This is a genomic window from Streptomyces sp. TAA040, assembly GCF_000424845.1.
Genome location: NZ_AUKR01000006.1, coordinates 1 through 56,862, shown reverse-complemented (window position 1 = coordinate 56,862; position 56,862 = coordinate 1). Strand labels below are relative to the sequence as shown.

The 56,862-nt window shown below is 73.5% G+C and carries 49 protein-coding genes and 2 pseudogenes (1 of these 51 only partly in view); 17 read left to right on the top strand and 34 right to left on the bottom strand.

Annotated elements, in window-relative coordinates; all coding sequences use genetic code 11:
• Positions 1 to 870: the 5' portion of a glutamine-hydrolyzing GMP synthase gene (gene guaA / locus H300_RS25185; RefSeq protein WP_486583600.1), read on the bottom strand. It extends 675 nt beyond the left edge of the window; the window shows 870 of its 1,545 coding nt (coding positions 1-870); it begins with the start codon at positions 868 to 870; its stop codon lies off the left edge, out of view.
• Between the two features lie 407 nt (positions 871 to 1,277).
• Between guaA and H300_RS29800 the strand changes: the two genes are divergently transcribed.
• Complete coding sequence (locus H300_RS29800; RefSeq protein ID WP_078515744.1) at positions 1,278 to 1,649, top strand: chorismate mutase; 372 nt, start codon at positions 1,278 to 1,280, stop codon at positions 1,647 to 1,649.
• A gap of 481 nt (positions 1,650 to 2,130) precedes the next feature.
• Here the strand turns inward: H300_RS29800 and H300_RS0105945 are convergent, their stop codons facing one another.
• From H300_RS0105945 to H300_RS0105920, 6 genes are all read right to left on the bottom strand, one after another.
• Positions 2,131 to 2,673, bottom strand: a complete 543-nt coding sequence (locus tag H300_RS0105945; protein ID WP_028426709.1) for a hypothetical protein — start codon at positions 2,671 to 2,673, stop codon at positions 2,131 to 2,133.
• Between the two features lie 43 nt (positions 2,674 to 2,716).
• Positions 2,717 to 4,579, bottom strand: a complete 1,863-nt coding sequence (locus H300_RS0105940; RefSeq protein WP_028426708.1) for a GMC family oxidoreductase — start codon at positions 4,577 to 4,579, stop codon at positions 2,717 to 2,719.
• Between the two features lie 42 nt (positions 4,580 to 4,621).
• Positions 4,622 to 6,220: a succinic semialdehyde dehydrogenase gene (locus tag H300_RS0105935; RefSeq protein ID WP_028426707.1), complete on the bottom strand. Its 1,599-nt coding sequence runs from the start codon at positions 6,218 to 6,220 to the stop codon at positions 4,622 to 4,624.
• Positions 6,221 to 6,309: 89 nt separating this feature from the next.
• Positions 6,310 to 8,826: a protein kinase gene (locus H300_RS0105930; RefSeq protein ID WP_028426706.1), complete on the bottom strand. Its 2,517-nt coding sequence runs from the start codon at positions 8,824 to 8,826 to the stop codon at positions 6,310 to 6,312.
• Between the two features lie 188 nt (positions 8,827 to 9,014).
• Positions 9,015 to 11,132: a serine/threonine-protein kinase gene (locus H300_RS0105925; RefSeq protein ID WP_028426705.1), complete on the bottom strand. Its 2,118-nt coding sequence runs from the start codon at positions 11,130 to 11,132 to the stop codon at positions 9,015 to 9,017.
• Positions 11,133 to 11,504: 372 nt separating this feature from the next.
• Positions 11,505 to 13,211, bottom strand: coding sequence for a glycerol-3-phosphate dehydrogenase/oxidase (locus H300_RS0105920; protein WP_028426704.1), 1,707 nt, complete (start codon positions 13,209 to 13,211; stop codon positions 11,505 to 11,507).
• 187 nt (positions 13,212 to 13,398) lie between these two features.
• On the opposite strand from H300_RS0105920, the gene H300_RS0105915 reads away from it, so the two are divergent.
• Positions 13,399 to 14,661 (top strand): nucleotide sugar dehydrogenase, encoded by a 1,263-nt coding sequence (locus H300_RS0105915; RefSeq protein WP_028426703.1) that lies wholly within the window; start codon positions 13,399 to 13,401, stop codon positions 14,659 to 14,661.
• A 44-nt stretch (positions 14,662 to 14,705) separates the two neighbouring features.
• Here H300_RS0105915 and H300_RS0105910 read toward each other — a convergent pair whose 3' ends face one another.
• The 4 genes from H300_RS0105910 to H300_RS0105890 form a co-directional block, all read right to left on the bottom strand.
• Complete coding sequence (locus tag H300_RS0105910) at positions 14,706 to 15,821, bottom strand: GuaB3 family IMP dehydrogenase-related protein (RefSeq protein WP_028426702.1); 1,116 nt, start codon at positions 15,819 to 15,821, stop codon at positions 14,706 to 14,708.
• Between the two features lie 261 nt (positions 15,822 to 16,082).
• Positions 16,083 to 17,585: an IMP dehydrogenase gene (guaB, locus tag H300_RS0105900; protein ID WP_028426701.1), complete on the bottom strand. Its 1,503-nt coding sequence runs from the start codon at positions 17,583 to 17,585 to the stop codon at positions 16,083 to 16,085.
• Between the two features lie 168 nt (positions 17,586 to 17,753).
• Positions 17,754 to 18,338 (bottom strand): sigma-70 family RNA polymerase sigma factor, encoded by a 585-nt coding sequence (locus H300_RS0105895; protein WP_028426700.1) that lies wholly within the window; start codon positions 18,336 to 18,338, stop codon positions 17,754 to 17,756.
• 419 nt (positions 18,339 to 18,757) lie between these two features.
• On the bottom strand, positions 18,758 to 19,369 hold the full coding sequence (locus tag H300_RS0105890) for a response regulator transcription factor (protein WP_028426699.1): 612 nt from the start codon (positions 19,367 to 19,369) through the stop codon (positions 18,758 to 18,760).
• A 448-nt stretch (positions 19,370 to 19,817) separates the two neighbouring features.
• Between H300_RS0105890 and H300_RS0105885 the strand changes: the two genes are divergently transcribed.
• Together H300_RS0105885 and H300_RS0105880 are read left to right on the top strand one after the other, a co-directional pair.
• On the top strand, positions 19,818 to 20,129 hold the full coding sequence (locus H300_RS0105885; protein ID WP_028426698.1) for a WhiB family transcriptional regulator: 312 nt from the start codon (positions 19,818 to 19,820) through the stop codon (positions 20,127 to 20,129).
• A 317-nt stretch (positions 20,130 to 20,446) separates the two neighbouring features.
• Positions 20,447 to 21,220 (top strand): SDR family NAD(P)-dependent oxidoreductase, encoded by a 774-nt coding sequence (locus H300_RS0105880; RefSeq protein ID WP_028426697.1) that lies wholly within the window; start codon positions 20,447 to 20,449, stop codon positions 21,218 to 21,220.
• Positions 21,221 to 21,439: 219 nt separating this feature from the next.
• On the opposite strand, the gene groL is transcribed toward H300_RS0105880, so the two are convergent.
• The 3 genes from groL to H300_RS0105865 all read right to left on the bottom strand — a co-directional run bounded on the left by groL (position 21,440) and on the right by H300_RS0105865 (position 24,826).
• Positions 21,440 to 23,062, bottom strand: coding sequence for a chaperonin GroEL (gene groL / locus H300_RS0105875; RefSeq protein ID WP_028426696.1), 1,623 nt, complete (start codon positions 23,060 to 23,062; stop codon positions 21,440 to 21,442).
• A 101-nt stretch (positions 23,063 to 23,163) separates the two neighbouring features.
• A complete protein-coding gene (gene groES, locus H300_RS0105870; protein ID WP_028426695.1) occupies positions 23,164 to 23,472 on the bottom strand; it encodes a co-chaperone GroES in 309 nt (102 codons plus the stop codon).
• A 235-nt stretch (positions 23,473 to 23,707) separates the two neighbouring features.
• Positions 23,708 to 24,826, bottom strand: a complete 1,119-nt coding sequence (locus H300_RS0105865; RefSeq protein ID WP_078515743.1) for a polysaccharide deacetylase family protein — start codon at positions 24,824 to 24,826, stop codon at positions 23,708 to 23,710.
• A 63-nt stretch (positions 24,827 to 24,889) separates the two neighbouring features.
• Here H300_RS0105865 and H300_RS0105860 point away from each other — a divergent pair, with 63 nt between their 5' ends.
• Both H300_RS0105860 and ctaD read left to right on the top strand, forming a co-directional pair.
• Positions 24,890 to 26,149, top strand: a complete 1,260-nt coding sequence (locus H300_RS0105860; protein ID WP_106966707.1) for a THUMP-like domain-containing protein — start codon at positions 24,890 to 24,892, stop codon at positions 26,147 to 26,149.
• A 185-nt stretch (positions 26,150 to 26,334) separates the two neighbouring features.
• Positions 26,335 to 27,978 (top strand): annotated as a pseudogene (gene ctaD / locus H300_RS25175) (aa3-type cytochrome oxidase subunit I); the annotation flags it as partial.
• 139 nt (positions 27,979 to 28,117) lie between these two features.
• Here the strand turns inward: ctaD and H300_RS0105850 are convergent.
• The 4 genes from H300_RS0105850 to tsaB all read right to left on the bottom strand — a co-directional run bounded on the left by H300_RS0105850 (position 28,118) and on the right by tsaB (position 30,854).
• Positions 28,118 to 28,354 carry a hypothetical protein gene (locus H300_RS0105850; RefSeq protein WP_037979269.1) on the bottom strand — a complete coding sequence of 79 codons (237 nt, stop codon included), beginning with the start codon at positions 28,352 to 28,354 and terminating at the stop codon, positions 28,118 to 28,120.
• Positions 28,355 to 28,433: 79 nt separating this feature from the next.
• Entirely contained in the window at positions 28,434 to 29,618 is a 1,185-nt protein-coding gene (gene tsaD, locus H300_RS0105845) for a tRNA (adenosine(37)-N6)-threonylcarbamoyltransferase complex transferase subunit TsaD (RefSeq protein WP_028426691.1), read from the bottom strand.
• The gene (gene rimI / locus H300_RS25170; RefSeq protein WP_078515773.1) at positions 29,611 to 30,162 is read right to left on the bottom strand and encodes a ribosomal protein S18-alanine N-acetyltransferase; all 552 of its coding nucleotides are present in this window, start codon (positions 30,160 to 30,162) and stop codon (positions 29,611 to 29,613) included. The genes tsaD and rimI overlap by 8 nt, the downstream gene beginning before the upstream one ends.
• A 32-nt stretch (positions 30,163 to 30,194) precedes the next feature.
• Entirely contained in the window at positions 30,195 to 30,854 is a 660-nt protein-coding gene (tsaB, locus tag H300_RS0105835) for a tRNA (adenosine(37)-N6)-threonylcarbamoyltransferase complex dimerization subunit type 1 TsaB (protein WP_028426690.1), read from the bottom strand.
• A 184-nt stretch (positions 30,855 to 31,038) separates the two neighbouring features.
• Between tsaB and H300_RS0105830 the strand changes: the two genes are divergently transcribed.
• A complete protein-coding gene (locus H300_RS0105830) occupies positions 31,039 to 31,593 on the top strand; it encodes a hypothetical protein (RefSeq protein ID WP_028426689.1) in 555 nt (184 codons plus the stop codon).
• 72 nt (positions 31,594 to 31,665) lie between these two features.
• On the opposite strand, the gene H300_RS0105825 is transcribed toward H300_RS0105830, so the two are convergent.
• The 5 genes from H300_RS0105825 to H300_RS0105805 all read right to left on the bottom strand — a co-directional run bounded on the left by H300_RS0105825 (position 31,666) and on the right by H300_RS0105805 (position 35,820).
• Positions 31,666 to 31,950, bottom strand: coding sequence for a hypothetical protein (locus H300_RS0105825; RefSeq protein WP_028426688.1), 285 nt, complete (start codon positions 31,948 to 31,950; stop codon positions 31,666 to 31,668).
• A gap of 243 nt (positions 31,951 to 32,193) precedes the next feature.
• Positions 32,194 to 32,766, bottom strand: a complete 573-nt coding sequence (tsaE, locus tag H300_RS0105820; RefSeq protein ID WP_037979265.1) for a tRNA (adenosine(37)-N6)-threonylcarbamoyltransferase complex ATPase subunit type 1 TsaE — start codon at positions 32,764 to 32,766, stop codon at positions 32,194 to 32,196.
• A 42-nt stretch (positions 32,767 to 32,808) separates the two neighbouring features.
• Positions 32,809 to 33,930, bottom strand: coding sequence for an alpha/beta fold hydrolase (locus H300_RS25165; protein WP_037979264.1), 1,122 nt, complete (start codon positions 33,928 to 33,930; stop codon positions 32,809 to 32,811).
• Positions 33,927 to 35,129 carry an alanine racemase gene (gene alr / locus H300_RS0105810; protein WP_028426686.1) on the bottom strand — a complete coding sequence of 401 codons (1,203 nt, stop codon included), beginning with the start codon at positions 35,127 to 35,129 and terminating at the stop codon, positions 33,927 to 33,929. The genes H300_RS25165 and alr overlap by 4 nt, the downstream gene beginning before the upstream one ends.
• A gap of 127 nt (positions 35,130 to 35,256) precedes the next feature.
• Entirely contained in the window at positions 35,257 to 35,820 is a 564-nt protein-coding gene (locus tag H300_RS0105805; RefSeq protein ID WP_028426685.1) for a hemerythrin domain-containing protein, read from the bottom strand.
• A 237-nt stretch (positions 35,821 to 36,057) separates the two neighbouring features.
• Here H300_RS0105805 and H300_RS0105800 point away from each other — a divergent pair, with 237 nt between their 5' ends.
• The 5 genes and pseudogenes from H300_RS0105800 to yidD form a co-directional block, all read left to right on the top strand.
• On the top strand, positions 36,058 to 37,242 hold the full coding sequence (locus H300_RS0105800) for an aromatic acid exporter family protein (protein ID WP_051269540.1): 1,185 nt from the start codon (positions 36,058 to 36,060) through the stop codon (positions 37,240 to 37,242).
• A gap of 168 nt (positions 37,243 to 37,410) precedes the next feature.
• A complete protein-coding gene (locus H300_RS0105795) occupies positions 37,411 to 37,644 on the top strand; it encodes a DUF6480 family protein (protein WP_028426683.1) in 234 nt (77 codons plus the stop codon).
• 115 nt (positions 37,645 to 37,759) lie between these two features.
• On the top strand, positions 37,760 to 38,941 hold the full coding sequence (locus tag H300_RS0105790) for a zinc-dependent alcohol dehydrogenase (RefSeq protein ID WP_028426682.1): 1,182 nt from the start codon (positions 37,760 to 37,762) through the stop codon (positions 38,939 to 38,941).
• A gap of 220 nt (positions 38,942 to 39,161) precedes the next feature.
• A complete protein-coding gene (locus tag H300_RS31405) occupies positions 39,162 to 39,323 on the top strand; it encodes a hypothetical protein (RefSeq protein ID WP_158678322.1) in 162 nt (53 codons plus the stop codon).
• An 18-nt stretch (positions 39,324 to 39,341) separates the two neighbouring features.
• Positions 39,342 to 39,539, top strand: a pseudogene (gene yidD, locus H300_RS30915) (membrane protein insertion efficiency factor YidD); the annotation flags it as partial.
• A 61-nt stretch (positions 39,540 to 39,600) separates the two neighbouring features.
• Here the strand turns inward: yidD and H300_RS0105780 are convergent.
• The 4 genes from H300_RS0105780 to H300_RS25160 all read right to left on the bottom strand — a co-directional run bounded on the left by H300_RS0105780 (position 39,601) and on the right by H300_RS25160 (position 43,895).
• Positions 39,601 to 41,034 carry a bifunctional ADP-dependent NAD(P)H-hydrate dehydratase/NAD(P)H-hydrate epimerase gene (locus H300_RS0105780; protein ID WP_028426681.1) on the bottom strand — a complete coding sequence of 478 codons (1,434 nt, stop codon included), beginning with the start codon at positions 41,032 to 41,034 and terminating at the stop codon, positions 39,601 to 39,603.
• 69 nt (positions 41,035 to 41,103) lie between these two features.
• The gene (locus H300_RS0105775) at positions 41,104 to 41,472 is read right to left on the bottom strand and encodes a holo-ACP synthase (RefSeq protein WP_028426680.1); all 369 of its coding nucleotides are present in this window, start codon (positions 41,470 to 41,472) and stop codon (positions 41,104 to 41,106) included.
• A gap of 46 nt (positions 41,473 to 41,518) precedes the next feature.
• Entirely contained in the window at positions 41,519 to 43,366 is a 1,848-nt protein-coding gene (gene glmS / locus H300_RS0105770; RefSeq protein WP_028426679.1) for a glutamine--fructose-6-phosphate transaminase (isomerizing), read from the bottom strand.
• Between the two features lie 187 nt (positions 43,367 to 43,553).
• Positions 43,554 to 43,895 (bottom strand): hypothetical protein, encoded by a 342-nt coding sequence (locus H300_RS25160; RefSeq protein ID WP_037979263.1) that lies wholly within the window; start codon positions 43,893 to 43,895, stop codon positions 43,554 to 43,556.
• A 276-nt stretch (positions 43,896 to 44,171) separates the two neighbouring features.
• Between H300_RS25160 and coaA the strand changes: the two genes are divergently transcribed.
• Positions 44,172 to 45,182, top strand: coding sequence for a type I pantothenate kinase (coaA, locus tag H300_RS25155; protein WP_486583571.1), 1,011 nt, complete (start codon positions 44,172 to 44,174; stop codon positions 45,180 to 45,182).
• Positions 45,183 to 45,225: 43 nt separating this feature from the next.
• Here coaA and glmM read toward each other — a convergent pair whose 3' ends face one another.
• The 6 genes from glmM to H300_RS25145 form a co-directional block, all read right to left on the bottom strand.
• Positions 45,226 to 46,584 carry a phosphoglucosamine mutase gene (glmM, locus tag H300_RS0105755; RefSeq protein WP_028426678.1) on the bottom strand — a complete coding sequence of 453 codons (1,359 nt, stop codon included), beginning with the start codon at positions 46,582 to 46,584 and terminating at the stop codon, positions 45,226 to 45,228.
• 546 nt (positions 46,585 to 47,130) lie between these two features.
• Entirely contained in the window at positions 47,131 to 47,637 is a 507-nt protein-coding gene (gene rpsI, locus H300_RS0105750; protein ID WP_028426677.1) for a 30S ribosomal protein S9, read from the bottom strand.
• A 40-nt stretch (positions 47,638 to 47,677) separates the two neighbouring features.
• The gene (gene rplM / locus H300_RS0105745) at positions 47,678 to 48,121 is read right to left on the bottom strand and encodes a 50S ribosomal protein L13 (RefSeq protein WP_028426676.1); all 444 of its coding nucleotides are present in this window, start codon (positions 48,119 to 48,121) and stop codon (positions 47,678 to 47,680) included.
• Between the two features lie 226 nt (positions 48,122 to 48,347).
• Entirely contained in the window at positions 48,348 to 48,575 is a 228-nt protein-coding gene (locus H300_RS25150) for a hypothetical protein (protein WP_158678321.1), read from the bottom strand.
• 278 nt (positions 48,576 to 48,853) lie between these two features.
• Positions 48,854 to 50,503 (bottom strand): ATP-binding cassette domain-containing protein, encoded by a 1,650-nt coding sequence (locus H300_RS0105735; RefSeq protein ID WP_028426674.1) that lies wholly within the window; start codon positions 50,501 to 50,503, stop codon positions 48,854 to 48,856.
• A 73-nt stretch (positions 50,504 to 50,576) separates the two neighbouring features.
• A complete protein-coding gene (locus H300_RS25145; protein ID WP_037979261.1) occupies positions 50,577 to 50,828 on the bottom strand; it encodes a winged helix-turn-helix domain-containing protein in 252 nt (83 codons plus the stop codon).
• 277 nt (positions 50,829 to 51,105) lie between these two features.
• Between H300_RS25145 and H300_RS0105725 the strand changes: the two genes are divergently transcribed.
• The 4 genes from H300_RS0105725 to yczR all read left to right on the top strand — a co-directional run bounded on the left by H300_RS0105725 (position 51,106) and on the right by yczR (position 55,406).
• Positions 51,106 to 51,957: an endo alpha-1,4 polygalactosaminidase gene (locus H300_RS0105725; RefSeq protein WP_106966725.1), complete on the top strand. Its 852-nt coding sequence runs from the start codon at positions 51,106 to 51,108 to the stop codon at positions 51,955 to 51,957.
• A gap of 66 nt (positions 51,958 to 52,023) precedes the next feature.
• Positions 52,024 to 52,899 (top strand): hypothetical protein, encoded by an 876-nt coding sequence (locus H300_RS0105720; RefSeq protein WP_028426672.1) that lies wholly within the window; start codon positions 52,024 to 52,026, stop codon positions 52,897 to 52,899.
• Positions 52,900 to 53,222: 323 nt separating this feature from the next.
• Entirely contained in the window at positions 53,223 to 53,663 is a 441-nt protein-coding gene (locus H300_RS0105715; RefSeq protein ID WP_028426671.1) for a VOC family protein, read from the top strand.
• 249 nt (positions 53,664 to 53,912) lie between these two features.
• The gene (gene yczR / locus H300_RS0105710) at positions 53,913 to 55,406 is read left to right on the top strand and encodes a MocR-like transcription factor YczR (RefSeq protein WP_051269538.1); all 1,494 of its coding nucleotides are present in this window, start codon (positions 53,913 to 53,915) and stop codon (positions 55,404 to 55,406) included.
• Positions 55,407 to 55,788: 382 nt separating this feature from the next.
• On the opposite strand, the gene H300_RS29110 is transcribed toward yczR, so the two are convergent.
• Positions 55,789 to 56,862 (bottom strand): transposase (locus H300_RS29110; protein WP_486583570.1); only part of this gene is annotated, 1,074 nt, incomplete at its 5' end.

Here is a 56,862-nt window from a genome sequence, read left to right as displayed (position 1 = left end):
CCGCTTCTGCTCCGGGTCGCTCACTCCGGCGAGCGCGTCGAGGAAGCGCTTCTCCGCGTCGACGACCCTGAGCTGCACCCCGGTGGCGGCGACGAAGTCCTTCTCGACCTGCTCGGTCTCGCCTTTGCGCATCAGCCCGTGGTCGACGTAGACGCAGGTGAGCTGCTCGCCGACGGCCTTCTGGACCAGGGCGGCGGCAACCGCGGAGTCCACCCCGCCGGACAGGCCGCAGATCGCGCGCTTGGTACCGACCCGGGCGCGGATCGCCTGCACCTGCTCCTCGACGATGTTGCCCGCCGTCCAGTCCGGAGCGATGCCGGCGCCCCGGTAGAGGAAGTGCTCCAGGACCTGCTGGCCGTGGGTGGAGTGCATCACCTCGGGGTGGTACTGCACGCCGTAGAGCTTCTGCGCGTCGTTCTCGAAGGCGGCGACCGGCACGACGCCGGTCGAGGCGGTGACGTCGAAGCCGGGGGGCGCGGCCGAGCAGGCGTCGCCGTGCGACATCCACACCTGCTGGTCGGCCGGGGTGCCCTCGAAGAGGGTCGAACCGTTCTTCGCGACGTTCAACGCGGTACGGCCGTACTCGCGGGCACCGGTGTTGTCGACCGTACCGCCGAGCACCTGGGCCATCAGCTGGAAGCCGTAGCACATGCCGAACACCGGCACCCCGGCCTCGAACAGCGCGCGGTCGACCGTGGGCGCCTCCTCGGCGTACACCGAGGAGGGTCCGCCGGACAGCACGATCGCCCTGGGGTTCTTCGCCAGCATCTCGGCCACCGGCATGGTGGACGGGACCACCTCGCTGTAGACCCGGGCCTCGCGGACGCGGCGGGCGATGAGCTGGGCGTACTGGGCGCCGAAGTCGACCACCAGGACCGGGTCCGGAGTCCCGGCGCGGCCCGGGGCGGAGTCGGTGCCCGGTTCCGGCGCGGTGGGCGGGGTGCTGCCGGCGTGCGGCGTGGTGGGCACAGAAGCCACGGGGCGGCCTTTCGGCGGTGGAGCGGGAGGATTGACCCGAGTCTACCGGCCCCGGCATGGGCCATGTCCCGTCCCGCCGGGCATACTGGCCGGGTGACTCAGCACCCGCACCGGAACCACTTCCGGTTTACCTATGGCACCGGCCCGACCGGCTGCCACGGGTGGTCGCGGCTGCGCTGCTGAGCCGCACCGCAACGACCTTCCCAGGCGCCCCGGGCCGATCAAGGCCCGGGGCGCCTGTCGTTTCCCGTCGCGGGCCGGGTCGGTTCCGGGGCCCCCGAGCACACCAGGAGACCCGTATGCACCCCCAGGCCCCCGGCCGCACCGCCCCCGCCCGCGCCGACGGCCGCACGTCCGACGGCGCCCGAACCGCCGATCCGGCGTCCCCCGGCCCCGCCCCCGGCGCCGAGGAACCGTCCCCGGAGGAGGCGGCGGAGTTGATCGTCGGCTCCCGGCAGCGGATCGACACCCTCGACCGGCGGATCATCGCCCTGGTGCGGGAGCGGATGGACGTCTCCGCGCGGGTGCAGAGCGCCCGGATCGGCTCCGGCGGCCGACGGGTGAGCCTCTCCCGCGAGATGGAGGTCCTGGGGAGGTACCGCGAGGAGCTGGGACGCCCCGGGACCGCACTGGCGATGACCCTGCTGGAGCTCTCCCGGGGGCGGGTCTGACCCGCCGCAGGCCGTGGTGCGCCGGGGCGTGCGGTACCTGCTCAGTTGCGTGGGGCGCCCCCGCACCTGAGACCGTCCCGTCACTCGTACGGAGCGTGACCGGTCCGCCGCGGACCTCGTTGTTACCGGTGTCCCCGCTGACCGTCGATGCATCCGGCGGCATCGGGGTGGCGCCACCGGTGCGGTGAGACGCCGTCCTCCCGACGAGGTGAGGACGGCTGTCGTGGGACCCCGCCCCGGTGCAGTGACCGGACGGCAGGGGACAGCAGCCCGGTCACGACGCGGCGGCCGGCTTTCGGGGACGCCCGGAGCCGGCCGCCGCACAGCGGACCGGGCCCCGAGGCGATCAGCGCCTCGGAACGGCCCGTACCTCGGAGCGATCAGCGCCTCGGGGCGGCCCGTACCTCGGAGCGATCAGCGCCTCGGGGCGGCCCCCGGCCGCGGGGCCTCCCCGGGGCCTCCCGAAGGCCCCGGCCCGGGTTCAGGAGGCGGCCTGCTGAGCGTAGCGGTCGAGCTGGGCCTCGATCAGCTCGGCGGGCACCTCCTCGCGGTCCTTCTCGCCCATGGACTCCAGCCGGAAGGCCATCGTCGTGGAACCGGCCCGGAGCACGGTCAGGCACCCGGTGAGGACCAGTGCGGGGTCCGCCACGTCCTGGACGTGCAGTCGGTAGGAGACCGACGCGTCCACGAGATCGGAGTGGTCGACGAACGCGGGCGCCTCCACCTTCTCCACCGTCGCCTCGGCGAGGGTGCGGTCCTCGGTGAAGCCGTCCGCGCAGGCGATGCCGGCCTTCCCGAGGTCGCTCAGCACCTTCTCGGCGCTGCCCTTCTCGTAGGAGCGCAACGGGACGTCCACGCCGGGGGCCGGCAGAACCTCGCCGAGCTCCACTTGACGGTTGACCGTCGCGACCGGCCCGCTGCCGACCAGGCTCGCCAGCGGCCGGCAGTCGGCCGGATCAGCGACGTACTCCCACTCGTCGTAGTTCGGACCGTCCAGGGCGGCGCCACCGTACCGGCCCGGCACGGGCCACCGGTCCGGCGTGCACCCGCCGGGCCGGTGGCCGCACTCACCCGGTGCGCCGCGGCGGCACAACAGGAGCGGGCAGGACCGGCAGCCGGAGGGCCGCGAACGCCTCGGCGGGCACCGCGGGTGCGGTCGGCGGCACCGCGGGCAGCCGGACGTACGCCGCGTCCTGCCCGGGCCGGGGGTCGCGCGTGCCCTTGTTCGGCCAGAGCGACATCGCGCGTTCCGCTTGCGCGGTGATCGTCAGTGACGGGTTGACGCCCAGGTTGGCCGAGACGGCCGCCCCGTCCACCACCGAGATGCCCGGGTGGCCCCAGAGCCGGTGGTACGGGTCGATGACACCGGTCCCGGCGTCCGCGCCGATCGGGCAGCCACCGAGGAAGTGCGCGGTCAGCGGTGTGCCCAGCAGCTCGCCGACGTTGGTGCCGGCGAAACCGCCCACCTCCTCGGCGAGCGCCCGGGCCGTCTCGGCCCCCTGCGGGATGTGGACCGGATTGGGCGCGCCGTGCCCCTGGCGGGCGGTGAGCAGGCCCTTGCCGAGGCCCTTGTCCTTGCGGAAGGTGCTGAGCGAGTTGTCGTGGGTCTGCATCACCAGACCGATGATGGTCCGCTCCGACCACTTGCGGTAGGAGAGCGAGCGCAGGAACCGCACCGGCTGCCGGGCGCAGGTCACCAGGTGGGCGAGGAGCGCGGGCAGCCGGCTGCCCTGCCGGAGCTGGAGCGTGGTCAGCGCGCCCATCGCGTTGGACCCCCTGCCGTACCGCACCGGCTCGACGTGGGTGTCGGCGTCCGGGTGGATGGACGAGGTGATCGCGACCCCCCGGGTGAAGTCCGGCCGGGCGTCCGGACCGTGCTTGCGCCGGTAGCGGCGCTCGACCGCCCGGGCGCCGACGAGCGCCTCGGAGTTCGTCCGGGTGAGGTGGCCCAGCCGCGGGGAGAGCCGCGGCAGGCGGCCTTCGTCGCGCATCCGGTGCAGCAGGGTCTGGGTGCCGTAGGTGCCTGCGGCCAGCACCACCCGCCCGGCCGTGAGCACGCGCCCCGGCCCGCGGCGGCGCCGGTCGGTGCGGACGGTCGAGACCAGGAAGCCGCCGCGGCTGTCCTCCTCGACCGCGGTGACGGTCGTCATCGGGCGCACCTCGGCGCCGTTGTGCTCCGCGAGGTGGAGGTAGTTCTCGGTGAGGGTGTTCTTGGCGCCCCGCCGGCAGCCCGTCATGCACTCGCCGCACTCCGTGCAGGCCCGGCGGGCCGGACCCGCGCCGCCGAAGTACGGGTCGGGCACCTCCTCGCCCGGGGCCGCGGTGGTCCGGCCGTCGGCGTCCCGGCCGTCGCCGAAGAAGACGCCGACGGGGGCGAGGTGGAAGGTGTCGCCCACCCCCATCCGCTCGGCCGCGGCCCGGAGATGCACGTCGGAGGGAGTGACGGTCGGATTGGTCCGCACTCCCAGCATCCGGCTCGCCTGGTCGTAGTGTGGCCGCAACTCGTCCTGCCAGTCGGTGATACCGCTCCACTGGCGGTCCCGGAAGAAGGGCTCCGGGGGGACGTAGAGGGTGTTGGCGAAGTTGAGCGAGCCGCCGCCCACCCCGGCCCCGGCGAGGATCATCACGTTGCTCAGCAGGTGGATGCGCTGGAGGCCGTACAGGCCGAGTGCCGGTGCCCAGAGGTAGTTGCGCAGGTTCCAGGAGTTCTTCGGCAGGGTTCCGGGGGTGAACCGCCGGCCTGCCTCCAGGACGCCGACCCGGTATCCCTTCTCGGTCAGCCGGAGCGCGGTGACCGATCCGCCGAACCCGGAGCCGACCACGAGCACGTCGTAGTCGTACGCCTCGGGCACGTCCGCGTCGGGGGACCGGGGGGCGCTCCCGGGATCGGCGGGGCCGGACCGGTTCCGGGCAGCCCTGTCGTGCGACATGGAGTCCTCCTGGAAGAAGTGCTGGTCGGCGAGGCGGCGGGGTCAGCCCAGTCCGAGCCGTTTGAAGGCTCTGAGCGAACCGGTGAGGGCCTTGCTGTACGTCTCGTCGGTCATCCCGAGGGAGGGCGCGAGCGGCAGCAGCCGCTGCTGGGCGACGGTCTGCGGCTCGGTGTACTTGAGGATGCCCTCGGCGCCGTGCCGTCGGCCGATGCCGGACTCGCCCATGCCGCCCATCGGGGCGCGCACGCTGCCGTAGGCGGCGGCGTAGCCCTCGTTGATGTTCACCGTGCCGGTGCGCAACCGGGCGGCCACCGCGCGGGCCCGGCGGGTGGAGCCGGACCAGACGCTGGAGTTCAGGCCGTACCGGGTGTCGTTGGCCAGCGCGACCGCCTCCGCCGGGTCGGTGAAGCGGGTGACCGAGACGACCGGGCCGAAGGTCTCCTCGGTGCACACGGCCATCGGCGGCTCGACGCCCTCCAGCACGGTCGGCTCGTGGTACAGCGGGCCGATGTCCGGCCGGGCGCGGCCGCCGGCCAGCACGGTGGCGCCCTTCTCCACCGCCTCCGCCACGTGCCGGGTGACGTGGGCCAGTTGGCGGGCCGAGCTGAGCGAGCCCATGTCGGCCCCGTACGCCAGGGCGCTGCCCAGCTTCATGGCCCGGGTCCTGGCCGTGAACCGTTCGAGGAACGCCTCGGCGACCGCCTCGTGGACGTAGAGACGCTCGACCGAGATGCAGAGCTGGCCCGCCGAGGCGAAGCAGGCCCGGACGGCTCCCGCCGCGGCACGGTCCGGGTCGGCGTCGTCCAGCACGATCATGGCGTTCTTTCCGCCGAGCTCCAGCGAGCAGCCCACCAGCCGGGTCGCCGCCCGCTGGGCGACCTCCCGTCCGGTGCGGGTGGACCCGGTGAAGGACACGTAGTCGCCCTGCTCGACCACCGCCCGGCCGACGACCGGGCCGTCGCCGAGCACGATCTGCAGCAGGTCGCCGGGCAGCCCGGCCTCGACCAGCAGTTCGCGCGCCCACAGGGCGGTGAGCGCCGTTTCGGTGTCGGGCTTGAGCACCACCGCGTTGCCCGCCACCAGCGCCGGGAGGGCGTCGCCGACGGAGAGTTCGAGCGGGTAGTTCCACGGGGCGATCTGCCCGACCACGCCGCGCGGCCGGTGCAGCTCCACCACCCGGGTGAGCACCGGCACGGCCCCCTGGCGCCGCCGGGGCCGCAGGTAGCGGGCGGCGCGGCGGCCGTAGTGCCGGGCGGCGACGGCGGCTCCCTGCACCTCCTCATGGGCGTGCAGCCGGGCCTTGCCGGTCTCCAGCTGGACCAGGTCCAGCACCTCGGACTGCCGGTCCAGCAGCAGGTCGTGGAAACGCAGCAGCACCGCTGCCCGCTGCCTCACCGGTCGTTCGGCCCACACCTGCTGGGCGGTGCGTGCCCGGGCGAACGCGGTCGCGACGTCCTCGGGGGACGAGTGCGGCAGTTCGGCGAGCGGCTTCCCGGTGGCGGGGGCGTGGCTGACGAGGGTGCCGCTGCCGGGTACCGGCCGGGTGAGCCGGGCGACGAGCCGCGGGGTGACCACGTCCGCCGCGCCGCGGACTCCGGCCGGTGCCGTGGCTGCCGGATTGCGCTCGTCCGATTCCGTCATACCGGTGAGAGTAGAGCGGCGGACCGGCGATGGATACCCATCGGTAACCGGTTTTCGCGGAATCTGCCAGCAATCACTGGCGGATATGGTCAGCCGGTGGCGCGGTAGGTGTCCACGATCCGGGAGAAGTGCGCGTCGATCGCCTCCTGCTCGCCCGCCGGCCCGCGGACCAGCACCACGTGGTACCTGCTGCCCAGGAGCATCGCCCGGTTGCGCACCACCATGCGGTCACCGCCGCTGTCCCAGCTGAACTCGCCCTCGGCCATCGCCGTGTTCCCCACGGTGATGCTGCGGACGCCGCTGACCGTCTTCCAGCCCGCCGCGTCGCGGTAGTCGGCCAGCTCCGGCTCCCCCGAGAGCTGGTACGCACGCGGGTCCTCGCCGTACTTCGCCGTACCGTCACGTCCCGGCACCACGATCATCTGGAGACCGCCGCCGCTGAAGCGGACCTGGCCCGCGCTGGTCTGGCCGCGCGCCCAGCCGTCCGGCACCGCGACCCGGAACCCGGCCGGGTCGTCGACCAGCCGGTAGCCGTCCGGCGCCGCGCCCGGACCGCCGGGCCCCTCGGAGTCGCCGGGGGCCTCCGGACTCTCGGGTTCGTCCGCCTCGTCGGTGCCGCCCGGTTCCTGGGAGCCGTTCGGCTCCTGCGAGCCGCCGGGCTCGTCGGACGGGGCCGAGGGCTGCTCGTCGTCGGCCGCGTCGTCCGTGTCCGAGGGGGTGTCGCCGAGCGAGCCGCGCTGGTTGGTGCCCTGCCCCGTGGAGTCCGACGTGGGCAGGAAGAGCACCGCGTACGCCACCGCCACCGCCAGACCCAGCAGCACTGCGCCCAGCAGCAGCCGGCCGAGGCGGCGCGGGCTGCTGCCCCGCCCCGCCCTCCGGTGACGGCGCCGCTCCACGTGGACCACCTGCCGCGCGGCACGGCGCCGCCGGACGAGTTCACCCCGGCGGCGCAGGATCGGCAACCGCCGCGGGTCGGACCGGCCCCGCTCCAGCAGCGGCTGCGCGGTGACCGTCCGGCGGCCCACCTCCGGTTCAGGGGCGGAACGCACGAGGGACCGCAGCCAGCCGCTCAGCTCCTCAAAGCCCGTGCGCTCGGTCGGGTCCTGGCGCAGCAGCGACTCGATGACCGGCCGCAGCGCCCCGCACTCCTCGGCGAACGCAGGCGGCTCGGCGCAGACGCACTGCACCAGCTCGGCGACGTCCTCCTCCGGGTACGGCGCATGGCCCTGGACCGCGCGGAACAGCAGCGCGCCCAGCGCCCACAGATCGGCCGCCACTCCCACCGGCGGTGCGAGCCGCCAGTTCCGGTAGACCGGGCCGGCCTGTTCCGGCGCCCAGCGCTCGGTGACGGCTCCGACCATCGTCATCCGCGCCTGCCGGGCCCGCTCGGCGGCCAGCGGGGTGGCCGGGCCCCGGTAGCGGCCGTCCGGCTCCGGCTCCGCCCAGCCGGGCTCGGCGTCCGCCGGGTCCGCGAAGTCCTCCGCGGCCGGAGCCGCGGGGACGCTCTCCGGCGGTTCGGCGAGCTTGTCGGGGAAGGTGTCGGCGGGCTCCTGGCGGAGGTAGCCGTCCGGAAGGTGCGAGGCCGCCACCACCGGCGCGTAACGGTCCGGCACCTGCGAGGCCGGGCCCGGCTTGTCGCCGCCCCACGGTCCGTGCACCGGCTCCCGCCCGCCGCCCCCGCGGCCGTCCTCCTCACGGCTGGAGGCCCCGCGGTCCGCGGGCGGCTCGCCGGCCGGGGGGCCGCCGTTGCGGGCGGCCGCCGCGCCTGCCCGGTAGGCGGCGATCGCACCGCTACGCGCCGCCCGGCGGGCCCGCTCGGTGCGCTCCGCCTCCCCCTCCCCGCGCCCCTGCGGCGGCACCGGACCGGGCGCCCGGTGGGACTCCGGCTCCGGATCGGCCGCCCGGGGCCCGTCGTGACGCCCGCCGGGCGCGGGCTCGGCGTGCGCGGACTCCGCAGGCACGGGCTCGGCGGCACCCGGGGAGGCGGCAGCGGGGCCGCGGAGGCTCTCCGGGGCCATCGGCCCGGCCGTGGGCAGCGGATCGTAGCCGCACAGCGCCTCCTCGGCCGCCCCGGAGGCCAGGCCGGTGAGCAGTGCCCGGCCGTCGTCGCAGATCAGCACGGAACGTGCGGTGATGTTGCGGTGGGTCCAGCCGTAGGTGTGCACCGCGCTGAGAGCGGCCAGCAGGTCGGCGGCGATCTCGGCGGCGCGGTGCGGGCTCAGCGGATGTTCGGCCATCACCGCCGCGAGCGGCCGGGCGGCGACGAGTTCACTGACGATCCACAGTCCGTCGTCCTCCACGAACACGTCGAAGACCTGGTCCAGGCGCGGATGGTCCGGTATGCGGGCGGCGGACATCGCCGCCTCCACCGCGCGCCGCACCGCCGGGTCGGCGGGCTCCCGGAAGGCCCTGCCGCGGGGGGCACCGGCGCCCGGGCCGTCCAGCACCTCGGCGTCCACCACTTCGGGCAGCGGTACCTGACGGACCAGCACTTCCTGACCGCTCGCGGTGTCCCAGGCGCGGGACTCGCGCAACTCGTACTCGTCGGCGGGAGGGCGCGGCAGCCGGTAGCGCTCGGCCAGCAGCCGACCCGAGTATTCGTCCACAACGCCTCCCCACAGCGTGCGACATCGTCAAGAACGTTCCGCAGTGGCCTGATTGCGGATACGTACGGCCTCCTGCCACTCACGATACGTGGCGGGAGCGCCCGGCGGACGAAGTCCGCCCAGCCGGTGAGACGTACGCCCCCGTTCTCCGGTTTCCCCCCGTACCACCGGCGCACGCGGGCGGGTTGTCAGCCGGCCGGCTCGAAGGTCTCGAACGCGGTGTCGCGCAGGGTGGCGCACTCCTCACCGTCCCACTCGGACGCCTTGCAGGTGATCATGATGGCGTAGCCACGCCCGTCGTCCACCTTGAAGCCGCGGTTGAGCACCCGGACCCGCTCACCGCCCTCGTCCCGCTCGAACTGCCAGTCGGAGACGGTCGGGTAGTCGCGCCACTGGACTGGCTCCATGCTGACCTGCTCGTAGCCCGAACTCGCCCCGCGGACGGCGGACTCCAACAACTCCCAGGCACGTACCGCGTTGTCCTTGGGGCTGTTGCCGAAGTCCACCTGTATCTTCGGCAGCGAGTCCGCGTCGGCCGCGTACTTGCCGCCGGAGCCGGCCCCCGCGGTGCCGACCCGCTGCCAGCCCTCCGGGAGCGCCATCGAGAAGCGGAACTGCCCGTCGGCGAAGGGCGCGTAGCCCTCGGGCATCCCCTCACCGTCCTGGGAGGCGTTCTCCTCGGCGTCGTCCGCCCCGGGGTCCTCGCCGCCGTCGGCGGATGCGTCCTGCTCGCCGCCCTTCTCACCGGTGCCCGCCTCGGGGTCCTTCTCACCCGAGCTGCCGGAGTTCTTGCCGTCCTCGGCGCCGGATCCCTCGTCCCCGCTGCCGGCCGACGCGGCGCGATCGTCCCCGCCGGTCCCCTTGTCGCTGCCGTCACTGCCGTCACTGCCGTTGAAGGCGAAGGCGAGCACCGCGCCGAGGATTCCCAGCACCACCACGGCGACCGCCGCGATGACCACGCCGCGCGGCCTCTTGACCGTGCGCCACCCGGCGAACGGCGTACTGCCGGTCTCCTCGGGTGACCTGGACCCGGGGGTGGAGGCGCCGGCGGCCGCGGAGCGCCTCGCGCCGCTGCCCTTCGCACCCCTGTCCTTCGCACCGCTTCCGGCGCCCTTCGCGCCGTTCGGTCGGCTCCCGGAGGCGCCGACCGAGCCGGAGGCGGCCCGGGACGTGCGGTCCCTGCCCACGGTGCCCGCCGGACCCGCCGCGGCCGGACCGGAAGCCGCCTTACCCACGGACTCCGCCTCCGAACCGGCGTGGTCCCCGCGGTCCGGTTCACGACGCCCGGAAGACGAACGGCCCCGCCCCGCCCGGTCGGTGGCCTGCCGGGCCACCTTGCCGAGCAGCCCGCCGCCCGCGACACCGGCCGCAGCGGCGGTGGGCGGCAGGGCCACCGTCCTGGTGGGCGAAGGCTGCTCGGACCCCGACGGGGTCTCCGGCGCGTCGAGGACCGCCTGGAGCAGCGGCCGGACACCCGCGTTGTCGAGCCGCTTCTCCGGGTCCTTGTGGAGCAGGCCGTAGATGGCCTCCTCCAGACCGCCGGCGTTCGTCGGCGGTTCCAGCGGGTCGGTCATCACCGCCGTGAGCGTGGCGATGGCCGAGCCCTTGTCGTAGGGCGGGTGGCCCTCCACCGCGGCGTACAGCAGGCCGCCGAGCGACCACATGTCCGCGGGCGGGCCCGGGAGTTGGCCGCGCGCCCGCTCGGGGGAGATGTACGACGGGGCGCCGACCAGCATGCCGGTCGAGGTCACGGAGGGGTCGCCCTCGACCTTGGCGATGCCGAAGTCGGTGAGCACCACCCGGCCGGTCTCCTCCTCGATCAGCACGTTCGAGGGTTTGACGTCACGGTGCACGATGCCCTCGCGGTGCGCGGCCCGCAGCACTCCGAGGATCGCCAGCCCGACCTCCGCCGCCCGGCGCGGCTCCAACGGGCCGTCCTCGCGGATCACATCGGCCAGCGAGTTGCCCTCGACCAGTTCCATCACGATCCACGGGCGGTCGTCCTCGTCGACCACGTCGAAGACGGTGACCGCGCTGCCGCTGCGGATGCGGGCGATCGCCTTGGCCTCCCGCAGCGTACGGGTGATGAGGCGGCGCTTCTCCTCCTCGTCGATGTCGGTGGGGAACCGCAGTTCCTTCACCGCGACCGTGCGGCCGAGGATCTCGTCCGTGGCCCGCCACACCGTGCCCATGCCACCGCGGCCCTGGACGCCGCCGAGCCGGTAGCGCCCGGCGAGGAGCCGTCCGGTCTCCTTGCCCTTGGTGACGGCGTCCGCTTCGACAGCCCTGTCGCCGTTGTCGCCCATGCTTCCCCTCGCGATCAGCACGCCCCAGCAGTTGCCCCATTGTCCCCCATGGAGCGGCCCGGTCGGGCAAGGGACCGGGCCTTGGACACGGCAGGGCGCCCGGCGGCCCTCCCGGCCTTCGGTCCGGCGGAGTTCAGAGCCTGTCGCGGACCGGGTTCCGGCCGTCCCGGAGCCGGTGCCGTGCACACCGCCGGCCCGGCCCGTACGGGGACGGGCCGGGTCGGAAGGGCGGCGGGGGAAGCGGAACCGGGCGACGCCGTAGCTTCGGTGACGCGACGCCAGGCACCGTGGACACCGCCCACCGAGGCCCGCCGCCGGGACGTATGTGCCGCCGGCCGAGTTCGCGCCACCGGCCGGACACCGCGGGGAGCGTCAGAGCGGGACGATGTCCGGTGCGCCCAGCCGCACCGCGTCGGCGGCCCGGTCGTCGGGCTGGCGCTGCGACTCGCGCTCCGCCTCCACCCGCTTCTCGTAGTGGGCGACCTCCCGGTCGATCTGCCCCTGGTCCCAGCCCAGAACCGGCGCCATCAACTCCGCGCACTCGCGGGCACTTCGGGTGCCGCGGTCGAAGGTCTCGATCGAGATCCGGGTGCGGCGGGTCAGGACGTCGTCCAGATGGCGGGCGCCCTCGTGCGAGGCTGCGTAGACGATCTCCGCCCTGAGGTAGTCGTCGGCCGCCGGGAGCGGCTCGCCCATCCGGGGGTCGTCGGTGACGATCTCCAGCACCTCGTCGACCAGCGAGCCGTACCGGTTGAGCAAGTGCTCCACCCGTGCCACGTGCAGCCCGGTACGCGCGGCGATCCGGGCGCGGGCGTTCCACAGCGCCGAGTAGCCGTCCGCGCCGGTGAGCGGCACCTCCTCGGTGCAGCACTCGGCGACCCGGTGGTCGAGGGCGTGCACCGCCTCGTCCACCGCGTCCTTCGCCATCACCCGGTACGTCGTGTACTTTCCGCCGGCGACGACGACCAGCCCGGGCACCGGGTGGGCCACGGTGTGCTCGCGGGACAGCTTGCTGGTGGCGTCCGACTCACCGGCCAGCAGCGGGCGCAGCCCGGCGTACACGCCCTGCACGTCGTCCCGGGTGAGCGGGGTGGTGAGCACCTTGTTGACGTGTTCCAGCAGGTAGTCGATGTCGGCGCTCGACGCGGCCGGGTGGGCCTTGTCCAGTTCCCAGTCGGTGTCGGTGGTGCCGACGATCCAGTGCCGTCCCCAGGGGATCACGAAGAGCACGCTCTTCTCGGTCCGCAGGATCAGGCCCGTCGAGGAGTTGATGCGGTCCTTGGGCACGACCAGGTGGATGCCCTTGGACGCGCGCACGTGGAACTGGCCGCGCTCGGCGATCAGGGACTGGGTGTCGTCCGTCCACACGCCGGTGGCGTTCACCACCTGCTTGGCCCGCACCTCGAACACGCCGCCCTGCTCCAGGTCCTCGATCCGGGCGCCGACGACCCGCTCGCCCTCCCGGAGGAACTCGACCACCTGGGCGCGGTTGGCCGCGTAGGCGCCGTACCCGGCGGCCGTGCGGACCAGGGTGGAGACGAAACGGGCGTCGTCGGTGCTGGCGTCGTAGTACTGGAGGGCGCCGACGAGGGCGTCCTTCTTCAGGCAGGGCGCGACGCGGAGCGCGCCGCGGCGGGTCAGGTGACGGTGCGCCGGCAGTCCGCGGCCGTGCCCGGAGGACAGCGACATCGCGTCGTAGAGCGCCACGCCCGAGCCCGCGTACCAGCGCTCCCAGCCCTTGTGCTCCAGCGGGTAGAGGAAGGGCACCGGCTTCACCAGATGCGGGGCGATCCGCTCCAGCAGCAGTCCGCGCTCCTTGAGCGCTTCCCGCACCAGGGGGAAGTCGAGCATCTCCAGGTAGCGCAGCCCGCCGTGGATGAGCTTGCTGGAACGGCTGGAGGTGCCCGACGCCCAGTCACGGGCCTCCACGATGCCCGTCGACAGGCCACGGGTCGCGGCGTCCAGCACGGTGCCCGCGCCGACCACCCCGCCACCGACCACCAGGACGTCGAGTTCACGCTCCGCCATTCGGGCGAGTGCCTCGGCTCGCTCGGTCGGTCCCATTGCCGCTGTTCTCACGTTGCCTCCCGTGGTGTCGCACCGTCGTCAGGCTGCTGCCAACCGATCGTCCCCCATTCCCACGGCATTGACCCGGGACTGGCACGGCTCGCGCAATCCACCATATCTGTCATATATGCGCTTAACCTGACGTAGCGCCCCTTCGCCTTACCGAAACCCACGACGTCCGGGAAGGATGTCCGCTGCCATGCCCGCAGATCTCGCAGTTCTCGGCCTCGGTCACATCGGTCTCCCCGCAGCCCAGTCCGCCTCCGCCGCCGGAATCGGCGCCATCGGCTTCGACCCGGACGAACGGACCGTCGCCGACCTCTCGGCCGGACGCCCTCCCGCTGACGGGTCGATCGCCGCGGCCGGCATGCGGCGCATGCTCTCCGCCGGCTTCCGGGCCACCAGCGACCCCACCGACATCGGACGCGTCCGCACGGCGCTGCTGTGCGCCCCCACCCCGCTCGGCGAGGACGGCGCACTGGACCTCACGGCGGTGCGCGCCGGAGCGGCGGCCCTGGCCGGGCAACTGCGACCGCGCACCACCGTGATCGTGGAGTCGACCGTGTACCCGGGTAGCACCGAGGAAATCATCCGGCCGCTGCTGGAGGAGGGATCCGGGCTGCGGGCGGGACGCGACTTCCACCTGGCCTGCGCACCGAGCCGGCTGGACCCGGGCAGCCGGGCGTACGGCTGCGCCAACACCCCTCGCGTCCTCGGCGGCCTGACGCCGGCCTGCACCGAGGCCGCCGCCGCCTTCTACGGCCGGCTCACCGACAAGGTGGTCAGGGCCCGGGGGCTGCGGGAGGCGGAGACGACCAAGCTGCTGGAGAGCAACTTCCGGCACGTCAACATCGCCTTCGTGAACGAGATGGCGATCCTCTGCCACGACCTGGGCGTGGACCTGTGGGACGTCATCCGCTGCGCCGAGACGAAGCCGTTCGGCTTCCAGTCCTTCCGCCCCGGGCCCGGGGTCGGCGGCCCCGGCGTCCCGGTGGACCCCAACTACCTCTCCGGACGCAGCCGTACGCTCGGCCACCCGCTGCGGATGGTGGAGCTGGCCCGGGAGGTCAACGACCGGATGCCGCGCTACGTGACGCAGCGGGCCACCGCGCTGCTCAACGAGCACGGCAAGTCGGCGCGCGGCGCCCGGGTGCTGCTGCTGGGCGTCACCTACAAGCCCGATTTGCCCGACCAGCAGGGCGCCCCGGCGCGTGAGATCGCCACCCGGCTGACCGACCTCGGTGCGCAACTCAGCTTCCACGACCCGTACGTGCAGCAGTGGCGGGTCGCCGGGCAGCCGGTGCCGCGCGCGGACTCGCTCTACGAGGCCGCCGCGGGTGCGGATCTGACGCTGCTGCTCCAGCACCACCGCACCTACGACCTCCAGGGGCTGGCCGCGAAGGCCCAGCTGCTGCTGGACACCCGCGGCGCCAGCCCTGCGGGCGCCGCCCACCGCCTCTGACACGCCCGCCGTCGGGCGCCGCACCCGACGGCGGGCGCGGCCGGTCAGCGGGAGCGGGAGACCGTCACCTCGACCCGCTGGAACTCCTTGAGGTCGGAGTAGCCGGTGGTGGCCATCGCGCGGCGCAGCGCGCCGAAGAAGTTCATCGAGCCGTCCGGGATGCGCGAGGGCCCGGTCAGGATCTCCTCGGTGGTGCCGACCGTGCCCAGGTGCACCTTCTTGCCGCGCGGCACGTCCTCGTGGACCGCCTCCATGCCCCAGTGGTGGCCGCGTCCGGGCGCGTCCGCGGCACGGGCCAGCGGGGAGCCCATCATCACCGCGTCGGAGCCGCAGGCGATGGCCTTCGGCAGATCGCCGGACCAGCCCACGCCGCCGTCGGCGATGACGTGCACGTACCGGCCGCCCGACTCGTCGAGGTAGTCGCGGCGGGCGGCCGCCACGTCGGCGACGGCGGTGGCCATCGGCACCTGGATGCCCAGCACGTTGCGGGTGGTGTGCGCGGCACCGCCACCGAACCCAACGAGCACCCCGGCCGCGCCGGTGCGCATCAGGTGCAGCGCGGCGGTGTAGGTGGCGCAGCCGCCGACGATGACGGGGACGTCGAGCTCGTAGATGAACTGCTTGAGGTTCAGCGGCTCGGCGGCGGACGAGACGTGCTCGGCGGAGACGGTCGTCCCGCGGATCACGAAGATGTCCACCCCGGCCTCGACCACGGCCTTGGAGAACTGCACGGTGCGCTGCGGCGACAGAGCGGCCGCCGTGACGACGCCGGAGTCCCTGACCTCCTTGAGGCGCCGGACGATCAGCTCCTCCCGGATCGGTGCGGCGTAGATCTCCTGGAGGCGGGCGTTGGCGGTCTCCTGGTCAAGGCCCGCGATCTCCTCCAGCAGCGGCTCCGGGGCCTCGTGGCGGGTCCAGAGCCCTTCGAGGTTCAGCACCCCGAGGCCGCCCATCTCGCCGATGCGGATCGCGGTGCGCGGCGAGACCACCGAGTCCATCGGCGCGGCCAGAAACGGCAGCTCGAAGCGGTAGGCGTCGATCTGCCAGGCGATCGAGACCTCCTTCGGGTCGCGGGTGCGCCGACTCGGCACGACGGCGATGTCGTCGAAGGCGTACGCCTGGCGCCCGCGCTTGCCGCGCCCGATCTCGATCTCAGTCACGTGGAACTGCCCTTCACTCTCGTGGTGCCCCTCTGTCGCCGACACGGTACGCGCGGCCGGGCGTGCGGTGGTGGTCCGGGCACGGCCCCGGCGGCGCCCCCGTCCGCCCGGGGCGCCGAAGTCCGCGGGCCGCCGCGATCGGCCGGTGGTCGGCGATCGGCCGGTGGTCGGTCAGCGGCCGGTGGTCGGTCAGCGGCCGGTGGTCGGTCAGCGGCCGGTGGTCGGTCAGCGGCCGGTGGTCGGTCAGCGGCCGGTGGTCGGTCAGCGGCGGGAGTAGTTCGGCGCCTCGGTGGTCATCTGGATGTCGTGCGGGTGGCTCTCCTTGAGCCCCGCCGCGGTGATCCGGACGAACCTGCCGTGCTCCTGCATCTGCGGGACGGTGCGGCCGCCGACGTAGAACATCGACTGCCGCAGACCGCCGACCAGCTGGTGCACCACGGCCGAGAGCGGACCGCGGTAGGGCACCTGGCCCTCGACACCCTCGGGGATCAGCTTGTCGTCCCCGCTGACGTTCTCCTGGAAGTAGCGGTCCTTGGAGAAGGAGCGCTGCTCGCCGCGGGTCTGCATCGCGCCCAGCGAGCCCATGCCCCGGTAGGACTTGAACTGCTTGCCGTTGATGAACAGCAGCTCGCCGGGCGACTCCTCGCAGCCCGCGAGCAGGCTGCCCAGCATGACCGTGTCGGCGCCGGCGACGAGCGCCTTGGCGATGTCGCCGCTGTACTGGAGGCCGCCGTCGCCGATGACCGGGACACCGGCCGCCTTCGCGGCCTGCGCGGCCTCGTGGATCGCCGTCACCTGCGGGACGCCGATGCCGGCGACGACGCGGGTGGTGCAGATCGAACCGGGGCCGACACCGACCTTGATGCCGTCGGCGCCGGCGTCCACCAGCGCCTTGGCGCCGTCCCTGGTGGCGATGTTCCCGCCGACCACGTCGACGGCGTGGTGCGACTTGATCTTCGCGATCATGTCGCCGACCAGCCGGGAGTGCCCGTGCGCGGTGTCCACCACGACGAAGTCCACCCCGGCCTCGATCAGCGCCTGGGCGCGCTCGTAGGCGTCGCCGGCGACACCGACGGCGGCACCGACCAGCAGGCGGCCCTCGGCGTCCTTGGCCGCGGCGGGGTACTTCTCCGCCTTGACGAAGTCCTTGACGGTGATGAGGCCCTTGATCCGTCCCTCGCCGTCGACGAGCGGCAGCTTCTCGATCTTGTGCCGGCGCAGCAGCTGCATCGCCTGCTCTCGGGCGATGCCGACGGCGCCGGTGACCAGCGGCATCGGGGTCATCACCTCGCGGACCTGGCGCTCGCGGTCCAACTCGAAGGCCATGTCGCGGTTGGTGACGATGCCGAGCAGCTTGCCGGCCGCGTCCGTCACCGGGACGCCACTGATCCGGAACCGGCCGCAGAGCTGGTCGGCCTCGCGCAGGGTGGCGTCGGGACGGATGGTGATCGGGTCGGTCACCATGCCGGACTCGGAGCGCTTGACCCGGTCCACCTGGGCCGCCTGGTCCTCGATGGACAGGTTGCGGTGCAGCACGCCCACGCCGCCCTGCCGGGCCATGGCGATCGCCATCCGGGCCTCGGTGACCTTGTCCATCGCGGCCGAGAGCAGCGGGACGTTGACCCGTACGTTGCGCGACACCCGGGAGGAGGTGTCGATGTCCTGCGGTGCCATATCGGACTCGCCCGGCAGCAGCAGCACGTCGTCGTAGGTCAGCCCGAGCATCGCGAACTTCTCGGGTACTCCGTCGACGTTGTCAGTCATGGCACCTTCCCCAGTGGTCTTGCCCCCGCACGTTCGTCCATGCTAGCGGCCGAACGGGGTACCGCCGCACGGGTGCGGACTTCCCGTCCGCCGACCATCCGACGGTGCACGACACGCCCGGACGGTCCGGCGCGGACCGTGTTCCGCCGTTCGGCGGCGCCCGTGGTGCTACTGCTCGGCGAGCGCCCGCAGTCTGCTGAGCGCCCGGTGCTGCGCCACCCGGACGGCACCCGGCGACATGCCCAGCACCTGGCCGGTCTCCTCCGCCGTCAGGCCGACCGCGACCCGCAGCAGGATCAGCTCCCGCTGGTGGTCCGGAAGGTTCGCGAGCAGCTTCTTGGCCCACGCGGTGTCGCTGCTGAGCAGCGCCCGCTCCTCCGGGCCGAGCGAGTCGTCGGGCTGCTCGGGCATCTCCTCCGAGGGCACCGCGGTCGAGCCGGGGTGCCGCATCGCGGCACGCTGGAGGTCGGCGACCTTGTGCTGAGCGATGGCCACCACGAAGGCCTCGAAGGGCTTCCCGGTGTCCCGGTAACGTGGCAGAGCACACAGCACCGCGAGGCAGACCTCCTGTGCCAGGTCGTCCACGAAGTGGCGGGCGTCACCGGGCAGCCGGCTCAGCCGGGCGCGGCAGTAGCGGAGCGCGAGCGGGTGCACATGCGCGAGCAGGTCGTGAGTGGCCTGCTCATCCCCCTCCCCGGCACGCCGGACGAGGGTGCCGATGGCCGGGACGGCCGGGGGCTCGTCATCGCGCATCGGTCCATGGTGCACCGAAGCCCCGGTTTCCGTCGCACCGTGCCGTTGGTTGTGCACCGAAGCGTTATGCCGGACTGCACCTGGGCCCATCCCGCCAGCCTCCCCCATCGGGTTGATCCGCACCGCCCCGGTCGACGGACCTCGACCCCACCGGCACCGTGCGGCACCGATACGGCCCGTTCCGCTCCGGGGCCTCTCGCGGCTTGGTGAGAGGCCCCGGCGAGCGCCGGGGAGGAGTCACACCCCAAGCATGCGTCATCGTGCGGCGAAGTGCGGAGCCCGCGGCCTTTCGTCCTCGGACGACCAGGCCCGTGCGGGAGCGGGACCGACGCGGACGACCGGGGCCCAAGCGCGAGGGCGCGGTGTTCGCCGCCCCGGTGGACCGGGGCGGCGAACACCGCGCCCTCGCGGCGGACTCCTCAGCGCACCAGCCCCCAGCGGAAGCCGAGGGCCACCGCATGCGCGCGGTCCGAGGCCCCCAGCTTCTTGAACAGCCGCCGCGCGTGCGTCTTGACGGTGTCCTCGGAGAGGAAGAGCTCCCGGCCGATCTCGGCGTTCGACCGGCCGTGGCTCATCCCTTCGAGCACCTGGATCTCCCGCGCCGTGAGGGTCGGCGCGGCACCCATCTCCGCGGACCGCAGCCGGCGGGGGGCGAGCCGCCAGGTCGGGTCGGCCAGCGCCTGGGTGACGGTGGCCCGCAGTTCCGCACGCGAGGCGTCCTTGTGCAGGTACCCGCGGGCACCGGCCGCGACGGCGAGCGCGACCCCGTCGAGGTCCTCCGCCACCGTCAACATGATGATGCGGGCACCCGGGTCGGCCGAGAGCAGCCGGCGCACCGTCTCCACTCCGCCCAGACCGGGCATCCGGACGTCCATCAGGACGAGGTCGGACCGGTCGGCTCCCCATCGGCGGAGGACTTCCTCGCCGTTGGCGGCCGTCGTCACCCGCTCGACACCGGGCACGGTCGCCACCGCACGGCGCAGCGCCTCTCGTGCGAGCGGGGAGTCGTCGCAAACGAGGACGGAAGTCATGGCCGCCCCCCGCTGCTGATGCACGTCACCTTGTGCCTCCAGGCTGTTACGAATCGTCACCTGTGCGGTCGACCGCCTCGGACGTGCGCCCGAACGACGATTACGCCAACCGCCTCCGCACTCTCAACGACGGTCACCCAAAAGAGTTACGGCCCGCACGCTCCGCCTTCGACACTCCACGTGAACCGGCGGACACAGCGCGGACCCGGACCGACGCGCTGATCAAGCAGCTTCACCATGCCCTAAGGGGGTTCCATTTGGCCGCTTTTGCTTCCTCTTGGTGGCGTCTGTCGGTAAATTCGCAAAGAGTCATATTTACATCTACTAAGAAGGTAGATGTACGGTCGGCAGTGCTCTGGACGTCTTGATCCCCCCACCAGGACCCGACCCGGTCCAACCAAGCAGCCCGGTCGCCCGGCGACCGCGGCACGCTCCGAGAGGACGAGCAATGGCAGATTTCTCCCGCCTTCCGGGCCCCAACGCCGACCTGTGGGACTGGCAGCTCCTCGCCGCCTGCCGCGGGGTCGACAGTTCGCTGTTCTTCCACCCCGAGGGGGAGCGCGGCGCGGCCCGCAGCGCGCGTGAGGCATCCGCGAAAGAGGTCTGCATGCGCTGTCCGGTCCGCGCCGAGTGCGCGGCGCACGCCCTGTCCGTCCGCGAGCCCTACGGGGTCTGGGGCGGCCTCACCGAGGACGAACGCGAGGAGCTGATGGGACGGGCCCGCACCCGGCTCGTCGCCGTCCCCGGCTCCCACGACTGAGTGGCGACCCGAGCGCAGAAACGTATCTTCTCCGTGCGTTCGGCACCCGGGACCACGTGCTTCCGGCCCGCACCGCCCCCGGCCGAAGGCGGTGCGGGCCGGGCGGTCCGGCGGGTGACAGCACCCCGCTGTCGCAGCGCACCTCGGGGGCGGTCGGGGGGATTCGAACGCCCCCCGTGCGCACCGACTGACGGTCCGCGCCGGGTGATCCGCGCGCGGCGGGCCGGCGGACGGGAGGGAGGGGCCGGGGGGCGGAGGTGGGGAAGGGGAGCACACGGCCGCCCCCGCGGACATCCTCGGCGGCTACGGTGCCCCTCATGACCACTGCACTGATTACCGGGGCGACCGCCGGACTCGGCGCCGCCTTCGCGCAACGGCTGGCCAGGGAGCGACACGACGTCGTGCTGGTCGCCCGTACGGCCGAACGACTGAGCGACCAGGCGACGGAACTCCACGACCGGCACGGGATCGAGGCCTCGGTGCTCGCCGCCGACCTCTCCACCGACGAGGGCATCACCCGGGTGGAGGACCGGCTCGCCGACCGTACGCATCCCGTCGACCTGCTGGTGAACAACGCCGGCTTCGGACTCAAGGGCCGGTACCTCGACGTCCCGATGACGGACGAGCTGGCCATGCTCAAGGTGCACTGCGAGGCAGTGCTGCGGCTGACCTCGGCCGCCGCCACTCAGATGCGGGCCAGGGGACGCGGCGGCGTGGTCAACGTCTCCTCGGCTGCCGCCTTCGTGCCGCGCGGCACCTACGGGGCGAGCAAGGCGTGGATCGCGCAGTTCACCCAGGGCGCCGCGCAGGATCTGGCCGGCTCCGGGGTGCGGCTGATGGCGCTCTGCCCCGGCTTCGTCCGGACGGAGTTCCACCAGCGGGCCGGGATGCAGGTGGACGGCACCCCGGACTGGATGTGGCTGGAGGCCGACCGGGTGGTGGACGCCGCACTGAGCGACCTCGCCCGGGGGCGGACACTCTCGGTCCCCGATCCGCGGTACAAGACGCTGGTCGGCGCCAGCAAGCTGGTCCCGCGCGGGCTCCTGGCCAAGCTCACCTCGGGGACGGGCCGCCGGTACGGCCCGCGCTGACGCGGCCGGGACGGCCCGCGCCCGCGACCTGCGGAAGGCGCGGCGCCCGCACGCTCCGGGAAGGCGGCACGGAACACGGCGGAGCGGCACGGAAACACGGACGGGGCCGGGCGCGCCCCGGAATCGGGGTGTGCCCGCCCCCGCCCGTTCGCGGAACCCCGGCCGGACGGCCGTCCGGCGGGAAGCCCCGCCGGGGACGGACCCGTCCGGCCGGACGGGTCAGTGCGAGTGGCCGTGGCCGCCGTGGCCCGCGTCCTCTTCCTCGGCCGGCTTCTCGACGACCAGGGTCTCGGTCGTGAGCAGCAGCGAGGCGATGGACGCGGCGTTCTCCAGCGCGGAACGGGTGACCTTCACCGGGTCGATGACGCCGGCCTTGACCAGGTCGCCGTACTCGCCGGTGGCCGCGTTGAAGCCCTGGCCCTTGTCGAGCTCGGCGACCTTGGAGGTGATGACGTAGCCCTCCAGGCCGGCGTTCTCGGCGATCCAGCGCAGCGGCTCGACCACGGCGCGACGCACGACGGCGACACCGGTGGCCTCGTCGTCGGTCTTGCCGAGGCTGCCCTCCAGCACCTTGGCGGCGTGCACCAGGGCGGAACCACCACCGGAGACGATGCCCTCCTCGACCGCGGCGCGGGTCGCGGAGATGGCGTCCTCCAGGCGGTGCTTCTTCTCCTTGAGCTCCACCTCGGTGGCCGCGCCGACGCGGATCACGCAGACGCCGCCGGCGAGCTTGGCGAGGCGCTCCTGGAGCTTCTCGCGGTCCCAGTCGGAGTCGGTGGACTCGATCTCGGCCTTGATCTGGCCGACCCGGGCCTGCACGTCCTCGGTCTTGCCGGCACCGTCGACGATGGTGGTGTCGTCCTTGGTGACGGTGACGCGGCGGGCGCTGCCGAGCACCTCGAGGCCGGCCTGGTCGAGCTTGAGGCCGACCTCCTCGGCGATGACGGTGGCGCCGGTGAGGGTGGCCATGTCGCCGAGCATCGCCTTGCGGCGGTCGCCGAAGCCGGGAGCCTTCACCGCGACGGCGTTGAAGGTGCCGCGGATCTTGTTCACGACGAGCGTGGAGAGGGCCTCGCCCTCGACGTCCTCGGCGATGATCAGCAGGGGCTTGGAGCCGCCGGCCTGCATGACCTTCTCCAGCAGCGGCAGCAGGTCCTGGATGGAACCGATCTTGCCCTGGTGGATCAGGATGTACGGGTCGTCGAGGACGGCCTCCATACGCTCCTGGTCGCTGACCATGTAGGGCGACAGGTAGCCCTTGTCGAAGGCCATGCCCTCGGTGAAGTCGAGTTCCAGGCCGAAGGTCTGGGACTCCTCGACGGTGATCACACCGTCCTTGCCGACCTTGTCCATCGCCTCGGCGATCAGTTCGCCGACCTGCTTGTCCTGGGCGGACAGCCCGGCGACGGAGGCGATGTCCTCCTTGGAGTCGATCGGGCTGGCCGACGCGAGCAGGTCGTCGGAGACGGCCTTGACGGCGGCGTCGATGCCCTTCTTCAGGGCGGCGGGCGACGCGCCGGCGGCGACGTTGCGCAGGCCCTCGCGGACCAGCGCCTGGGCCAGCACGGTGGCGGTGGTGGTGCCGTCACCCGCGATGTCGTTGGTCTTGGTCGCCACCTCCTTCACGAGCTGGGCGCCCAGGTTCTCGTACGGGTCCTCGACCTCGACCTCACGGGCGATGGTGACGCCGTCGTTGGTGATGGTCGGGGCGCCGAACTTCTTGTCGATGACGACGTTGCGGCCCTTGGGGCCGATGGTCACCTTGACGGTGTCGGCGAGCTTGTCGACGCCGCGTTCGAGGGCGCGACGGGCATCCTCATCGAACTTCAGGATCTTCGCCATGGCTTACGGGTGTCCTCTCAGTCCTCAACATACGAACCGCGCCCCGGCCCCCGGCTGTCAGACGCGGGAACCGGGGCGCGGATCGGAAAAACCTGGGTGACTTACTTCTCGACGATCGCGAGAACGTCGCGAGCCGAGAGGACGAGGTACTCCTCGTTGTTGTACTTCACCTCGGTACCGCCGTACTTGCTGTACAGCACGATGTCGCCGACCTTGACGTCGAGCTCGACGCGCTTGCCGTCCTCGAACCGGCCCGGGCCCACCGCGAGGACAGTGCCCTCCTGCGGCTTCTCCTTCGCGGTGTCCGGAATGACCAGGCCCGAGGCCGTGGTCTGCTCGGCGTCGAGCGGCTGGACCACAATGCGGTCCTCAAGCGGCTTGATGGCAACCTTGGAGCTGGCGGTCGTCACGATCCGACCTCCCCCTTCGGAGATCTCAGCGGGGTGTAAATGTCTGGGGTGGCGACCTGGCCGATCCGTCGTCGCGGGTGCCGGATCTTCCCGTCGCACTCTTGGCACTCCCTGAGTGAGAGTGCCAACGCCGACATTATGCCGCCGCTAGCACTCGGTCAAGCCGAGTGCCAATTCTGTGCCGCCGAACGGTCGCGGCGGCGTCCTTCGGACACCCGGGGGCCCGGAGCGCGACTCAGAGGTAGTCCTCCAGGCGGGCCACGGCGAAGCCCTGGTCGGTGACGGTGCGCAGGGTCCTGCGCACCATGTCGGTCATGGTGCCGTCCCAGTGTTCCGGGCCGCGGAAGTGCGTGAGGATGATGTCCCCCGGGTGGAACTTCTGGTCCAGCCGCCCCCAGTCGAACCGCTCGGCCCACGCCTCCTCCGCCCAAAGCGGAACGGCCCTGATCCCGCAGGAGGCCGCCGCCTTCAGGGTGTCCCGGTCGTAGGCGCCGTAGGGCGGCCGGAACAGCCCGGGCGTCTGCCCGATCTCCTTCTCCAGGATCTCCTGCTGACCGCAGATCTCCCGGCGCTGCTCCTCGTAGGAGAGCCGGTTCATCTCCGGGTGGGTGAGGGTGTGGTTGTGGATGGCCGCCCCGTTCCGGTGCATCCGCCGGAAGTAGCCGTAGTCGTCGCTGGAGACGTAGTCGGCCAGGAAGGCGCTGTAGGGAACCTCCAGCTCGCGCAGCATGCGCAGCAGGTCGGGATCCTTCTCGTGGCCGTCGTCGATGGTCAGGAAGACGACCTTGTCGTCGGTGGGCACCCGGGTGACCACCGGCGGCAGGCCCGGACCGGCGAGATGCCCGGAATCACTCTCCGCCCGCACCCGCCGGTCCGGCGGCTCCGGCGGACGCAGGGGCAGGTCCTCGACCTTCCAGCGCTTCGCGGCGGCGACCCGCCGGGCCTCGGCCCGGCGAAGCCGCTCGGCGTAGGCCAGCAGCGAGCCGGCGGCCACCTCCGCCTGCGCGCGCCGCGGAGCGCCGAGCGCGAGTTCCGGCCCGCCCAGCGGGTTGGCCAGGCGCGGCCAGTCGGCCCCGTCCGGGCGGGTCGCGCCCAGCGGGTCGTCGAGGTGTACGGGGCCCGCCCTGTCCTCCCCGCCGCCGGACGAACGCCCTCCGGTGGCCGCGCAGGAGACGGCGAGGAGCGTGACGAGGGCGGCGCCCCCGGCACGCCTGGTCCGGGACGGCAGCCGGGCCGCCAGAGCGCCGGGCCGGGCCCGGTCAGGCGGACTCGGCCGTGACCGCCTCCTCGGCCTCCACCGCCCGGCCGACGACGTTCTGCCACCTTTGGTGAGCAATTGTGTGATGATCGACATATTGCCGGATGCTGCCACCGACCCGGGGCACCGCGTTTCCGGCATGACCTGCGGGCGGGGAAAATGATCCGTGTGGCCGTATCCCGAGCAACCGACCCGTCCGACAGCACGCCCGACCCGTCCGGCGGCACCCCCGACGCGGTGGTCGGCTTCTCCGCCCTGCTGACCCCGCAGGGGCAACGGCTGCTGGCGGAGCTGCGCGACTTCGCCCCCGAGCGGGAACTGACCCTCGCCACCAGGCTGCGGCGCACCCACCCCGCCCCCCTGGTCTCCGCCGCTCTCGAACAGGCGCGGCTGCGGCAGCGGGCCGCGGCCAAGTTCGGCGCCCGGGACGCCGACCGGATGTACTTCACCCGCGACGGCGTGGAGCAGGCCACCCGGGCGAGTGTGGCCGCGTACCGCGCCGAGCGGGTGGCCGCCCTCGGGGTGCGACGGCTGGCCGACCTGTGCTGCGGCATCGGCGGGGACGCGCTGGCCCTGGCCCGGGCGGGGGTCCGGGTGCTGGCCGTGGACCGCTCCCCGCTGACCTGTGCCGTCCTGCGTGCCAACGCCGCCGCGCTGGACCTCTCCGAGCACATCGAGGTGCGCTGCGCGGAGGTGGGCGAGGTGGATCTCGACGGCTGCGACGCGGTCTTCGTCGATCCGGCCCGGCGCACCGGGCGCGGCCGGGTGTTCGACCCGGAGGCGTACTCGCCCCCGCTCTCCTGGGCGGTGCGCACCGCCCAGGAGATGCCGCACGCCGCGCTCAAGATCGCGCCGGGGGTGCCGCACGCGGCGATCCCGGACGGCGCCGAGGCCGAGTGGATCTCCGACGGCGGCGACGTCAAGGAAGCGGTGCTCTGGTTCGGCGGCCGGCCGGGCCGCCGGGCCACCCTGCTGCCCGGCGGGGACTCACTGCTCGGCCGCGGGCTGCCCGACCCCGCCCCGGGCCCGGTGGGCCGCTACCTCTACGAGCCGGACGGCGCCGTCGTCCGGGCCCACCTGGTGGCCGAGGTCGCCGAGGAGGTGGACGGCAGGCTGATCGACGCGACGATCGCCTACGTCACCTCGGACGCCCTGCACCCCACCCGCTACGCCCGGGCGTACGAGATCACCGACGTCCTGCCGTTCCACCTGAAGAAGCTCCGAGCGCTGCTGCGGGAGCGCCGGGTCGGGGTGCTGACGGTGAAGAAGCGCGGCTCCGCGGTGGAACCGGAGGAACTGCGCCGGAGGGTGAAGCTCGCCGGCCCGCACGCCGTCACCGTCTTCCTCACCCGGGTGGCGGGCGCGCCCACCATGCTGCTGGGCCACCCCGTGGAGCACCCCGGGCGGCGCACGGGCTGATTCCGGCGACGCGCCGCCGGCAGGCTGGACGCGACGTCGGCATGACGGTACCGAATGCGGAGACCCGGGGTCTCGCACGAGCCCCGAACGCCCACCGGGCGACGTCGTCCCCCGCAGGAGTGCGGCTCCGGCCGGCCGCTCCCGGAGGCGGGCACCGCCCGGCGAGTTACCGGCAGGAGACCTGCATGGCCCTGAAGTCACCGAAACCGCGCACCGACCGGACCGCGACGCCCCCGCCCCCTCGCCCCGGAGCGGGACAGCGGGCGGTGCGGTGGCTGACCGCGACCGATCCCAAGACCATCGGCACGCTCTACCTGGTGACGACCTTCGCCTTCTTCCTGCTCGGCGGGGCGCTCGCCCTGCTGATGCGGGCCGAACTCGCCCGCCCGGGCACCCAGATCCTCAGCAACGACCAGTACAACCAGGCGTTCACCCTCCACGGCACGATCATGCTGCTGCTCTTCGCGACCCCGCTGTTCGTGGGCTTCGCGAACTGGATCGTGCCGCTCCAGATCGGTGCGCCGGACGTCGCGTTCCCGCGCCTGAACATGCTGTCCTACTGGCTGTTCCTGTTCGGCGGGCTGCTCGTGGTCGGCGGCCTGCTCATGCCCGGCGGGGCCGCCAACTTCGGCTGGACCGCCTACACGCCGCTCTCGGAGATGACGCACTCGCCCGGCATCGGCGCGGACATGTGGATCATGGGTCTGGCGCTCTCCGGCTTCGGCACCATCCTCGCCGCCGTCAACCTGATGACCACGATCATCTGCATGCGCGCCCCCGGCATGACGATGTTCCGGATGCCGATCTTCACCTGGAACGCGCTGCTCACCGGAGTGCTGATCCTGCTGGCCTTCCCGGTCCTCGCCGCGGCGCTGTTCGCCCTGGAGGCCGACCGGCAGTTCGGTGCGCACATCTTCGATCCGGCGAACGGCGGGGCGCTGCTGTGGCAGCACCTGTTCTGGTTCTTCGGCCATCCCGAGGTGTACATCATCGCGCTGCCGTTCTTCGGCATCGTCTCCGAGGTCATCCCGGTCTTCTCCCGGAAGCCGATGTTCGGCTACATCGGGCTGATCGGCGCGACGATCGCCATCGCGGGCCTGTCGGTCACCGTCTGGGCGCACCACATGTACGTGACGGGCGGGGTGCTGCTGCCGTTCTTCTCGTTCATGACCTTCCTGATCGCGGTGCCCACCGGAGTGAAGTTCTTCAACTGGATCGGCACCATGTGGAAGGGCTCGCTCAGCTTCGAGACCCCGATGCTGTGGACGGTCGGCTTCCTGGTCACCTTCCTCTTCGGGGGTCTGACCGGGGTCATCCTGGCCTCGCCGCCGCTCGACTTCCACGTGACCGACAGCTACTTCGTGGTGGCGCACTTCCACTACGTGGTCTTCGGCACGGTGGTCTTCGCGATGTTCGCCGGATTCCACTTCTGGTGGCCGAAGTTCACCGGGAAGATGCTGGACGAGCGGATCGGCCGCATCCACTTCTGGACGCTCTTCATCGGCTTCCACCTGACCTTCCTGGTGCAGCACTGGCTGGGCGCCGAGGGCATGCCGCGCCGCTACGCCGACTACCTGGACGCGGACGGCTTCACCGCGCTCAACACCCTCTCCAGCATCGGGGCGTTCCTGCTCGGCCTCTCGACGCTGCCGTTCCTCTACAACGTCTGGAGGACGGCCCGGTTCGCCCCGCGGGTGGCCGTCGACGACCCCTGGGGCTTCGGGCGCTCGCTGGAGTGGGCCACCTCCTGCCCGCCGCCGCGGCACAACTTCGTCACGCTGCCGCGGATCCGTTCGGAGTCCCCCGCCTTCGACCTGCACCACCCGGAGTTCCCGACGGCACCGGGGCAGCACCCGCTCGCGTCCCGGGAGAAGGACCTCACCGACAACATCGGCCAGAACCCCAGGGGCGACGACTGAGGACGCCCGCCCGGGACGTGTGCCGGACATGCCCGGCGCCGCCGTCGGATCAGGGGACCTGCTCGAAACGCCAGCGGTGCACGGGGCGTCCGCGCAGCTCCGGCGGCGGATCGGGCAGCTCGGGCAGCTCGGCGTCCTGGGAGGCGTCCCACCAGGTGATGACCAGCACTCGGTCCCCGGGCGCGGTGTAGGTCTCGCGCCGGACGGGGGCCGGGGTGAGTCGCTGCTCACGGGCCCAGGAGAGCAGCTCGCCCGCCCGGCCCTCGGCGGCTCGGGCTTCCCACATGGCGGCGGTAGTCGTCAACGGAGGGCTCCCGGAGTCGGACGGGCGGCGGACGGACGGTACAGGGGACGCGGGCGGCGGGTCAGGAGCGGTACAGGTTCTTCCGGCTCAGCTCGTGCACGTGGTCGTGCGTGTGGCCGCCACGCGGGTGGCCGTCAGGGGCCCGGCCGTCGCCCGCGTGGCCGTGGCCGCCGGCCCCGTGGCCGGAGGCCGGGTGGTGGCCGCTGCCGGGCACGTGCGGCTCGGTGACAGGGAGGGAGGAGTCGGCCGGGAGGTCCCAGTCGGACGCGGAGCGCCCGCGGGCCACCATCTCGGCGCCCAGCGCGGCGACCATCGCGCCGTTGTCGGTGCAGAGCTTCGGGCGCGGCACCCGCAGGGTGATGCCCGCCGCGGCGCACCGCTCCTCGGCCATCGCCCGTAGCCGGGAGTTCGCCGCGACGCCGCCGCCGATCATCAGGTGGTCGACACCCTCGTCCCGGCACGCCCGGACGGCCTTGCGGGTGAGCACGTCGGTGACCGCCTCCTGGAAGGACGCGGCGACGTCCGCCACCGGAACGTCCTCCCCGGCCCGGCGCCTCGCCTCGATCCAGCGGGCCACGGCCGTCTTCAGGCCGGAGAAGGAGAAGTCGTACGCGGCGTCCCGGGGTCCGGTGAGGCCGCGCGGGAAGGCGATGGCCGCCGGGTCCCCCTCCCGTGCCATCCGGTCGATCACCGGGCCGCCGGGGAAGCCGAGGTGGAGGATCCGAGCGATCTTGTCGAACGCCTCGCCGGCCGCGTCGTCGATGGTGGCGCCGAGCGGGCGGACATCCGCGGTGATGTCCGGGGCCAGCAGCAGCGAGGAGTGGCCGCCGCTGACCAGCAGCGCCATCGTCGGTTCCGGCAGCGGGCCGTGCTCCAGTTGGTCGACGCAGATGTGCGAGGCGAGGTGGTTGACGCCGTACAGCGGCTTGCCCAGCGCGTAGGCGAACGCCTTGGCCGCGCTGACCCCGACCAGCAGCGCGCCGGCCAGGCCGGGCCCGGCGGTGACCGCGACGCCGTCCAGGTCGGAGGCCGCCACACCGGCCTCGTCGAGCGCCCGCCGCACGGTCGGAACCATCGCCTCCAGGTGGGCGCGACTCGCGATCTCCGGGACCACGCCGCCGTACCGGGCGTGGTCCGCCACGCTGGAGGCGACCGCGTCGGCCAGCAGGGTGTGCCCCCGCACGACGCCGACACCGGTCTCGTCGCAGGAGGTCTCGATACCGAGGACAAGCGGCTCGTCAGCCATGGGTGGTCGTTCCTTGCTCCGGAGGGTGGTCGGTTTCCGCTTCCCCGGCGGGCGGGCTGCCGGGCGCGGGCCCGGAGGAGGGCGGGGGCTCGACGGGGGCGGCGGTGTGCGGGCGGCGCATCACGAGCGCGTCGACGTTGCCCGGCTGGTAGTAGCCGCGCCGGAAGCCGAGCGGCTCGAAGCCGAAGCGCTCGTACAGCCGCTGGGCACGCGGGTTGTCCACCCGGACCTCCAGCAGCACCTCGGCGCACTCGAAGGCGGTGGCCGCGGCCAGCAGTTCGGACAGCAGCCGCGCTCCCAGTCCGGTGCCCTGGTGCTCGGGGGCGACGGCGATGGTCTGGATGTCGCCGGTGCCCTCGACTGCCGCGAAACCGCCGTAGCCGGCCACCCCGCCCTGCGGCGTCTCCGCCAGGACGTAGCGACGGCCGGCCCCCGGGCCGCGCGCACGGGCGAGCTCGGACCAGAACATCCCCGGTGACCACGCGTCCTCCGGAAACAGCCGGTGCTCCAGGACGAGCACCGGTGCGATGTCCCACCAGCGCATCTCGCGCAGCGTCACCTCGGCCCCCGTGGTGGTCACTTCGGGGTGACCACCTTGTAGTTCGCAGGCACCTGGGCGTCGGGGCGGCGCAGGTAGAGGGGCTGCGGCGGCAGGAGTCCGGCGCCGCCGGCGGCGAGCCGCTCGGCGGCGAGCGCGGCGAGCCCGGCAGCCGACTGGTGCACCGGCAGTTCGGGGCGGAAGCCGGTGAAGGTCTCGGGATAGAGCGCGGCGCCGGCGCCCACCGCCGGGAGGCCCGCCATCCCGTCGAGGTCGGCGGGCCGGTCGACGGCCGGCTCGGTGCCGCGGGTCCTGGCGTCGGTGTACCGGGCCCAGTAGACCTCCTTGCGCCGGGCGTCGGTGGCGACGACGAAGGGTTCGTCGAGCCCGGCGGCGAAGGCGAGGCCGTCCAGTGTGCACAGGCCGTGCACCGGCACGTCGCGGGCGGCGCCGAAGGCGGCGGCGGTGACCAGGCCGACCCGCAGCCCCGTGTAGGGGCCCGGGCCGACACCGACGATGATGCCGGTGACCTCGGCCAGTCCGCGCCCGGCCTCGCGCAGCATGCGGTCCACGGCGGGCAGCAGCAGCTCACCGTGGCGGCGGGCGTCGACCTCGTCGCAGCGGGCGAGGACCCGCCGCCCGTCGTGGAGGGCGACGGTCACGGCGGGGGTGGCGGTATCCAGCGCGAGCAGCAGCACGGAGCCAAGCCTACGGCGCCCGCGGTGGGGGCCCGCCACTCGCGGCCCGCCCGCGGGGGCGGCGCCCGCGGCGCGGCAGGGCGCGGCAGGGACGCGAGCAGCGGTGGCGGTCCGTCAGGTTCTCCGGTCCGGACTGTTACGGTCACTCGTACGATCAAGTCTGCTGTACGAAAGGTGACGCACGGTGGCACGCAACGGTGCGGGATGGTTCGTGGCCGGGCTGACCACGGCGGCGCTGGGCGCGGTCAGCGTGCTGGCGGTCCAGGCGTCCGCCGCTCAGGAGGAGGCCGCCGCGCGGAAGCCGGTCGCCGAGCAGTCCGCCGAACCGGCCGCCTCCCAGGAGGCCGCCCCGGACCCGGAGGCGCTGCCGCAGGACTCCGGCACCGGCCGCCGCGTGGTGTACGGCCTCGCCGCCGAGCGCGTGTGGCTGGTGGACGAGAGCGAGAAGGTGGCCCGGACGTACGAGGTCGTCCCCGGGAACGTCGACCCGCTGCCCGGCGCCTACGCGGTCACCTCCCGCTCCGCGGAGGTCACCGGCTCGGACGGGGTGCCGGTGGAGAACGTCGTCCGGTTCACCCAGGCCGGGGGCACCACGATCGGGTTCAGCGCCGCCGTAGAGGACACCGAGCCCGACCCGGAGATGGCGCAGAAGGCCGGCGGCATCCGCGAGGAGCGCGAGGACGGCGAGGCCATGTGGGTCTTCGCGACCGTCGGAACCGAGGTCGTCGTCGTCCCCTGAGACGGGCGCGGCGGCCGGTGAGGGTGAGCCGGATGCGGCGGCCGGACCGGCTCGGCGGACGCCCGCGTGCGCTCAGGCGGCGTCCGGCTTCCGCCTCGGCCTCGGCTCCGGGAGGTGCTGCGGCGGGAAGGGCCGCGCGTCCTCCGCGGTCCGGGCGGTCTGCCGCACCGGCTCGGCGCTCGGGGTCCCGTCGGCCTCCGGCCCCTGGGCGGCAGCGGCCTCCGGCGCGGATTCGGCCGGCCGCGGACGGCGGGCGGGCGACGGTGGAGTGGAGACGGCCTTCGCGGCGTCTCCGGCTGCGAGCAGCGCGGCGAACGGCGGGAAGTCCGGCGGCGATGTGCGCTCCCGATCCGGCATTGTCCCTCCTCGGACGCTCAAGTTAGGCGAACCTAACCGCCCCATGCTCCCATGGGACCACGGGGTGGGTGCCCTGCGCAAGATTTTACCGACAGCCCGTCGGAACATGTACCGGATCGGCCCACACCGGCGCACGCCCCACCGCCCCGGACGCTCCGGCGCACGTCGCCCGCGGAGTCCCCACCGCGCCGGCCCCGGCTCCGCGCCGGACGCAGCAGCCGGCGCGGAGCCGGGAAGAGACGCTCAGGGGCGTCCGAGCGCGACCGGTGCGGCCTCCTGCCAGCGGCGCCCCACCCCTGTCAGCATGACGATCCGCCGGTCCACCGGCTCCGCCACCACCGTCCCCGCAGCGCCCCCGGCCTCCGGCCCCCCGCCGGCGGCCCTGGTCCCGGCTCCGGCCTCGCCCAGGGGACGGTCCTCGCCGAGGGCGCGCTCGATCACCACGTGCAGCCGGTCGTCCGACAGCTCCTCGACCTTGCCGTCGCCCCACTCCACCAGCACCACCGACTCCGGCAGCGAGACGTCCAGGTCCAGGTCCTCCATCTCGTCCAGACCGCCGGTCAGCCGGTAGGCGTCCACGTGCACCAGCGGGGGGCCGCCGGTGAGCGAGGGGTGGACCCGGGCGATGACGAAGGTCGGCGAGGTCACGGCACCGCGCACCCCGAGTCCGGCGCCGAGCCCGCGGGCCAGGGTCGTCTTGCCCGCGCCGAGTTCGCCGGTGAGCAGCACCAGGTCTCCGGGCCGCAGCGCAGCGGCCAGCCTGCGGCCCAGTTCCTGCATCTCTTCCGGGGTGTCCACGGTGATCCGGTTCTGCATGGCCCCGATGCTAAGGGCTCCCCCGGTCCGACCTCACGCCCGCTACGAGCGGGGGGCCGGCCCGGTGACGCGCTCCAGCAGCTCCGCCAGCCGCTCGCCGAGCAGTTCGGGGCGCTCCAGCATCAGCAGGTGCCCGGTGTCCGGGACGATCTCCAGCTTCGCGTTCGGCAGCAGCGAGGCGATCGCCTCGCTGTGCGCGTGCGGGGTGAGCTGGTCGCGGTCGCCCGCGATCACCAGGGCCGACCGGTCGTCGAAGGAGGGCAGCGCGTCGGTCTTCTCGTGGCGGTGGAACGCCGGGTAGAACTCCGCGACCACATCGATCGGGGTGCTCTCGATCATCCTCTCGGCGAACCTGGCGACGGCGGGATCGACCGTACGGGGCTCCCCGAACGAGTAGTGCTTGACGAGCCCGGCCAGCAGGTCGGCGGTCGCCGCCCGACCGCGCTCCACCAGCGCGGTGTAGCCGGCGAGCGTCTGGAGGACGCCCGGCACCACGCGTTGCAGTGCCTTCATCCCGGCGGCGGGCAGCCCGTAGGTGACCTCGCCGAGCCCGCCCGCGGAGGTGGCGACGAACGCCGTTCCGACCACCCGCTCGGCCACCCAGTCGGGATACTGGTCGGCCAGCGCCATCATGGTCATGCCGCCCATCGAATGGCCGACGAGGAGTACCGGCCCCTGCGGTACGGCGGCGTCCAGGACCGCCTTGAGGTCGCGGCCCAGCCGCTCGATACTGACCGGGACGGTGCCGGACGCTCCCACCGCCTGGGCCCGGCCGCGCTCCGACCTGCCGTGGCTGCGCTGGTCCCAGTAGACGGCCCGTACGTTTCCCAGCTCGCGCAGCGCGGCACGCTGGAAGTGCCAGGAGTCCTGGGTGAGGCAGTAGCCGTGGCTGAACACCACGGTGGGCACCGGTTCCGTGCAGCGGAAGCGCCGGCGGACCGGTGGCCGGGCGGGCTCGTCGACCTCGTAGTGCAGCTCGGTGCCGTCGTCAGCGGCGGCCGTGCCCACGGTGCCGCGCAGCGTGCCGTACGGCCCGGTCGCGTCGAGCGCCAGCCGGGCCTTGCGGCGGACCGAGCGCTGCACGGTGAGCCGCTCCACCGCCACCCCGGCGGCCACCACTCCCAGCGCCGCTCCGGCGAGCCGCGTCCAGCCCGGTTCGCTCACGCCGTGCCTCTCCGCTCCGCGCCCGCGTCCTCGCGCACGGGGGCGTCCTCGCGGGCGCCGAGGTACACGCGGGGGACGCGGGGCCCGATGCGGGTGACGATCTCGTAGCCGATGGTGCCGGCCGCCCGCGCCCAGTCCTCCGCCGTGGGCTCCCCGCGGTCGCCAGGTCCGAAGAGCACCGCCTCGTCACCGGCGCGAGCGAGGTCCCCGCCGAGGTCCACCACGAACTGGTCCATCGCCACCCGCCCGGCGACCGTGCGCAGCTTGCCCGCGATCAGGACCGGGCCGGTCCCCGAGCCGTGCCGGGGGATGCCGTCCGCATAGCCGGCCGGAACCAGCGCCAGCGTCGTCGAGCCCGGGGTGACGTAGGCGTGGCCGTAGGAGACGCCGTGTCCGCCCGGCACCTGTTTGACGCCTGCCAGCCGGGCCGTCAGCCTCATCACCGGACGCAGGCCGAAGTCCTGCGGGGTGCCGACCTCCGGCGAGGGGGAGAGCCCGTAGACCGCGATCCCGGGCCGCACCATGTCGAAGTGCGAGGCGGGGAGGGTGAGCGTCGCCGGGGAGTTGGCCAGGTGCCGCACCTCGGGACGGATTCCGACTCGCTCCGCGAGCGCCAGCGCCTCCCGGTACACGTCGAGCTGCGCGGCCACGGACGGGTGGCCGGGCTCGTCCGCGCACGCGAAGTGCGACCAGACGCCGGTGACGCGAAGGACGCCCTCGACCTCCGCGGCCCGTGCGGCAGCCAGCAGGTCCGGCCAGTCGGCGGGCTGGCAGCCGTTGCGGCCCAGCCCGGAGTCGATCTTCAGATGCACCCGGGCGGTGCGCCCACAGGCCCGCGCAGCGGTGCTGATCTCGTCGAGCGCCCACCGCGCCCCGACCGAGACGTCGATGTCCGACTCGACGACCTCCCGCCACGGGCCGCCGGGTGTCCACAGCCAGCACAGCAGCCGCCCGCGGTCACCGTCCGCCCGCAGGGCGAGGGCCTCGTGCGGGGTGGCCGTGCCCAGCCAGCCCGCACCGCCCTGCCGGGCGGCCCGGGCGCAGGGCAGCAGTCCGTGCCCGTAGGCGTCTGCCTTGACGACCGCCATCAAGGCGGTGCCGCCGGTGCGTTCGCGCAGCGCCCGCACGTTGCCGCGCAGGGCGTCGAGGTCGATCTCGGCGCGCAGCCGCGGGTGCCCTGGGGACGGTGCTGTGTTCACCCTTCCAGTGTGGCAGGACTCCCGACCGGGTTCGCTGTCGGCGCCCGGCCCGCGCGGGTCGCGGCGTGCCCGCCCGGGCCGGCCGGGCACGGCCCGCGCACGCGGACGGGAGAGCGGGCGGCCGGGCTCAGCGGCCGCCGCCGCGGCCGGTCGCCGCGTCCCGGATGCGGTCCACGAAACCCAGGCCGCCACCGAGCAGGCGGTTCGGGGAGGGGTCGTCGGGGCCGGTGGGCCGCGGCCTGGTGGGCGCCTTCGCCTTCGTCTCCCTGACTCGTTCGCCCAGCTCCAGCAGCCGCTTCCGGCCGAGCGCCGACTCCAGCGCCGGGTAGAGGTGGCGCTCCTCGTCCTGCCGCTGGGTGCGGAACTTCTCCGCCAGGGCGCCGGCCAGCCGGTCGAACTCGGGTGCGCCGGCCTCGTGGCCCTCGGCGTCCTTGAGCAGCCGCTCGACGTCCGCGGTGTCGCGGCGTCCGCGCTCCGCCAGCTCCGCACCGTCCGGGGCGTGGGACTCGAGCGCGGGGTAGAGGTGCGTCTCCTTGGCCATGCCGTGCTGCACCAGGGCGATGGTCGCCTGATCCAGCCGCTCCTTGCGGGCCGGGTCGCCCGCGGGAAGCCCGTCCAGCCGGCCGAGCAGCTCCTCGATCTCCCGGTGATCCCGGGTCAGTTCCTCGGTCACGGTGGTGTGCTGCGCCATGATCGTATCCTCATCCGTGCGAAGTGCGGCCCACTGCCGGACCGTTCATTCCCGGGTATCCGTCCCCGGGGTCACGTAACGCGATACGGCGGCACCTCGTCCGCGGGGCGTCCCGGCACCCGGGGGCGACACGCCGACGAGACGCACGCAACTGTCACAGAACGGTGGACCGGGGTACTTCCTACCTTCGATGTCCCTTCGACCCCGCAGGCCCTCTTCTCACCACAGGTGTCCCCCATGCCCCTTACACCCTCCCTGTCCCCCTCGAACGCCGCCCGCGCCCTCTTGCACGCCACCCGGTCCGTGCGCAGCGAGGCCTCGTACGTCGGAGCGGCGGTCCGCCGCGTGTGGCAGCAGCCCGGCCGGGAGCGCGACCTGGCGGCACAGTCCGTCAAGGCCGCCCTCGCCGCGGTGATCGCCTGGACCGTGGCCTCCTGGCTGCTCTCGGACAGCATCAGTCTGATGGCCCCCTGGGTGGCCGTGGTCCTCGTCCAGTCGACGATCTACCAGTCGATCTCCCAGGGCGCCCGGCAGACCCTGGCCATCGCCATCGGCACGATGTTCGCCACCGGGGTCGGCATGGTGGTGGTCAACACCGCGCTCGCCATGATGCTGGTCGTGCCGGTCACCCTCCTGCTCGGCAACTGGCCGCGCTTCGGCAGCCAGGGGATCTACAACGCGACTTCGGCGATGTTCGCCCTGATCGGCGGCCCGGTGACGCTCGGCCTCGGCCTGGAGCGGGTTTTCGCGGCGGTGCTGGGCGCCGCCATCGGCATCGCGGTGAACGCACTCATCCGACCGCCCACCTACCTGCGGGACGCCCGTCGCTCGATCCGTGCAGCCACCGAGGAGGCCTGCGACATCCTGCGCACCATGGCGGAAGGACTGCGGGACTCCCTCGACGCCGACCGCGCCCAGGAGTGGCTGGACCGCACGGGTCGGCTGCCGCGGCTGGTCTCCGGCGTCCGCTCGGCGCTCGCCTGGGACCGCGAGAGCCTGCGGATGAACGTCCGGTACCGGAACAGCATGGGGGGCTACCCTTCCGACTACTCCTCCGACGACGTGGTCAACACCCTGTGGCACGTCTGCGATCACGTCAGGGAGATGGCGCGGACCTTCTCCGAGGTCGCGGTGACCCGTGGACCGGACGAGCCGCCGGTTCCCGAGCTGGCCCGCTCCTACTCCGACTTCCTCGACAGCATGTCCACGGCCGTGGCCGCCTACGGCGAGGCGGTGACGAGCAACGAGCGCACGGCGGAGCGCGACCTCGACGACGCGTTGGAGAAGGCGCAGAGCGTGCACGACCGCCTCCAGCAGAAGCTCACCCAGGACCCCGTTCCGGACGCCGCCTCGATAGAGGTGCTGGGACCGCTGCTCGCGGACGCCCGCCGACTGACGAGGCAGCTCAACGACCGCGACTGACCCGCGTCGACGCGGTGCACCGGGACGGGGTCCCGCGCGGACCGCGCCGTGGGGACTGCTGCGCCTGGTTGCTCCACCCGGGTCCGTCGGCACGGCTAACGCCTTCCGAACGTGAGGCCGGTGAGTCTGTGCAGGTGTGAAGCAGCCCGTTCATGGAACCCGGCAGCCATGAACAGCAACCCTGACCCGGAACCGCGCAGCACGACGGGCCTGGAGAACGGCGGCTCCGTTCCTCCGGGGGAGACGCCCCCGGCGGAGGGCAGCATGTCCGAGTCGGGCCCCGACGAGCGGCACAACCCGACGAAGGGCTGGGCGAAGGCTCCCCTGGCGGCGATTTTCGTGGTCAGCGGGTTGGTGTCGGCGTTCTTCCTGGCCTACGCGGTCTTCCTGATCACCGACTGAGCACGTCCGCCTCCCGCGGCACCACCTCCCGCCGGCCCGGCACCGCACGCGTGGCACGTCCGCGACCGGGTACCCGACGCGTCCCGAGCCCCCCTCGCCCCGGAGGTGAGCGCACATGAAGGCGACCGTGTGGCACGGCAAACGCGACGTACGCGTCGAGGAGGTTCCGGACCCGAGAATCGAGGAACCCACGGACGCGGTGATCCGGGTGACGTCGAGCGGACTCTGCGGCTCCGACCTCCACCTCTACGAGGTGCTCGCTCCCTTCATGACCCCCGGTGACATCCTCGGGCACGAGCCCATGGGCGTCGTCGAGGAGGTCGGGGCCGGAGTCACCAACCTCGCGCCGGGCGACCGGGTGGTGGTGCCGTTCCAGATCGCCTGCGGCTCCTGCTTCATGTGCGACCGGGGGCTCCAGACCCAGTGCGAGACCACCCAGGTACGCGACCAGGGCAGCGGGGCGGCGCTCTTCGGCTACACCGAACTGTACGGAGCGGTGCCCGGCGCCCAGGCGGAGTACCTGCGGGTGCCGCAGGCCCACTACGGCCCGATCAAGGTGCCCGAGGGGGTCCCCGACGACCGCTACCTGTTCCTGTCCGACGTGGCCCCGACCGCCTGGCAGGCGGTGGAGTACGCCGACACGCCTCGCGGCGGCACCCTGCTCGTGCTCGGTCTCGGCCCGATCGGCGACATGGCCTGCCGGATCGCCACGTGGAAGGGCGTCGAGCACGTCATCGGCGTCGACCTGGTGCCCGAGCGGCTGGAGCGCGCCCGCGCCCGCGGCGTGGAGGTGCTGAACCTGACCGAGCACGAGGCGATCGCCGAGGCCGTGCGGGAACGCACCTCGGGGCGCGGAGCGGACGCCGTGATCGACGCCGTGGGCATGGAGGCGCACGGCCACCGGGCCGGGAAACTCGTCCAGGACGCCGGCGCGATGCTCCCCGGGCGGATGGCCGAGAAGGTGGCGTCAAAGGCGAGCGTCGACCGGCTCGCGGCGCTGAACCTGGCGATCGACGCCGTGCGCCGCGGCGGCACCCTCTCGCTCAGCGGCGTCTACGGAGGCGCGGCCGACCCGCTGCCGATGCTCACCCTCTTCGACAAGCAGATCCAGTTGCGGATGGGCCAGGCGAACGTGCGCCACTGGACGCCGGAGATCATGCCGCTGCTCACCGAGGACGACCCGCTGGGCGTGGACAGCTTCGCCACCCACCACGTCCCGCTGGACCGCGCGGCGGAGGCGTACGGGATGTTCCAGGAGAAGCGGGACGGCGCGGTGAAGGTCGTCTTCCACCCCTGACCCGCCCCCGCCGGATGTGCTCGTGGATGGGCATCCGCGGGGGCGGGAGGGCTCATCGGCACGGGGGTACGGCGTGGGACGGGGATTTCTCGGCGCGGGCGGGAAGACAGGCACGAAAAAGGAAAAGAAGCGCCGCGACGGTTGCGACCGGTGCGATGCCTGCGACGCGTGCGAGCCCTGCAACGGAAGCGGATGCGACGGCTTCCTCACCCTCTCCGGCGTGTTCCTGCTGACCGCCGGGGTGTCCCGCCGCCTGCCGACCCGCCGCACCAGCGCTCGCCCCTCCGGCGCCGGCGCCCCCGAAGAGCCCGTGTCGCCGAACCACGGGAAGGCGGCACCGAGTCCCGGGGCGTCGGCCGTGCTGGCCGCGATCGGCTGGTAGCGGCGCCAGGTCTTCCCCTGGACGCGCGCCCGCTGCCGCTATCTGCCCACGTGCAGCGCCTACGGCGCGGAGGCCGTTCGGCGGCACGGGCTGGAGACGGGCAGCCGCCTGACGGCCGACCGCCTCCGCCGCTGCCGCTGCTCCGTCCCCGCCGGAACCCCCGACCCCGTCCCGCAGCCCGGCGCCGTCCCGGCGCCCGGCGCCGGAGGGCGCTGAGGGCGGGACGGGGCCGGGGGAACCCGGGCGGGTGCGGGAACATGCGGCGTCAGGGGTGACCTCAGGGGGCGGCGACCTCGCGCCAGGCGGCGGTGAGGGCGACGGCGACGTCGGGGGCCGTGGGTGGTACCGCCGCCAGGCGTCCGGCGAGCCCGTGCAGGTAGGCACCGGCCGAGGCCGCGTCCCGAGCGGCCAGCCCGGCGGCCAGCAGCGAGCCGATCAGCCCGGACAGCACATCCCCGCTGCCGGCCGTCGCAAGCCAGGGACTGCCGCCGGGGTCGACCCGGACCGGACCCCCGCCCGGCTCCGCGACAAGCGTGGCACTGCCCTTGAGCAGGACGGTCGCCCGGTAGCGCGAGGCCAGCTCGCGGACGGCCGAGAGCCGGGCGGTCTCGACGTCCTCCCGGGACCACCCCAGCAGCGTGGCGGCCTCGCCCGCGTGCGGGGTGAGCACCGTCGCGGGACCGCGCCGGCGCACCCGGGCGGCGTTCGCCAACCGCAGACCGTCCGCGTCCAGCAGCACCGGCACGTCCGCGTCCAGCACGTCCGCGACGGCGCGGGAGGCGTCCTCGCCGTCGCCGAGACCGGGTCCGGCCACCCAGGCCTGCACCCGTCCCGCCTCCCGCGGGGGCCCGGAGGACACCAGGGCCTCCGGGTGCCGGGCGATCACCTCGGCCGCGCCCGTCCCGGCGTAGCGGACGGCTCCCGCGCCACCGCGCAGGGCGCCCGAGACGGCCAGCACCGCCGCGCCCGGGTAGCGCGCCGAGCCGGCCACCACACCGACCACCCCGCGCCGGTACTTGTCGCTCTCCTGCGCGGGCCGCGGCAGCGACCGGGCGACGTCGCGGTGCTGGAGCGCCTCGGCCTCGGGACGGTCCGGCAGGTACGGGCCCAGCCCGATGTCCACCAGCCGCAGCGCTCCGGCGTACTCCCGGGCCGGAGCGATGAGCAGACCGGGCTTGTACGCCCCGAGGGTGACGGTGGCCGCAGCCCGTACGGCGTCGCCCGCCACCTCGCCGGTGTCCGCGTCCACACCGCTCGGCAGGTCGACCGCGAGCACCGGCGCGGTGACGCATCCCGCCAGTTCCGCGGCGGCCGGACGCAGCCCGCCCCGGCCGCCGATCCCGGTGATCCCGTCGAGCACCAGATCCGCACGCCGCAGCGCCGTCCGACCGTCCTCGCCCGCGGCGACGCGGCCGCCCGCGGCCCGCAGCGCGGCCAGCCCGGCGCGATGGCCGCGCTCCGGACCGACCGGCACGGCGGTGACTCCGGCGCCTCGCCGGGCCAACCGGGCGCCGGCCAGGAGCGCGTCGCCCCCGTTGTCGCCGCTCCCGACCAGCAGCGCCACCCGGCTGCCGTACACCCGGACCAGCATCCCGGCGGTGGCCGCCGCCAGCCCGGCGGCGGCCCGCTGCATCAGCGCGCCGTCCGGAAGCCCGGCCATCAGCCGCTGCTCGGCGGCCCTCACGTCCTCGACACGGTAGGCAGTCCTCATCCGGCCAGTGTCTCAACCGCCGGGCTGCCGCGCCCGTTTCCCCGACCCGCCGCCCGCGCCGCGGGCCGCTCAGCCCTCCGCGACGACGACGGCCGAGGCGACGCCCGCGTCGTGGGAGAGCGAGACGTGCCAGTGCCTCACGCCGAGTTCCTCGGCGCGGGCCGCGACGGTGCCCCGAACGACCAGCGAGGGGCGGCCCGAGTCGGCGGTCAGCACCTCCGCGTCCGTCCAGTGCAGCCCGGCGGGGGCGCCGAGCGCCTTGGCCAGTGCCTCCTTCGCCGCGAACCGGGCCGCCAGCGAGGCGACGCCCCGGCGCTCGCCGCTGGGCAGGTGCAGCTCTCCGTCGAGGAACAGCCGCGCGGCCAGTGCCGGGGTGCGCTCCAGCGAGGCGGCGAAGCGGTCGATCTCCGCGACGTCGATGCCCACTCCGATGATCACCGGTGCCCCTCTCCCGCCGGACCCGTGCCGCAGGGCGCTGCCGGACTCATTCCACCGTCACCGACTTCGCCAGGTTGCGCGGCTGGTCCACCTCGTTGCCCCGGGCCGTGGCCAGCTCGCAGGCGAACACCTGGAGGGGCACCGTCGCGACCAGCGGTTGGAGCAGGGTCGGGGTGACGGGGACCCGGACGAGGTGGTCCGCATACGGCACGACGGCCTCGTCCCCCTCCTCGGCGATCACGATCGTCCGGGCGCCGCGGGCCCTGATCTCCTGGATGTTGGAGACGGTCTTGTCGTGCAGCACCGACCGGCCGCGTGGCGAGGGGACGACCACGACCACCGGGAGGTCCTCCTCGATCAGTGCGATCGGCCCGTGCTTCAGCTCGCCCGCCGCGAACCCCTCGGCGTGCATGTAGGCCAGCTCCTTGAGCTTGAGCGCCCCCTCCAGCGCCACCGGGTAGCCGACGTGCCGGCCGAGGAAGAGCACGGTGTCCTTGCCGGCGAGGCTGCGGGCCAGCTCCCGGACGGGGCCCATGGTGGCCAGGACGTCCGCCACCCCGTCGCCCATCCGGGCCAGCTCCCGGACGACGGAGGCGATCTCGTCGCCCCACTTGGTGCCGCGGACCTGCCCGAGGTAGAGCGCGACCAGGTAGCAGGCGACCAACTGGGTCAGGAAGGCCTTCGTGGAGGCCACCGCCACCTCGGGCCCGGCCCGGGTGTAGAGCACCGCGTCCGACTCGCGGGGGATCGTCGAGCCGTTGGTGTTGCAGATGGCCAGCACCCGGGCGCCCTGCTCCCTGGCGTGCCGCAGGGCCATCAGGGTGTCCATGGTCTCGCCGGACTGCGAGATCGCCACCACCAGCGTGCGCGAGTCCAGGATCGGATCGCGGTAGCGGAACTCGCTGGCCAGTTCGGTCTCGCAGGGGATGCGCGTCCAGTGCTCGATGGCGTACTTCGCGATCATCCCGGCGTGGAAGGCGGTGCCGCAGGCGACGACGACGACCTTGTCGATCTCGCGCAGGACCGCGTCCGCGATGCGCAGCTCGTCCAGGCGGAGAACCCCCGAGTCGTCGACCCGGCCCAGCAGGGTGTCGGCGATCGCCTTCGGCTGCTCGGCGATCTCCTTGAGCATGAAGTAGTCGTAGCCGTCCTTCTCGGCCGCAGCCGCGTCCCAGTCCACGTGGTAGCCGCGCACCTCGGCGGGCACGCCGTCGAAGTCGGTGACGGCGGCCCCCTCGGGCGTCAGCTCGACGACCTGGTCCTGCCCGAGTTCGAGCGCCTCCCGGGTGTGTGCGATGAACGCGGCGACGTCGGAGGCCAGGAACCACTCGCCCTCGCCGACCCCGACCACCAGCGGCGAGTTGCGGCGGGCGCCCACCACCGTGTCCGGCGCGTCCGCGTGCACGGCGACCAGGGTGAACGCGCCGTCCAGGCGACGGCAGACCTGCCGCATCGCCTCCGCCAGGTCACCGCAGGAGGAGAACGCCTCCGCCAGCAGGTGGGAGACGACCTCGGTGTCGGTGTCGGAGTCCACCCGGTGGCCGCGCTCGGTCAGCTCGCAGCGCAGCGCGGCGAAGTTCTCGATGATGCCGTTGTGGACCACCGCGACCCGGCCGGAGTTGTCCAGGTGCGGGTGGGCGTTGGCATCGGTGGGGCCGCCGTGGGTGGCCCATCTGGTGTGCCCGATCCCGGTGCCGCCGCCGGGCAGCGGCCGGTCGTCGAGCAGCTCGGCCAGGTTGCCGAGCTTGCCCGCCCGGCGTGCCGCGGCCAGACCGCCATCGGCGAGCACCGCCACCCCGGCGGAGTCGTAGCCCCGGTACTCCAGCCGTCGCAGCCCGGCCATGACCACATCGAGGGCGGACCGCCCTCCCACGTATCCCACGATCCCGCACATGCGGGCAGCCTACGACGGCCGGGGCCGGCTCCCGCACCGGCCGTCCGGCGCGCCGGGCCGGACGGGAGGCGCGGGCGAGGGCGTCTCGCGCCGGAAAGTGGGACGCGGGCTCCGTCGGGCGGCGGGCCGCGGCGCGCCGCCGTGGGGAGACGGCGGCCCGCCGCGGAGTCCTGCCCCGTCCGGTGGCTCAGCGGGAGCGGCCGCCGCCCAGCAGCCGGGCGGCGGTGAGCCGGCGTATCCGGCACCAGCCACCGGCCAGGAGGCCGGACCGCCCGGCGGCGGGCACCGGGGGGCGGGCCGCCGGTACGCGCCCGCCGGCCGCGGTAAGGCGGCGGGGGCCCGCCGGGCGCCGCCGCCGGTGGGGCGACGGGTCCGGCTGCTTCAGCGCGTCCCGCAGCATCTCCAGGTACTCGGCCTCCTCGCAGCGCGGCTTGCTGCCGGACCGGTAGAGGTCTATGGCCTCCTGCGGGTCCTCGCACAGGTCCTCGTCGGGCAGGTCCTCGACGAGGCGTTCCAGGGAAGAAGACATCGTGGCTCTCGTGTCTCGGGCGGACGGAACCGGCGGGCGGGTTCGGACCAGGGATGGGACGGAACCGGGAAGATGGGACGAAGCAGGAGCGGGGGACGGGGGTGGGGCGGCACGGAACCGGTGTGAGAGCAGACAATGCCGCATTTCGGTGGCGTGGGAGCCGTGCGTACCGAGTGATTTTCTTCGCAGCCCGCTCCGGACCCGCTCCGGGCCCGCACGGGGCGCCCGGGGCACCCCGGCGAGCCCCGTGCGGGCGCCGCGCGGACAATGGGAGGCGTGTCCCGCCTCCCCGTTGACTCCCCCGCCACCGGCCAGGCCCCCGCCGGCCCCGGCGCCGCACGGCGGCGCGCGGAGGTCACCCCGTACGTCGATCTGAGCCGCACCGAGTGGAGCGCGCTGCGCGAGCGCACCCCGCTGCCGCTCACCGCCGCGGAGGTGGAGCGGTTGCGCGGTCTGGGCGACGTAATCGACCTGGACGAGGTGCGGGACATCTACCTTCCGCTGTCCCGGCTGCTGAACCTCTACGTCGGCGCGACCCACGGTCTGCGCGGCGCCGTGAACACCTTTCTCGGGGCCGACGCCCAGCCCGGCACCCCGTTCGTGATCGGCGTCGCGGGCAGCGTCGCGGTCGGCAAGTCCACCACGGCGCGACTCCTCAAGGCGCTGCTGGCCCGCTGGCCCGAGCATCCGCGGGTCGAGCTGGTCACCACGGACGGGTTCCTGCTGCCCAACGCCGAGCTGCACCGCCGGGCGCTGATGAGCCGCAAGGGGTTCCCCGAGTCGTACGACCGCCGGGCGCTGACCCGGTTCGTCGCGGACGTGAAGGCGGGGCGGGACGAGGTCGAGGCACCCGTCTACTCGCACCTGATCTACGACATCGTGCCCGGCGAGCGGCTCGCCGTCCGGCGGCCGGACATCCTGATCGTCGAGGGGCTGAACGTGCTCCAGCCGGCGCTGCCCGGCAAGGACGGGCGCACCCGGGTCGGCCTCGCGGACTACTTCGACTTCTCGGTGTACGTGGACGCCCGCACCGAGGACGTCGAGCGCTGGTACCTGGAGCGCTTCCGCAAGCTGCGGGAGACGGCCTTCCAGAACCCCTTCTCGTACTTCCGGAAGTACACCCAGGTCTCCGAGGAGGAGGCGATGGACTACGCCCGGAACACCTGGCGCACCATCAACCGCCCCAACCTCAGGGAGAACATCGTGCCGACCAGGGGGCGGGCCAACCTGGTGCTGCGCAAGGGCCCCGACCACACGGTCCAGCGGCTCTCGCTGCGCAAGCTCTGAGCCCGCCGGGCCCCCGGTCGGTGGGGCCCGGCGGTGGGCGGGATCAGCCCAGGACGCTCTTCACCACGTCCGCGAGCCGGCCGGCCACGGCGCGTGCCTGCTCGATGTCGGCGGCCTCGACCATCACCCGCACCAGCGGCTCGGTACCGGAGGGCCGCAGCAGGACGCGGCCGGTCTCGCCCAGCTCGCGCTCGGCCTCCACGACGGCGGAGGCCAGCTCGGCGGAGGTCCGTACCCGCGCCCGGTCCACGTCGCGCACGTTGATCAGCACCTGCGGCAGCCGCTCCATCACCGCGACCAGCTCGGCCAGCGGGGTTCCGGTGTCGGCGACCCGGGCGGCCAGCATGAGCCCGGTCAGGGCGCCGTCGCCCGTGGTGGCGTGGTCCAGGGCGATGACGTGCCCGGACTGCTCGCCGCCGAGCGAGTAACCGCCGCGCTTGAGCTCCTCCAGCACGTACCGGTCGCCGACCGCCGTGCGGAGCAGCTCGATGCCCTCTCGCTCCATGGCCAGCTTGAAGCCCAGGTTGGACATCACCGTCGCCACCACGGTGTTCTTCCTGAGGGTGCCGGCCTCCTTCATCCCGACGGCCAGCACGGCGAGGATCTGGTCGCCGTCCACCTCCTCGCCGTTCGCGTCCACCGCGAGGCAGCGGTCGGCATCGCCGTCGTGCGCCACCCCGAGATCCGCGCCGTGTTCCACCACCGCGGCCCGCAGGCCGTCCAGGTGGGTGGAGCCGCACTCGTGGTTGATGTTCACCCCGTCCGGGGCGGCTCCGATCGTGACGGTCTCCGCACCCGCGCGGGCGAAGGCCTCCGGGGAGACGCGGGCGGCGGCCCCGTGCGCGCCGTCGATGACGATCTTCAGGCCGTCGAGGCGGTTCGGAAGCACCCCGTTGAGGTGCGCGATGTAGTTGTCGAAGCCCTCGTCGTAATCGGTGACCCGGCCGACGCCGGCACCGGTCGGACGGTCCCAGGGCGTGCCTTCGGCGTGCTCCCGGTAGCGGCTCTCGATCCGGTCCTCCAGCTCGTCGGCGAGTTTGTGGCCGCCGCGGGCGAAGAACTTGATGCCGTTGTCCGGCATCGGGTTGTGGCTGGCGGAGAGCATCACGCCGAGGTCGGCACCGAGCGAGCCGGTCAGGTACGCCACCGCGGGCGTGGGCAGCACGCCCACCCGGAGCACGTCGATGCCGGCGCTGGCCAGCCCGGCGACCACGGCCGCCTCCAGGAACTCCCCGGACGCACGGGGGTCGCGTCCGACGACCGCCGTCGGGCGATGGCCCTCGAAGGTGCCCGCCTCCGCGAGCACGTGCGCCGCCGCGACCGAGAGGCCGAGCGCGAGCTCGGCCGTCAGATCGGCGTTGGCGACGCCGCGCACCCCGTCCGTACCGAAGAGTCGTCCCACCGTGGTTCCTCCGAGCTGTGCGAGCTGATGCCGGCGGTCGTGGTGCCGCGCGGCCTTTCCGGATCTGTCCGGCAGTGTGCAGATGTCGTTCCCGGGCCGCCCGTGCGGTCGGACGCCGGGCCGCCCCGCGCGGGGCGGCCCTCGCGCCGTCCGGGGTTCCGCACGTCCCGTGGAGACAAGGACGGGGGACGGCGTTCCGGGGTTCCGACCAGGGCCCGCGGGTGCGGCCCCGGGCACTCGGGACACGGACGGCCCGCGGGGCAGGTGTCCGAGTACCCAGGTATACGCCCCCGACCGGCAGCCGTCCCGCACCGGGCCGTCCCGCACCGGGGCGCAGCGCTCCGGGCGGCACCCGCGCGCCCGGGCCTCGCGGCCCCGTGGCACACAGCTCCGCGGCACACAGCCACGGGTCGCGCGACGGGCGAAGGGGAACGGGAGCGTCCCCCGGGGCGGGAACGGCGGGAACGGGAACGCCCCGGCGGGCACACGGAGTGCCGCCGGGGCGTTCGCGCGCCGCTCGGCTGCTGGGAGCGGCGGCGCGCTGAGTCAGCGCTTGCTGTACTGCGTACCCTTACGGGCCTTCTTGAGACCGGCCTTCTTCCGCTCCACGGCACGCGCGTCGCGGGTCAGGAACCCGGCCTTCTTCAGGGTGTCGCGGTTGTTGTCCGCGTCGGCCTCGTTCAGCGCGCGGGCCACGCCCAGGCGCAGAGCGCCGGCCTGGCCGTGCACGCCACCGCCGCTGATGCGGGCGAGGACGTCGTAGCGACCGTCGATCTCCAGCACCTTGAACGGCTCGTTGACTTCCTGCTGGTGCACCTTGTTGGGGAAGTAGCCCTCAAGGGTGCGACCGTTGATCTTCCACTGGCCGCTGCCCGGCACGATGCGGACGCGGGCGATGGCGTTCTTGCGGCGCCCGGTGCCGGCGGCCGGCTGCGGGTCGCCGAAGCGCGACGCCATCGACTCGGTGGTGTACTCCTCCGCGTTCTCCGGGGTCTCGGTGGTGTACTCCTCGACCTCTTCGGTGACGGGGGTCTCAGCGGTGGTCTCGGCCACGGTAATCCTCAGCTTCTCTTCGTCTGTGTACGGGCCGGACTTACTGCGCGACCTGGGTGATTTCGAACGGGACCGGCTGCTGCGCCGCGTGCGGGTGCTCGGGACCCGAGTAGATCTTGAGCTTCGACAGCATCTGGCGGCCCAGGGTGTTCTTCGGAATCATGCCCTTGATGGCCTTCTCGACGGCCTTCTCCGGGTTCTTCTCCAGCAGCTCGTCGTAACGGACGGACCGCAGACCACCCGGGTAGCCGGAGTGACGGTAGGCCAGCTTCTGGGTCCGCTTGTTGCCGGACAGGTGCACCTTGTCGGCGTTGACGATGATGACGAAGTCACCGGTGTCAACGTGCGGTGCGTACACCGGCTTGTGCTTACCCCGCAGAAGGGTGGCGGCCTGAGTGGCCAGCCGGCCCAGGACTACGTCCTGGGCGTCGATGACATGCCACTGGCGCTGGACATCGCCGGGCTTGGGGGTGAACGTACGCACGGTCGTAGCCTTCGCTTCTTCAGTGAGTGGGTCCTGACAAGGCCACTGGCAGATCACGACAGCCCTGACCGCAGATCGGTGACGCAAACCGAGTGCAGATCGCTGGTCATCGGCCGGTGGGCCGGTGTAAGGGCCTCTCACGTGAGAATGAGCAAGCCAATACACATAACGAACCCGCAGGATACCGGGAGCGCCCACACGGGTCAAAACCGCCCCGGACGCCTGTTCACTTCCGCGGGAAACCACCCGTGTCGAGCCGCACCACGCGCCCGTCCGCGAGTGGCAGCGCGACCGGCTCCCCGAACGGGATCTCCGTCCGCGACCCGTACCCCGAGGGCACCGGCTCCTCCAGCAGGGCGCACGCCTCCCGGAACGGATCGACGATGAGGTAGGCGGCGATCCCGAAGCGGCCGTAGGCGGGGAAATCGACGAAGGCGTCGGAGGCGGTGCGCACCGCCCTTCCGAACCGCTCCCGCACCTGGGTGCGGGAGCTCGAAGACGGTGTCGTCCTGGTCCGGCCCCTGCGGTGTCATGATGACCCTCCCCTCGACGACCTCGACCACGTATCCCTCGGTGGGCAGCGGGGAAGCAGGGTTCCGCCTCAGGTCGTCCAGCAGGGACATGGTCCGCTCCTTCCGGCTCGGTCACTCCCGTGGCACCATGCGCATGGTCTCACCCCGGCTGCGGTCTGCCGGAGAGCCCGCGCCCACCGGGGAGCGCGGGAATCGCCCCTCAGCGGGCGCGGACGACACGGGACTCGTCCCAGACCGGCTCCGGGGTCTCCCGGACGCGTCCGTCGGCGCCGAAGAGCAGGTACCGGTCGAAGCCGCGGGCGAACCAGCGGTCGTGGGTGACGGCCAGCACCGTACCCTCGTAGGTCTCCAGCCCTGCCTGGAGCGCCTCGGCGCTCTCCAGGTCGAGGTTGTCGGTCGGCTCGTCGAGCAGCAGGGCGGTGGTGCCCGCCAGCTCCAGCAGCAGGATCTGGAACCGTGCCTGCTGCCCGCCGGACAGCTTGTCGAACGGCTGCTCGGCCTGCCGGTCCAGTTCGTACCGGCGCAGCGCGGCCATCGCCTGGCCCCGGTCCCTGGCGTGCCCGGTCCACAGGATGTCCAGCAGGCTGCGCCCCGCCAACTCCGGATGGGCGTGCGTCTGCGCGAAGTGGCCCGGCACCACCCGGGCTCCCAGCTTCCACCTGCCCGTGTGCGCGACGGCCGGCCCGTCCGGACCGTCGGCACGCTCGGGGTCGTCCGCCAGCAGTCGCAGGAAGTGCGACTTGCCGGAGCCGTTGGAACCCAGCACCGCGACCCGCTCGCCGTAGTAGACCTCCAGCGAGAACGGCTTCATCAACCCCGTGAGCTCCAGGTCCTCGCAGGTCACCGCCCGCACCCCGGTACGTCCGCCGCGCAGCCGCATGGTGATCTCCTGCTCGCGCGGCGGCTCCTGCGGAGGCCCGGCCTCCTCGAACTTCCGCAGCCGGGTCTGCGCCGCCTGGTAGCGGGAGGCCAGCCCGTCATTGAAGGCCGCCTTGTTCTTGAGGGAGTTGACCAACTGCTTGAGCTGGGCGTGCTTCTCGTCCCAGCGCCGCCGCAGCTCCTCGAAGCGGGCGAACCGCTCCCGGCGGGCCGCGTGATACGTCGCGAAACCGGCGCCGTGCACCCACACGTCGGAACCGGCCGGCCCCGGCTCGACGCTGATGATCTTCTCGGCGGATCTCGCGAGCAGCTCGCGGTCGTGCGAGATGAAGAGCACCGTCTTCTTCGTCTCCCGCAGCCGCTCCTCCAGCCACCGCTTGCCCGGCACGTCGAGGTAGTTGTCGGGCTCGTCGAGCAGCAGCACCTCCTCGGCACCGCGCAGCAGCGACTCCAGCACCAGCCGCTTCTGCTCACCGCCCGACAGGGTGCGCACCAGCCGCCACTGCGCCTTCTCGTAGGGGATGCCGAGAGCAGCGGTGGTGCAGATGTCCCAGCGGGTCTCCGCCTCGTAGCCCTGCGCCTCCGCCCAGTCGGACAGCGCCTGGGCGTAGTCCATCTGGGCCGCCTCGTCGTCGCGCTCCACGAGGGCCAGCTCGGCGGCGTCCACGGCCGCGGCCGCGGTGCGGACACGCTGCGGCGCGACCGCGACCAGCAGGTCGCGCACGGTGCGCTCGTCCCGTACCGAACCGACGAACTGCGGCATCACCCCGAGGCCGCCGCTCACCGTCACCGTGCCCCCGTCCGCCGCCAGCTCCCCGGCGATCAGGCGCAGCAGCGTCGTCTTCCCGGCGCCGTTCGCCCCGACCAGGGCGACGGAGGCGCCCTCACCGACCCGGAACGACACGTCGTCCAGCAGGACCCGCCCGTCCGGCAGTACGTATTCCAGATGCGCGGCCTCGGCGTGTCCCATGGGGCCCGATTGTGTCCGGCCCCGGCCCCGCGCACCAACCGGTTTTGCCACCGGGCACCCGCGCCCCGGGTGTCTACGCCTCGGGGCCCCCGGACTCGGGCTCGGTGCGGATCACGAAGGTGCCCTTGTGCGGGAGTGTCGCGACGAGGCCGCGGTCCCGCAGTTCGCGGAGTGCGCGTCGCGCTGTTCCGATGCTCACGCCGTGGATCTGGGTCATCGCCCGCTCTCCCGGCAGTGCCGAGCCGGTGGGCAGCCTTCCCGAGGCGATCCCGGCGGCGATCGCGTCCGCGAGCTTCTCGTACTCGTAGCGCGGCAAGTCAGTCATGGGCAGAGCTTGCCGCTCCCCCACGCGTCCCGCATCACAGGGACGCGTCCGGACGCAGAGAGACGCAGAAGAGCGCAAGGGGACGTAATTCGAGCCATGCGCCTGCCCCTGCCACACGTCCACACCGACAGTCCCCGAGACGGGAGCCGGGCCGGGAGCCGCCGTCCGCTGACCGGGTCCGTGCAAGGCCGCGCCCCGCCACGGCGCTCCCCCGGCCTCCGCCCGGCGTCCTCGCCAACCGCCGGGCGGGGGCCGGGGGTAGGCTCCGCCCGTGCGCATACCACGAGTCCTCCACGCCGCCCTGCTGCTGCCGCTCGTGCTGTCGGCGGCCGCCTCCTGCCAGGTCGCGGGTTCCACCGCGAACGCCTCCGAGGGGACGCTGCCGTCGGCGTCCGCCTCCGAGGCGGTGGAGCCGCCCGAGCCCGGTCTCGTCTTCGACTACCAGCTCGGGGGCGCGTACCCGCCGGCCGAGGACGTGCAAGCCGTCTCGCGGGACCGCACGGACGAACCGGCCGAGGGCCTCTACAACGTCTGCTACGTCAACGCCTTCCAGACCCAGCCCGGTAAGGAGGTGCTCGCCTGGTGGGAGGAGGAGCACCCCGACCTGCTGCTGCGCGACGCGGACGGCGAACCCGTCTCCGACGACGGCTGGGCGGAAGCGCTGCTGGACATCTCCACCCCACAGAAGCGCGAAGGGCTGATGGAGGTGGTCGGCCCCTGGATCGACGGCTGCGCCGAGGACGGGTTCGATGCCGTGGAGCCGGACAACCTCGACTCCTTCGGGCGCTCCGACGGCCTGCTCACGGCCGAGCAGGCCGTGGAGTTCGCGACCCTCCTCGCCGATCGCGCGCACGGGAGCGGGCTGGCCATCGCACAGAAGAACACCACCGACCTGCTGCCCGAACGCGAGCGCGTCGGCTTCGACTTCGCGGTCTCGGAGGAGTGCGCGCAGTGGAACGAGTGCGGCGACTTCGCCGAGGCGTACGACAGGCGGATGTTCGACGTCGAGTACGAGGCCGCCGCCTTCGAGGAAGCGTGCCGCGAGTGGGGCGGGGAGCTGTCCCTCACCCTCCGCGACCTCGACGTCGTGCCGGCCGGCTCCCCCGGGTACGTCCGCCGGAGCTGCTGAGCCGGCGCCCGCCCGGAACGGCGGCCGGGGCCCGGCACGTCCGGGCCGGCGCTTAGGATGCGGCGCATGAGCTTTGGGCAAGTGGGGCCCGGCTGGGGCCCGGGGGGACCGTCCGGCGGATCGTCGACCCCGGACTGGAACGCGCTCGCGGAGCGGACTGCCGCGGAACGCGCCCGCAGGCGCCGCTGGTGGATCGTCGGCGGCGGCGCGCTGGCCACCGTCGCCGTCGCGGCCGTCGTCGCGGTGGCCGTGGTGAGCGAGAGCGGCGGCGGGGCGTCCGGAGGACCGTCAGCCGCCCTGCCCACGCCCGAGGAACTGCCCTCGACGCCCGGTGAGTCGCAGCCCGGGTTCGACACCGCGTCCGCGCCGCCGCCGCCCGATCCCCGGGACTTCATCACCGACCCGGCGAAGGACACCGCCCCGCTCAGCGCCGGGACGCTGTTCCCGCAGAAGGAGGTCGAGGTCGACGGGCGGGCGTTCGCCCGCACCGCCACCGACTCGTCCGAGGACTGCACCGACGGCGCGACCGGCGACCTCACCGCCGTCCTCACCGGCAACACGTGCCGCGGTCTGCACCGGGCCACCTTCGTCCGCGACGGGATCGCGGTGACCGTGGGCGTCGCCGTCTTCGACTCGCAGAAGGCGGCGGGCACCACCAAGAACGACGCAGAACCGCACGTCGCGCCCCTGCGCGGCGGCGCCGCCGACGAGTTCTGCCGCTACTCCGCCTGCCGCACGACGGCCAACTCCCTGGGTCGCTACGCCTACTTCACCGTGTCCGGCTATCTCGACGGAACCGACGTGACCGCGGAGGAGACGCAGGCCCGCGCCGCCGGGCTCGACATCGCCGGTTACGCGTTCCAGCGCATCCGCGAGCGCGGCGAAGAGCAGGCCGTCGCCGCGGCCACCGCCTCCCCCGACGCGGAGGCGGACGCCGGGTAGCGGATCGCCCGTCCGGGGGCCGGGTCCCGTCTCGGGGCCGACGCACCGTCGGACGACCGGCTGCGAATCCGCCACCGACACCCGCGACACGGAGCCGGGTCCTGCTGCGGTTGCCCGCTTTGCCATGTCACTGACCGCTACCCGATACTGGGGGCGACGAGGCGTCCGGTCCGACTCCCCTCCGCAGGAAAGTGCCGGGGCGCCGATGGGCCCGCCCACAGATCTGCGGAGGTCAGCGGCCCGCAGGGCCCGGGGAACGTGCCACCGGCTCCGTTCCAGAGGCTCAGCGGACACCCGGTCACGCGTGGAAGAAGGAGACCAGCATGGCGATTCAGCGGATGGACAACGTCGGCATCGTCGTCGAGGACATGGATGCCGCCCTCGCGTTCTTCGTGGAACTCGGTCTGGAGTTGGAGGGCAGGGCGGAGGTCGAGGGCTCCTTCGTCGACCAGTGCACCGGCCTCGACGGCGTCCGCTGCGACATCGCGATGGTCCGGACCCCGGACGGTCACAGCCGTCTGGAGCTGGCGAAGTACCTCAATCCGGCGGTGATCGGTACCGGGCCGCTCAACCGGCCGCACAACGTCCTGGGCACCCACCGCGTCATGTTCGCCGTCGACGACATCGAGGACACCGTTGCCCGCCTGCGCCCGCACGGCGCCGAACTTCTCGGCGGAATCGCCCGGTTCGAGGACAGCCATCGGCTGTGCTACATCCGCGGCCCGGAGGGCGTCATCGTCGGGCTCGCAGAGCAACTGCGCTGAGGAAGAGCAAACGACGTGCAGCCGGACGCGGTCGTCGAGTTCGCCGCCCAGCTCTGACCGCCCGCGCCATGCGCCGGGCGGTCCGGTTCGGAGAGTGCCCGTACAGCGCCAGCCCGGCCAGGAACGGAGTGCTTCGAGATACCGGCGTCGCCGGATATCCGTACCGGGCGGAGGTCCACAGCAGCCACGCGCCCACAGTGGTCCGCTTGCCCCCTGTCGCTCCATGACCAATCGACCTACCGTGGTCGCATGAGTCCACCGACGCGGCCCGGCAGCCGCATCTCCGCCGCCCGACTGGCCGAGACGCTCGGCCCCTGGCGCAGCGGCGGTGCGCGGACCGGAGCACGGGAGCTGGCCGAGGCGGTCGCGCTCCGGATCACCGACGGCCTGCTGCCGGGCGGGACCCGCCTGCCGCCGGAGCGCGAACTGGCCGACGTGCTCGGCGTGAGCCGCACCATGATCGGTGCGGCCCTGGACCGGCTGCGCGACACCGGCCACGTCGTCTCCCGCCGCGGCGCCGGGTCCTGGACGGCCGTACCGGACGGCTCGCGGTTCGGCGGGACCGGCCTGCCCGGCGGCACGGACCTGATCGACCTCTCCCGTGCGTCGCCGGCTGCGGCGGACGGCCTGCTGCCCTCGCTGGACGCCGCCCACCGCGCGCTGCGCGCGGCCCTGAGCGACGACGCCTACGACGACCTGGGCATCCCCCTCCTGCGCGAACGGCTCGCCGCCCGTTACACCGCGCGGGGACTGCCCACCGCGCCGTCCGAGATCATGGTCACGAACGGCGCGCACCACGGCTTCGCCCTCGCACTGCGGGCACTGGCGGGCCCCGGGGACCGGGTACTCGTCGAACAGCCCGGCTACGCCCAGGCGTTCGACGCGCTGGCCGCCGCGCGCGCGGTACCCGTCCCGGTGCCCGTGGACCCGTTCGCCGCGCAGGCGTGGGACCTCGGCGCCCTGCGCGCCGCACTGCGCCAGACCGCTCCGCGGCTGGCCTACCTGATGGTCGACTTCCACAACCCCACCGGCCGCCGCCTCGACGCCGCCGGGCGCGAGCAGTTGGGCGCCGCGCTGGCCGCCACCCGCACCCACGCCGTCGTCGACGAGTCGGCCGCCGACCTCGACTACTCCCTCGGCGCCCTCGACCCGGGGACTGCGACGGGCCCCGGCCCGGACGCCGTCCCGGGCTCCGCGCCGCTCGGAGCGCCGCCGCCGCTGGCCGCGTTCGCCCCCGCCTGGACGATCACCGTCGGCTCCCCGGCGAAATCGCACTGGTCGGCACTGCGCGTCGGCTGGGTCCGGGCGCCCGAGCCCGTGATCGAGCGGCTCAACGCGGCCCGGGTGGGAATGGACCTGGGCTCCCCGCTCTACGAGCAACTCGCCCTGACCGAGATCCTCGCCGACCCGGAGCCCCTGCTGCACAAGCGCCGGGGGCAGCTCCGCGAGCGACGCGACGCCCTGGTCACGGCACTGCGTGACGCCCGGCCCGCGTGGGCCTTCCGCGTACCGGACGGCGGTCCCAACCTGTGGTGCCGCCTGCCGGGACCGGTCAGCGCCCGCCTGGCCCTGGCCGCCGAGGCCCGCGGCGTCCAGCTGGTCCCCGGCGGACGCTTCAGCGCCGGGGGGCCGCTGGACGGCTGGCTGCGGCTGCCGTTCACCCAGCCGGCCGACCGGCTCCGGGAGGCCGTCCGCAGGATCGCCGCTGCGGAGGACGCCCTCCCGCCCCGGAGGGGTGGCTGACCGCTGCCGCCCAACGGGAACGCGCGCCGGCCTGCCCCTGCGCCTCGCGGACCGGCGGGCACCCGGACTCCTCACCTCAGGTGAGACTTAAGGTGACGCGCAGGGCGGCTGAGATCCGTTCCAGCGCATCCGTGTCGTCCGTGCTGAGAAACTCGCCTGCTTCCAGGCGTTTTTCGGTCAGGGCGGTGAGATCCACGGGCCACGGCAGCACCACGCACGGGCTGGGCGAGGGGAATGGTGAGGACCGTTTCAGGTGCCCCCTCCATCTCGTCGATCATCATGCACGCGGCGGTCCCGGGGAGGGCCGCCAGTGCCACGTCTGATCTCGACGACGACCATCGCCCGGCTCCTGGTGGCCAGCTGGACGCGCCAGACAGACCACTCAGGACTTGGGCGGAGCCTTGCGAATCCGGGCAGCGGACTCCTGAATCCAGGTGCTGACCGGCCGCAGAATATCCGGAGCCCCCCAGGAGGCAATGCCACTGACGTTAAGTTGATCTTGCTGGAGTTGTGTGGGTGGGCAGGTTGGCGAGGCGGACCGTGGGCGGCTGCCGATGCCGTCTGCCATGGTCCTCGGGCCGCTTGAGGCGGTAGCTGTGGTGACGGGCCCGCTTGGCGACGCGCGGGTAACTACGTGCGCGACGCGGTGGGTTGAGGATTTTGCTGCGGGTGATGTTGCGGTGGATGGACGTGGTGAGGGCGGACAGGCCGTCAGGGGCAAAAGGGCCGCGGCGTCGGTGACGCTGCGGCGCACGATGCGTAGGGTGCGGGTGAACTCCCGCGTCGTCTCCTCGCCGCGGTCGGGCACGTCGTACTCGATCACCCGCACGTACCGGGCCCGCCCGGGCGGCAGTGCCTCGCCGCCCCGGGCGGCGCGCAGCAGCCGCTCGCGGGCCGGGCCGCGCACCGCCGCGTCCAGGACCACCGACAGGTAGGAGCCGTCGCCGAAGGCGCCAAGGACGGGCAGATCCATCGTGTCGGCGACGCGCCACAGCAGGTCCGCGCCGGTGTCTGCGGCCTGGCACCAGTCGGTGAAGGAGTAGAAGTTGCGGTCCGCCAGCAGGAGTTGATCCTCCTCCAGGCGGGGGTAGAGGGTGCGGGCCAGGGCCCGCTCACCCGAGCCGGTGCCGGTCACCGGTCCGGTCACCGGTCCGATCGCCGCTCCGGTCTTGGCATGCGAGCCGCACTCCGAGAACGTGACGACGCGTACCTCGGGGAACGCCGAGGGGTGTGCGCTGCCGCCGGCGTAGCCGAAGGCGGCGGCGTTGGCGGGTGTGTCGGGCGCATCCCACTCGAAGCCGTCGACGGCCATCAGCCGCCAGCCGCCCAGGAAGGCACCGGGGGTGAGCAACTCGGCGACCGGCTGCGCGACGGCGTCGAACAGATCGGCCAGCACCGCATCTCCCAGGCGCTGCCGGGCCCGGGTGATCGCGCCGCTGCCGGGGACCTCCCAGTG

What these genes read in the sequence shown, in the direction of transcription:
- H300_RS29800 (WP_078515744.1), top strand. Translation starts at nt 1,278, where the DNA reads ATGCACCCCCAGGCCCCCGGCCGCACCGCCCCCGCCCGCGCCGACGGC.
- H300_RS0105940 (WP_028426708.1), bottom strand. Translation starts at nt 4,579, where the DNA reads ATGTCGCACGACAGGGCTGCCCGGAACCGGTCCGGCCCCGCCGATCCC.
- H300_RS0105935 (WP_028426707.1), bottom strand. Translation starts at nt 6,220, where the DNA reads ATGACGGAATCGGACGAGCGCAATCCGGCAGCCACGGCACCGGCCGGA.
- H300_RS0105925 (WP_028426705.1), bottom strand. Translation starts at nt 11,132, where the DNA reads ATGGGCGACAACGGCGACAGGGCTGTCGAAGCGGACGCCGTCACCAAG.
- H300_RS0105915 (WP_028426703.1), top strand. Translation starts at nt 13,399, where the DNA reads ATGCCCGCAGATCTCGCAGTTCTCGGCCTCGGTCACATCGGTCTCCCC.
- guaB (WP_028426701.1), bottom strand. Translation starts at nt 17,585, where the DNA reads ATGACTGACAACGTCGACGGAGTACCCGAGAAGTTCGCGATGCTCGGG.
- H300_RS0105895 (WP_028426700.1), bottom strand. Translation starts at nt 18,338, where the DNA reads ATGCGCGATGACGAGCCCCCGGCCGTCCCGGCCATCGGCACCCTCGTC.
- H300_RS0105890 (WP_028426699.1), bottom strand. Translation starts at nt 19,369, where the DNA reads ATGACTTCCGTCCTCGTTTGCGACGACTCCCCGCTCGCACGAGAGGCG.
- H300_RS0105885 (WP_028426698.1), top strand. Translation starts at nt 19,818, where the DNA reads ATGGCAGATTTCTCCCGCCTTCCGGGCCCCAACGCCGACCTGTGGGAC.
- H300_RS0105880 (WP_028426697.1), top strand. Translation starts at nt 20,447, where the DNA reads ATGACCACTGCACTGATTACCGGGGCGACCGCCGGACTCGGCGCCGCC.
- groL (WP_028426696.1), bottom strand. Translation starts at nt 23,062, where the DNA reads ATGGCGAAGATCCTGAAGTTCGATGAGGATGCCCGTCGCGCCCTCGAA.
- H300_RS0105865 (WP_078515743.1), bottom strand. Translation starts at nt 24,826, where the DNA reads ATGTCGATCATCACACAATTGCTCACCAAAGGTGGCAGAACGTCGTCG.
- H300_RS0105860 (WP_106966707.1), top strand. Translation starts at nt 24,890, where the DNA reads ATGATCCGTGTGGCCGTATCCCGAGCAACCGACCCGTCCGACAGCACG.
- H300_RS0105850 (WP_037979269.1), bottom strand. Translation starts at nt 28,354, where the DNA reads ATGTGGGAAGCCCGAGCCGCCGAGGGCCGGGCGGGCGAGCTGCTCTCC.
- tsaD (WP_028426691.1), bottom strand. Translation starts at nt 29,618, where the DNA reads ATGGCTGACGAGCCGCTTGTCCTCGGTATCGAGACCTCCTGCGACGAG.
- rimI (WP_078515773.1), bottom strand. Translation starts at nt 30,162, where the DNA reads ATGCGCTGGTGGGACATCGCACCGGTGCTCGTCCTGGAGCACCGGCTG.
- H300_RS0105825 (WP_028426688.1), bottom strand. Translation starts at nt 31,950, where the DNA reads ATGCCGGATCGGGAGCGCACATCGCCGCCGGACTTCCCGCCGTTCGCC.
- tsaE (WP_037979265.1), bottom strand. Translation starts at nt 32,766, where the DNA reads ATGCAGAACCGGATCACCGTGGACACCCCGGAAGAGATGCAGGAACTG.
- H300_RS0105805 (WP_028426685.1), bottom strand. Translation starts at nt 35,820, where the DNA reads ATGGCGCAGCACACCACCGTGACCGAGGAACTGACCCGGGATCACCGG.
- H300_RS0105800 (WP_051269540.1), top strand. Translation starts at nt 36,058, where the DNA reads ATGCCCCTTACACCCTCCCTGTCCCCCTCGAACGCCGCCCGCGCCCTC.
- H300_RS0105795 (WP_028426683.1), top strand. Translation starts at nt 37,411, where the DNA reads ATGAACAGCAACCCTGACCCGGAACCGCGCAGCACGACGGGCCTGGAG.
- H300_RS0105790 (WP_028426682.1), top strand. Translation starts at nt 37,760, where the DNA reads ATGAAGGCGACCGTGTGGCACGGCAAACGCGACGTACGCGTCGAGGAG.
- H300_RS0105780 (WP_028426681.1), bottom strand. Translation starts at nt 41,034, where the DNA reads ATGAGGACTGCCTACCGTGTCGAGGACGTGAGGGCCGCCGAGCAGCGG.
- glmS (WP_028426679.1), bottom strand. Translation starts at nt 43,366, where the DNA reads ATGTGCGGGATCGTGGGATACGTGGGAGGGCGGTCCGCCCTCGATGTG.
- H300_RS25160 (WP_037979263.1), bottom strand. Translation starts at nt 43,895, where the DNA reads ATGTCTTCTTCCCTGGAACGCCTCGTCGAGGACCTGCCCGACGAGGAC.
- H300_RS0105735 (WP_028426674.1), bottom strand. Translation starts at nt 50,503, where the DNA reads ATGGGACACGCCGAGGCCGCGCATCTGGAATACGTACTGCCGGACGGG.
- H300_RS25145 (WP_037979261.1), bottom strand. Translation starts at nt 50,828, where the DNA reads ATGACTGACTTGCCGCGCTACGAGTACGAGAAGCTCGCGGACGCGATC.
- H300_RS0105720 (WP_028426672.1), top strand. Translation starts at nt 52,024, where the DNA reads ATGAGCTTTGGGCAAGTGGGGCCCGGCTGGGGCCCGGGGGGACCGTCC.
- H300_RS0105715 (WP_028426671.1), top strand. Translation starts at nt 53,223, where the DNA reads ATGGCGATTCAGCGGATGGACAACGTCGGCATCGTCGTCGAGGACATG.
- yczR (WP_051269538.1), top strand. Translation starts at nt 53,913, where the DNA reads ATGAGTCCACCGACGCGGCCCGGCAGCCGCATCTCCGCCGCCCGACTG.